54 protein-coding genes (2 of these 54 running past the window's edge) are annotated in these 55675 nt (G+C 67.7%); 35 read left to right on the top strand and 19 right to left on the bottom strand.

All coding sequences use genetic code 11. The annotated features are described in order from the left end of the window. A protein-coding gene (locus DVU99_RS04660) for an acyltransferase family protein (protein ID WP_114239016.1) crosses the window boundary here: on the bottom strand, positions 1-958 show its 5' portion. The gene continues 269 nt to the left of window position 1, outside the view; the window shows 958 of its 1227 coding nt (coding positions 1-958); it begins with the start codon at positions 956-958; its stop codon lies off the left edge, out of view. 152 nt (positions 959-1110) lie between these two features. Here DVU99_RS04660 and DVU99_RS04655 point away from each other — a divergent pair, with 152 nt between their 5' ends. The 3 genes from DVU99_RS04655 (at position 1111) to DVU99_RS04645 (ending at position 3418) form a co-directional block, all read left to right on the top strand. Beyond that, positions 1111-2001, top strand: coding sequence for a LytTR family DNA-binding domain-containing protein (locus DVU99_RS04655; protein ID WP_114239015.1), 891 nt, complete (start codon positions 1111-1113; stop codon positions 1999-2001). A 174-nt stretch (positions 2002-2175) separates the two neighbouring features. Further along, entirely contained in the window at positions 2176-2910 is a 735-nt protein-coding gene (locus DVU99_RS04650; protein ID WP_114239014.1) for a hypothetical protein, read from the top strand. Between the two features lie 61 nt (positions 2911-2971). Continuing rightward, positions 2972-3418 (top strand): DUF6491 family protein, encoded by a 447-nt coding sequence (locus DVU99_RS04645; RefSeq protein ID WP_114239013.1) that lies wholly within the window; start codon positions 2972-2974, stop codon positions 3416-3418. Positions 3419-3482: 64 nt separating this feature from the next. On the opposite strand, the gene DVU99_RS04640 is transcribed toward DVU99_RS04645, so the two are convergent. The 3 genes from DVU99_RS04640 to DVU99_RS20275 form a co-directional block, all read right to left on the bottom strand. Beyond that, entirely contained in the window at positions 3483-4304 is an 822-nt protein-coding gene (locus DVU99_RS04640; protein ID WP_114239012.1) for a ferritin-like domain-containing protein, read from the bottom strand. 136 nt (positions 4305-4440) lie between these two features. Beyond that, positions 4441-4857 carry a universal stress protein gene (locus DVU99_RS04635; RefSeq protein WP_114239011.1) on the bottom strand — a complete coding sequence of 139 codons (417 nt, stop codon included), beginning with the start codon at positions 4855-4857 and terminating at the stop codon, positions 4441-4443. Between the two features lie 32 nt (positions 4858-4889). Next, a complete protein-coding gene (locus tag DVU99_RS20275) occupies positions 4890-5231 on the bottom strand; it encodes a glycine zipper 2TM domain-containing protein (RefSeq protein ID WP_114239010.1) in 342 nt (113 codons plus the stop codon). Positions 5232-5427: 196 nt separating this feature from the next. Here DVU99_RS20275 and DVU99_RS04625 point away from each other — a divergent pair, with 196 nt between their 5' ends. The 9 genes from DVU99_RS04625 (at position 5428) to DVU99_RS04585 (ending at position 11096) form a co-directional block, all read left to right on the top strand. After that, entirely contained in the window at positions 5428-5889 is a 462-nt protein-coding gene (locus DVU99_RS04625) for a hypothetical protein (RefSeq protein WP_114239009.1), read from the top strand. 91 nt (positions 5890-5980) lie between these two features. Then, positions 5981-6526, top strand: coding sequence for a peroxiredoxin (locus tag DVU99_RS04620; protein ID WP_114239008.1), 546 nt, complete (start codon positions 5981-5983; stop codon positions 6524-6526). Continuing rightward, on the top strand, positions 6526-7077 hold the full coding sequence (locus tag DVU99_RS04615; RefSeq protein ID WP_114239007.1) for a hypothetical protein: 552 nt from the start codon (positions 6526-6528) through the stop codon (positions 7075-7077). Before DVU99_RS04620 ends, DVU99_RS04615 begins: the two co-directional genes overlap by 1 nt. A 79-nt stretch (positions 7078-7156) precedes the next feature. Further along, positions 7157-7909, top strand: a complete 753-nt coding sequence (locus DVU99_RS04610) for a DUF2884 family protein (RefSeq protein WP_114239006.1) — start codon at positions 7157-7159, stop codon at positions 7907-7909. Positions 7910-8016: 107 nt separating this feature from the next. After that, positions 8017-8457 (top strand): PA2169 family four-helix-bundle protein, encoded by a 441-nt coding sequence (locus DVU99_RS04605; RefSeq protein WP_232823447.1) that lies wholly within the window; start codon positions 8017-8019, stop codon positions 8455-8457. Positions 8458-8489: 32 nt separating this feature from the next. Next, positions 8490-9065 (top strand): DUF924 family protein, encoded by a 576-nt coding sequence (locus DVU99_RS04600; protein WP_114239004.1) that lies wholly within the window; start codon positions 8490-8492, stop codon positions 9063-9065. 30 nt (positions 9066-9095) lie between these two features. Further along, positions 9096-9368, top strand: a complete 273-nt coding sequence (locus tag DVU99_RS04595) for a DUF2845 domain-containing protein (protein WP_114239003.1) — start codon at positions 9096-9098, stop codon at positions 9366-9368. Between the two features lie 120 nt (positions 9369-9488). After that, positions 9489-9806: a DUF2845 domain-containing protein gene (locus DVU99_RS04590; RefSeq protein ID WP_232823446.1), complete on the top strand. Its 318-nt coding sequence runs from the start codon at positions 9489-9491 to the stop codon at positions 9804-9806. Between the two features lie 69 nt (positions 9807-9875). Beyond that, positions 9876-11096 (top strand): low temperature requirement protein A, encoded by a 1221-nt coding sequence (locus DVU99_RS04585; protein WP_114239002.1) that lies wholly within the window; start codon positions 9876-9878, stop codon positions 11094-11096. 18 nt (positions 11097-11114) lie between these two features. Here DVU99_RS04585 and DVU99_RS04580 read toward each other — a convergent pair whose 3' ends face one another. Together DVU99_RS04580 and DVU99_RS04575 are read right to left on the bottom strand one after the other, a co-directional pair. Continuing rightward, positions 11115-12164, bottom strand: coding sequence for a 2-dehydropantoate 2-reductase (locus tag DVU99_RS04580; RefSeq protein WP_114239001.1), 1050 nt, complete (start codon positions 12162-12164; stop codon positions 11115-11117). Next, positions 12161-13819, bottom strand: coding sequence for an FAD-binding dehydrogenase (locus DVU99_RS04575; RefSeq protein ID WP_114239000.1), 1659 nt, complete (start codon positions 13817-13819; stop codon positions 12161-12163). Before DVU99_RS04575 ends, DVU99_RS04580 begins: the two co-directional genes overlap by 4 nt. Positions 13820-14016: 197 nt before the next feature. Between DVU99_RS04575 and DVU99_RS04570 the strand changes: the two genes are divergently transcribed. The 4 genes from DVU99_RS04570 (at position 14017) to lpdA (ending at position 19658) form a co-directional block, all read left to right on the top strand. Next, the gene (locus tag DVU99_RS04570; RefSeq protein WP_114238999.1) at positions 14017-14835 is read left to right on the top strand and encodes a DUF2884 family protein; all 819 of its coding nucleotides are present in this window, start codon (positions 14017-14019) and stop codon (positions 14833-14835) included. 156 nt (positions 14836-14991) lie between these two features. After that, entirely contained in the window at positions 14992-15825 is an 834-nt protein-coding gene (locus DVU99_RS04565; protein ID WP_114238998.1) for a mechanosensitive ion channel family protein, read from the top strand. A 193-nt stretch (positions 15826-16018) separates the two neighbouring features. After that, on the top strand, positions 16019-17692 hold the full coding sequence (gene aceF, locus DVU99_RS04560) for a dihydrolipoyllysine-residue acetyltransferase (RefSeq protein ID WP_114238997.1): 1674 nt from the start codon (positions 16019-16021) through the stop codon (positions 17690-17692). Positions 17693-17789: 97 nt separating this feature from the next. Beyond that, complete coding sequence (gene lpdA / locus DVU99_RS04555; protein ID WP_114238996.1) at positions 17790-19658, top strand: dihydrolipoyl dehydrogenase; 1869 nt, start codon at positions 17790-17792, stop codon at positions 19656-19658. Between the two features lie 46 nt (positions 19659-19704). Here the strand turns inward: lpdA and DVU99_RS04550 are convergent, their stop codons facing one another. From DVU99_RS04550 to DVU99_RS04530, 5 genes are all read right to left on the bottom strand, one after another. Continuing rightward, positions 19705-20373, bottom strand: coding sequence for a hypothetical protein (locus DVU99_RS04550; protein ID WP_114238995.1), 669 nt, complete (start codon positions 20371-20373; stop codon positions 19705-19707). Positions 20374-20488: 115 nt separating this feature from the next. Continuing rightward, positions 20489-22357 carry a sulfotransferase family protein gene (locus tag DVU99_RS04545; RefSeq protein ID WP_114238994.1) on the bottom strand — a complete coding sequence of 623 codons (1869 nt, stop codon included), beginning with the start codon at positions 22355-22357 and terminating at the stop codon, positions 20489-20491. Between the two features lie 67 nt (positions 22358-22424). Beyond that, a complete protein-coding gene (locus tag DVU99_RS04540) occupies positions 22425-25328 on the bottom strand; it encodes a TonB-dependent receptor (protein WP_114238993.1) in 2904 nt (967 codons plus the stop codon). Between the two features lie 161 nt (positions 25329-25489). Continuing rightward, positions 25490-26593, bottom strand: a complete 1104-nt coding sequence (gene dinB, locus DVU99_RS04535) for a DNA polymerase IV (RefSeq protein ID WP_114238992.1) — start codon at positions 26591-26593, stop codon at positions 25490-25492. A gap of 87 nt (positions 26594-26680) precedes the next feature. Beyond that, on the bottom strand, positions 26681-28006 hold the full coding sequence (locus tag DVU99_RS04530; RefSeq protein WP_157971348.1) for a flavohemoglobin expression-modulating QEGLA motif protein: 1326 nt from the start codon (positions 28004-28006) through the stop codon (positions 26681-26683). A 224-nt stretch (positions 28007-28230) separates the two neighbouring features. On the opposite strand from DVU99_RS04530, the gene DVU99_RS04525 reads away from it, so the two are divergent. Beyond that, entirely contained in the window at positions 28231-29559 is a 1329-nt protein-coding gene (locus tag DVU99_RS04525; RefSeq protein ID WP_114238990.1) for an APC family permease, read from the top strand. An 88-nt stretch (positions 29560-29647) separates the two neighbouring features. Beyond that, positions 29648-31846, top strand: a complete 2199-nt coding sequence (locus DVU99_RS04520) for a beta-agarase (RefSeq protein WP_114238989.1) — start codon at positions 29648-29650, stop codon at positions 31844-31846. 156 nt (positions 31847-32002) lie between these two features. Here the strand turns inward: DVU99_RS04520 and DVU99_RS04515 are convergent, their stop codons facing one another. The 4 genes from DVU99_RS04515 to DVU99_RS04500 form a co-directional block, all read right to left on the bottom strand. Then, positions 32003-32410, bottom strand: a complete 408-nt coding sequence (locus DVU99_RS04515; RefSeq protein ID WP_114238988.1) for a hypothetical protein — start codon at positions 32408-32410, stop codon at positions 32003-32005. Positions 32411-32536: 126 nt separating this feature from the next. Beyond that, complete coding sequence (locus tag DVU99_RS04510; RefSeq protein WP_232823444.1) at positions 32537-33013, bottom strand: DUF962 domain-containing protein; 477 nt, start codon at positions 33011-33013, stop codon at positions 32537-32539. Then, positions 33013-33345 carry a multidrug efflux SMR transporter gene (locus DVU99_RS04505; protein WP_114238987.1) on the bottom strand — a complete coding sequence of 111 codons (333 nt, stop codon included), beginning with the start codon at positions 33343-33345 and terminating at the stop codon, positions 33013-33015. Before DVU99_RS04505 ends, DVU99_RS04510 begins: the two co-directional genes overlap by 1 nt. Positions 33346-33349: 4 nt before the next feature. Further along, positions 33350-34246: a phosphoribosylaminoimidazolesuccinocarboxamide synthase gene (locus DVU99_RS04500; RefSeq protein WP_114238986.1), complete on the bottom strand. Its 897-nt coding sequence runs from the start codon at positions 34244-34246 to the stop codon at positions 33350-33352. A gap of 261 nt (positions 34247-34507) precedes the next feature. Here DVU99_RS04500 and DVU99_RS20040 point away from each other — a divergent pair, with 261 nt between their 5' ends. The 7 genes from DVU99_RS20040 to DVU99_RS04465 all read left to right on the top strand — a co-directional run bounded on the left by DVU99_RS20040 (position 34508) and on the right by DVU99_RS04465 (position 41348). After that, positions 34508-34807 carry a c-type cytochrome gene (locus DVU99_RS20040; RefSeq protein WP_255412906.1) on the top strand — a complete coding sequence of 100 codons (300 nt, stop codon included), beginning with the start codon at positions 34508-34510 and terminating at the stop codon, positions 34805-34807. Then, a complete protein-coding gene (djlA, locus tag DVU99_RS04490) occupies positions 34804-35613 on the top strand; it encodes a co-chaperone DjlA (RefSeq protein WP_114238984.1) in 810 nt (269 codons plus the stop codon). Before DVU99_RS20040 ends, djlA begins: the two co-directional genes overlap by 4 nt. 97 nt (positions 35614-35710) lie before the next feature. Then, positions 35711-36391, top strand: coding sequence for a ribulose-phosphate 3-epimerase (rpe, locus tag DVU99_RS04485; RefSeq protein ID WP_114238983.1), 681 nt, complete (start codon positions 35711-35713; stop codon positions 36389-36391). 682 nt (positions 36392-37073) lie between these two features. After that, positions 37074-37856: an SEL1-like repeat protein gene (locus tag DVU99_RS04480; protein ID WP_114238982.1), complete on the top strand. Its 783-nt coding sequence runs from the start codon at positions 37074-37076 to the stop codon at positions 37854-37856. Positions 37857-37969: 113 nt separating this feature from the next. After that, complete coding sequence (gene pdsR, locus DVU99_RS04475; protein WP_114238981.1) at positions 37970-38659, top strand: proteobacterial dedicated sortase system response regulator; 690 nt, start codon at positions 37970-37972, stop codon at positions 38657-38659. Further along, on the top strand, positions 38659-39264 hold the full coding sequence (locus DVU99_RS04470; protein ID WP_114238980.1) for a hypothetical protein: 606 nt from the start codon (positions 38659-38661) through the stop codon (positions 39262-39264). The genes pdsR and DVU99_RS04470 overlap by 1 nt, the downstream gene beginning before the upstream one ends. 71 nt (positions 39265-39335) lie before the next feature. Next, on the top strand, positions 39336-41348 hold the full coding sequence (locus DVU99_RS04465; RefSeq protein ID WP_114238979.1) for an ATP-binding protein: 2013 nt from the start codon (positions 39336-39338) through the stop codon (positions 41346-41348). A gap of 199 nt (positions 41349-41547) precedes the next feature. Here the strand turns inward: DVU99_RS04465 and DVU99_RS04460 are convergent, their stop codons facing one another. Beyond that, positions 41548-42729 (bottom strand): hypothetical protein, encoded by a 1182-nt coding sequence (locus DVU99_RS04460; RefSeq protein WP_157971347.1) that lies wholly within the window; start codon positions 42727-42729, stop codon positions 41548-41550. A 152-nt stretch (positions 42730-42881) separates the two neighbouring features. Between DVU99_RS04460 and trpE the strand changes: the two genes are divergently transcribed. Beyond that, positions 42882-44357, top strand: coding sequence for an anthranilate synthase component I (gene trpE / locus DVU99_RS04455; protein ID WP_114238977.1), 1476 nt, complete (start codon positions 42882-42884; stop codon positions 44355-44357). Between the two features lie 2 nt (positions 44358-44359). Then, positions 44360-45064, top strand: a complete 705-nt coding sequence (locus DVU99_RS04450; RefSeq protein WP_232823443.1) for a hypothetical protein — start codon at positions 44360-44362, stop codon at positions 45062-45064. 81 nt (positions 45065-45145) lie between these two features. On the opposite strand, the gene DVU99_RS04445 is transcribed toward DVU99_RS04450, so the two are convergent. Beyond that, entirely contained in the window at positions 45146-45865 is a 720-nt protein-coding gene (locus tag DVU99_RS04445; RefSeq protein WP_114238976.1) for a M15 family metallopeptidase, read from the bottom strand. Positions 45866-45869: 4 nt separating this feature from the next. Beyond that, a complete protein-coding gene (locus tag DVU99_RS04440; protein WP_114238975.1) occupies positions 45870-47090 on the bottom strand; it encodes a dipeptidase in 1221 nt (406 codons plus the stop codon). Positions 47091-47243: 153 nt separating this feature from the next. Between DVU99_RS04440 and DVU99_RS04435 the strand changes: the two genes are divergently transcribed. From DVU99_RS04435 to DVU99_RS04420, 4 genes are read left to right on the top strand one after another with little or no spacing between them, the layout of a single operon-like run. After that, a complete protein-coding gene (locus DVU99_RS04435) occupies positions 47244-48647 on the top strand; it encodes an SH3 domain-containing protein (protein WP_114238974.1) in 1404 nt (467 codons plus the stop codon). Positions 48648-48652: 5 nt separating this feature from the next. Further along, entirely contained in the window at positions 48653-49750 is a 1098-nt protein-coding gene (locus DVU99_RS04430; protein ID WP_114238973.1) for a dipeptide epimerase, read from the top strand. Between the two features lie 55 nt (positions 49751-49805). Next, the gene (locus DVU99_RS04425) at positions 49806-50561 is read left to right on the top strand and encodes a L,D-transpeptidase (protein WP_232823442.1); all 756 of its coding nucleotides are present in this window, start codon (positions 49806-49808) and stop codon (positions 50559-50561) included. Continuing rightward, entirely contained in the window at positions 50558-51694 is a 1137-nt protein-coding gene (locus DVU99_RS04420; protein WP_114238971.1) for an FAD-binding oxidoreductase, read from the top strand. Before DVU99_RS04425 ends, DVU99_RS04420 begins: the two co-directional genes overlap by 4 nt. Before the next feature lie 18 nt (positions 51695-51712). On the opposite strand, the gene DVU99_RS04415 is transcribed toward DVU99_RS04420, so the two are convergent. Further along, a complete protein-coding gene (locus DVU99_RS04415) occupies positions 51713-52300 on the bottom strand; it encodes a hypothetical protein (protein WP_114238970.1) in 588 nt (195 codons plus the stop codon). Positions 52301-52523: 223 nt separating this feature from the next. On the opposite strand from DVU99_RS04415, the gene DVU99_RS04410 reads away from it, so the two are divergent. The 4 genes in view from DVU99_RS04410 to DVU99_RS04395 are tightly spaced (at most 42 nt apart) and all read left to right on the top strand, a layout consistent with a single transcriptional unit that may run on beyond the window. Continuing rightward, the gene (locus tag DVU99_RS04410) at positions 52524-53120 is read left to right on the top strand and encodes an aminodeoxychorismate/anthranilate synthase component II (protein ID WP_114238969.1); all 597 of its coding nucleotides are present in this window, start codon (positions 52524-52526) and stop codon (positions 53118-53120) included. Continuing rightward, a complete protein-coding gene (gene trpD, locus DVU99_RS04405; RefSeq protein WP_114238968.1) occupies positions 53117-54190 on the top strand; it encodes an anthranilate phosphoribosyltransferase in 1074 nt (357 codons plus the stop codon). Before DVU99_RS04410 ends, trpD begins: the two co-directional genes overlap by 4 nt. A 42-nt stretch (positions 54191-54232) precedes the next feature. Continuing rightward, positions 54233-55027, top strand: coding sequence for an indole-3-glycerol phosphate synthase TrpC (trpC, locus tag DVU99_RS04400; RefSeq protein WP_114238967.1), 795 nt, complete (start codon positions 54233-54235; stop codon positions 55025-55027). A gap of 3 nt (positions 55028-55030) precedes the next feature. Further along, a protein-coding gene (locus DVU99_RS04395; protein ID WP_114238966.1) for a haloacid dehalogenase-like hydrolase crosses the window boundary here: on the top strand, positions 55031-55675 show its 5' portion. 57 nt of this gene lie beyond the right edge of the window; the window shows 645 of its 702 coding nt (coding positions 1-645); its start codon is at positions 55031-55033; the stop codon falls past the right edge of the window.

Genomic DNA, 55675 nt, shown 5'->3' with positions numbered 1-55675 from the left:
GCCAGCGGAAGGGGCGGTTGAGGTACTGGTGGCCGTAACCAAGCACGGCGGCGATTGCGGTCCATGCGTAGATGAAGCGCAGGGCCTGCACCAGGAAGCGCGCCGTGTGGTACGCAGGCATCGGCAGCCAGCCCAGGTCGACCCAGTTGCCCACCTGGTCGATCGCGTAGCGCAGCGCGAAGCTCGCCACGGCCAGCACCAGCGCGTGCCGGCGCAGGCGTGCCAGTTCCTTCCACAGGCCGGCGTCGGTGCCCAGCACGTAACCGTAGAGGAACACGGTGAGGTAGCCGGCGTGGGTGTACCAGTCGTTGAGCAGTGCATGCGTGGTCGGGTAGCGCCCGGCCAGCCACAGGTTGTAGGCCAGCAACGGCAACGCGGGCAACACCAGCAGCGGATAGCCCCGCAGCTGGCGGCAGGCGGCCAGCACGCGGCGGCCCCGGGCGGATTCCAGCAGCGGCAACAGGGTGATCAGCAGCAGCGTATAGACCCAGACGTAGGGCAGGTACCACAGGTGGTTCCAGGTGAAGCCGTACTGCCAGCCATCGAACGCCCCCGCCGGCCACGGGCCACCGCTCCAGTAGCGCAGCAGGAAGTGGCCGAAGCCGGGAGCCACCAGGCCGTTGGCCACGCCCTGCACGTAGGGCTGGATGGGGACCACCACCGCGATGCCGAACAGCAGGGGCAGCATCAGGCGTACCGTGCGCTTCCAGGCCAGCGACGGCAGGCTGAGCCGGCCACGCAGGAAATGCACCGCCAGGCCGGAGATCAGGAACAGCAGGTCCATGCGCCAGAAGCCCGAAGCCAGCATGGGGTACTCCAGCCACGGCGCGAGGTAACTGCTCTTGAGGTGGAAGGCCCAGTCCTTGGCCGGCGCCACGTACAGCATGCCGAGGTGGTAGAGGATCAGCAGGCCAAAGGCCAGTACGCGCAAGGCGTCGATGTCGTGGCGGCGAGTCATGGTGGTGCTCCATGTAGGTAGCCGCATGCTGGCCCGGCGGCAGCGCAAGGACACGCGCCAAGTGATTGATTGCAGTGCGCCGGGGACGAGCGGCGGGCGTGCCGGGACGAGCGGCACAGGGTAAGCACAGGCTTGCCACGTAGAATCACCCCATGACGACCCCGGCCACCTTCGACATACGGAAGTTCCAGCGCTGGCGCCGCCCGTTCGAGGTAGGCATCTGGGTAGTGGTGATCGCCCTCAACACCGTGTTCAACGGGCTGGTGTCCTGGTTCGACCACACCCGCAGGGCGCACGGGTCGCTGCCGGTGGAACCATGGATCTGGGAGATCACCAGCAGCATGGTGCTGCTGGCGCTGGTGCCGTTCCTGGTGCTCGCCACCCGGCGTTGGCCGTTTCGCTTCGACGTGTGGCGGCACAGCCTGAAGATCCACCTGCTGCTGACCTTGCCGTTCTGCCTGATCCACGTCGGCGCGATGGTGGCCCTGCGCTCCCTGGCCTACCGCTGGCTGCTGGGCTGGCATTACGACTTCGGCTACTGGCCGGTGCAGCTGGGTTACGAGTACCTGAAGGATTTCCGCACCTATTTCCTCTTCGTCGGCTGCATCTGCCTGTATGGCTTCGTGCTGCGGCGGCTGCAGGGCGAGGCCACCTTGCTGGCCGAGCCGGACGAGGGCCCACCGGTGGAGCCGGTGGAGCGCCCGGAGCGTTTCCTGGTGCGCAAGCTGGGCAAGGAATTCCTGATCGCCGCACGCGAAATCGAGTGGTTGCAGGCCTCGGGCAACTACGTGAACCTGCATGTGCGCGGGCGTGATTACCCGTTGCGCGCCACCATGGCCGGCATCGAGGAGCGGCTGGACCCATCGCGTTTCGTGCGCGTGCATCGCAGTTTTCTGGTGAACCTCGACTACCTGGCCGAGATCGAACCGCTGGATACCGGCGATGCCCGCCTGACCATGCGTGATGGGGCCAGCGTGCCATGCAGCCGCCGTTACCGCGCGCAGCTGCGCGAACGTTTTGGCGACGCGCCGGCCCATGCCTGACACCGGTCGGGTCTTCCCGCGGGAGCGCACCGAAGCACCTCAGAACGGTTTCGACGAAGATGGATGGGACCGTGGTCGCGCACTGGGTGCGCTCCCGCAGGGGAGCTGCAGCAGTTGCGCTCCCGAGGCCCGCGTTCCACTCTAGGCGCCTTTCCGCCACCGGACGACCCGCTTATGAATCCGCCGCGTCTTCGCCTCGCCGCTGCCCTGGGCAGCCTGCTCGTGCTTGCCGGCTGCTCGCAATCCGGTGACCAGGCCCAGGCGCCGCAGCAGCAGGCGCAGGCACCTGCGGATGACTCCGCCCAGAAGCTGGACACCTATCGCCAGCTGGTGCGCATCGGCAACGACGAGATGGCGGTGACCATGGGCAAGGAGATCGTCAGCCGCTATCCCAACAGTGCCGCGGCGCAGGAAGTGCGGCAGAGCCTGCCGGAGATCGAGAAGCGCTATACCGAGAACAGCGAGAAGGCCCGCCTGGCCAATCTCTGGCTTTACCAGGTGTCGCCGATGGAAGGCGGCACGCAGTCCACCGCAACCATCTACAGCAGCCAGCCCTCGGGTGACGACCGCGTGCGCCTGGTGCTGCGCCGGCATACCGAGTGGGGCCAGAACGCCTTCCTGTTCAACGGTGGCCCGCACGGCTTCGTGTGCAAGGGCGTGTGCTCGATCAAGGCCACGTTCGACGGCAAGCCCGGCACCATCAGCGCGTTCGCGCCCAGCACCGGTGAGCCGGCGTTGCTGTTCAAGGACGACAAGGGCTTCATCGCCCAATTGGAGAAAGCCAGGAAGATCACCATGGACGTGACCCTGCAGGACGGCGAAAAGAAGGAGACGCTGGTCTACGAGGTCGGCGGCTTCGATCCCTCCAAGTGGCAGACCGTCGCCAAGCAGGCGGCCAAGAAGAAGTAACCCCGTCCACGCCCAGTGCGCCCGTGCGTTTGCATGGGCAATCCCCCGGAGATCCACGTTCATGGCAGTCAAACATCTCTTCGCCACGGTTGCGGTCGCCGCTGCGCTGGCCGGTTGCGCCCGTGTCGGCGAGCAGTACACCGCCCGCATGCAGGCCCGTCAGCAGGCCTATGCGGTGGCGGCCGGTGCGCCGGTCAACAGCTTCCACTACTTCAGCATGTGGTCGTGGGAGCCGCTCAGCGACAGTCAGTTGGCGGTGTATACCCGCCCCAACGAGGCGTGGCTGCTCGACCTGGACGGCAAGTGCCGCAACCTGGAGTTCACCAACCATATCGGCCTGACCTCCAGCGCCAGCGAAGTGTCGGCCAAGTTCGACCGCGTGCTGACCGGTCCGAACGATGCGCCGTGCTTCATCAAGCAGATCCGCCCGGTGGACATCGCCAAGCTCGATTCGCCGCAGCAGGGCAAGCCCAGGGAAGTGGAAGAAGCCCCGCGCCCCGCCAAGTAAGGCCGCGCTCGCCGCATCTGAAAACGCCCCGGCCTGGACCGGGGCGTTTCCGTTTGCGGTGGGCTCAATGCAGGAACAGCTTCTCGGCGATCTTGGCCAGCGGCTTTTCCAGCGCCTCCTGCAGGCGCGGCGGCAGGTCCAGCGGCTTGAGCAGCATCTTCACCGTCATCTCGGCAGGGATGTTCCGGCGCAGCAGGCCCTGGGCACGGCCGGTGATGCGGCGGAACTCCGCTTCGTTGTCCTTGTGCTGCGGATAGCACTGGTTGAACACGTGGCGCAGCGCGATGTCGCTGTCCTCGCTCTTGATCTCGTTCACGCGCCGCAGGATGGCGCGGAACACCTTGTAGCGGCCAAAACCCTCGCGTTCGCGATACAGCCGGAAGTGCTGGTAGAAGTGCTTGTAGTGGCGCACTTCGTCGCTCTTGATGTGGCCGGTGAGCTGCTTGAGCACCGGCTCGTCGGTGATGTCGTTGAGTGCGCGATAGAGGCTGGCGGTGCCGGTTTCCACCACGCAGCGCGCGGCCAGTTCCAGCCCGCGGCTGGATTCGAGCTGCTCGGCGGTGCACACCGCGCCGTATTCGGCCCAGAACGAGGCAAAGCCGCGATCCCAGTCGAACTCGGGCCATACCGTCTTCACGTAGGCCGCCAGCGCGCGGCCGTGCTGCAGCTCTTCGTGTTCCCAGTGCTGGCTGAGCCAGGTCTGCAATTCTTCGTCGCCGGCGAAATGATCGACCAGGTTGTGCGTGTACAGGTCCGAGCCACTTTCCACGAACGATGCGCTGCACAGCAGGAAGAACAGGTCCTCGTTCTGGCGCACGCGCTGGATCTCGATCCGGCTGAAGTCCAGGCTGTCCAGGGTCCAGGGCAACGATTGGGCGTAGCTCACGCGGGCATTCCTGTGCTGGTGGCCGGTAGCGGGCGAAGCGCCCCACCGGCCGGGCATGACGTTAGTGTGACAAGAGGATACGACGGGATCGCGCCAGGAAATGAACCTGCGCCGACCCGGCGGCCCGGGCCGAGTTTCAGCGCACCACCGTCACCGGTACGTGGGCGCGCTCGAGCACATCGCCCGACACCGAGCCCAGCAGCCAGCGCGCAAGCGCGCCACGCTCGGTATGCCCGATCACCACGTGGTCGATGCCGTGGCGCCGGACCTGGTCGAGCAGCGCATCGCCGGGGTTGCCACGCACCACCTCGATGTCGATCAGCTGGGCCGCGTCAGGCACCAGTGCCCGCACTTCCTCCAACAGCCGGGTGCAGCGCTTGGCCCCGGGGTCGGTGATCATCAGTGGACAGGTATCGGCGCTGCCCTCGGTCACCTGCAGCACGGACACCACCCGCACCCGTCCCCCGCAGGCGCGGGCCAGATCCACTGCCAGTTGCACCGCGCGCTGCGAAGTGGCCGAGCCGTCATAACCGACCAACGAATACTTGAGCATGGCGTTCCCCCTTTCGAACCGGCGACACCCGCTCAGTCGGTGACCTGGTGGCAGCGCCGCTCGACGTGCGTGTTCTTCGCCTGCTGGTTTTCCTGGACCTTCTTGCCAGCGTACGCGCCGCCGGCCGCGCCCGCCACCGTGGCCAGCGTGCGTCCCTTGCCGCTGCCGATCTGGTTGCCGAGCAGGCCGCCAGCGACGCCGCCGACCGCCAGGCCGGTGATCTGGTGGGAGTCCTTCGGGGTGTCCTGCACGGTGACGTCCTCGCAGACGGTGCGGGTCCTGGGCGCCGACGGCGCCGACGACTGGGCGAACGCGGCGCCGGTGCCGGCCATCGCCAGCGTGGCGACAGCCAGGAGCGGAATCAGGTTTTTCATGGCAGGTCCTCCGCTTGGCTTCGGGAACCAGTGTGCTCGGGCCCTCGTTACCGGCACATCAAGTGATCCTTGCACGCGGTGTTCACATCACTTGCCGACGATGAAACGGGCCGGACAGCAATACAGGACGGTTCAGGATGGCTGCCGACAATGACAGCCCACGTCCGACGATCTCATCCACCGTAAGGAGACCACGATGATCAAGCGTACGTTTGGTATGGCGGCCCTGGTGCTGGCCTGCGCGGGAGCCATGACTGCACTTCCGGTCGCCAAGGCCCAGGCAGCCGATGCCGAGGTCAAGTGCGACCTCACTTTCTCGCTGTCGGGTTGGTCGATCATCTACAAGCACGCGTCCGGCAGCGGCACCGTGGTGTGCAGCAACGGCCAGCGCGCCAACGTGAAGATCTCCGTCAACGGTGGCGGCCTCACCGCAGGCAAGTACCGCATCGACAACGGCAAGGGTGACATCACCCACGTGCGCAGCATCGACGATGTATTCGGTGACTACGCCCAGGCCGGCGCCGAAGCCGGCGTGGTGAAGAGTGGCGAGGCCCAGGTGCTGAGCAAGGGCACGACGTCGCTGGCGCTGCATGGCAGCGGCGAGGGCGTGAACCTGGGCATCTCGGTCGGCCAGTTCTCCATCGAGCGCGTGAAGTAAGCGCCATTGCAGCTTGGCGAAGGGCGCCGCGTGGCGCCCTTCGTTTTGGAACGCGTACACTTGCGGCGCTTTCATTGACCGGAGTGCCGCCATGCGCCGCTTGACCCAGTTGTTGTTGTTGCTGTCGCTGTCACTGGGGCTGCTTGCCCCGGTCTGCGCCGACCAGACCGCCCCGCTGCCGCAGGTCGGACAGGCTGCGCCGGATTTCCACCTGCAGGACCAGAACGGCAAGTGGCACACGCCGGCCGACCACCACGGTCACTGGGTGGTGCTGTACTTCTATCCCAAGGATTTCACCCCCGGCTGCACCACCGAGGTGTGCACCTTCCGCGATGACATCGCCAAGCTGCGCCAGGCCGGTGCCGACGTGCTCGGCGTGAGCCTGGATGACGTCAAGTCGCATGCCGACTTCGCCGCCAAGTACCACGTGCCGTTCCCGCTGCTGTCCGATGCCGACAGCAAGACCGCCGAGGCCTATGGCGTGCTGACCTCAAAGGCCGGCTTCAAGTACGCCCGTCGCACCACTTTCCTGATCGACCCGCAGGGCAAGATCGCCAAGGTCTACCAGGACGTCGATCCGGAGAAGAACTCGGCCCAGGTGCTGGATGACCTCAAGACGTTGAAGGCCTCGTCCTGATGTTCCTGAAGGTACGACGCGAAGGCACGCGTGCCGGCGGTTTCGCCCTGTGGAGGCTGGTGGTCTGGCTGATGCTGCTGCTGGCCGCCTATGGCTGCGTACAGTACGGCGCGCACGCCGAGCAGTTGTGGCAGGCACTGCAACAACAGGCGCCGGGCAATACCGAGGCCATCTCCCAATTGCACGGCATGTTGGCCTGGGACGCCGGCTATTTCGTGGTGGCCTTCGCGGTGCTGGTGATTTGCGCCGGTGCCATCCTGGGCCAGGCCTGGTCGCGTCGTACGCTGCAGGTCATCGCGGTACTGCTGGCCGTGGTGTGGGGCCTGCTCGGTGCCTTGCAGCAGTTCTCCCAATGGCGCGATTTCAGCCGCACGGTGGAGATGACCGTGCAGGGCCCGATGGATGCGGCCGCCCAGATCGCACTGAATCACGTGCGGCTCAGTTATCTGATCGCCGTGGCCATCCGTGCGGTGGGCGTGCCGGTGCTGTTGTGGCTGGCCTGGCAGCTGGGACGCCCGCAGGTGCGGTCGTTCTTCCATGGCCGCCGCTGAGGCAGATCGAACGGCCAGTTCAGCCGCGGTTTGCCGGGCAGGGGTTATCGCTGCACGGCCTTTCCGCACCGGATCGACCATGCCGCCGCGCCGACTCCTGCTTACCGTCGCCCTTTCCCTGGCCAGCCTCGGGCTGCATGCGCAGGACCTCGCCACCACCTGCCACGCGACCAGCAGCTACGACCTGACCATCGGTCAGGGCAGCGTCCTGTTTGACCGGGCCCAGCCCATGCCGCAGCGGGTCGAGCTGCGCGATGGCACCCTGCGCACCGACGGCGCGCCGGTGCCGCTGCGGGCGGAGGACGAGGACCGCCTGGCGGTGTTCGAGCGGGAACTGCGCGCCCTGGTGCCACGGGCCAAGTCAGTGGCGACGCAGGGGGTGGACCTGCTGGCCGGCGCGATGCGGGACGAGGGGGCCCGGCTTTCGCTCAGCCCCGACACCCGCGCCCAGCTCAACCAGCAGCTGGCGGCGCACGCCGCCGAGCTGAAGCAGCGCATTGCCGCCAGCAACAGCACGCACGACTGGCAGGGCAACCTGGCTGATCAGTACGCGGACCGGCTGGCGGCCGACCTGACCCCGCTGCTGGCCAACGACCTGGGCCAGCAGGCCCTGCAGGCGGCCATGACCGGCGACTTGCAGGCCGCCGCCAACCTGCGCGACACCGCTGCCGACCTCGCCACCCAGTTGCGCCCGCGCCTGGAGCAGCGCATGCAGGCCCTGGCACCCCAGGTCCGGGCGCTGTGCCCGGCGGTCCAGCGCCTGGCTGAACTGCAGCAAGGCATCCGGGCCGCCAACGGCCAGCCGCTGAACCTGCTGGAGCTGTCCCAGTAAAACCGTGGCTGAGCGGCGCCCCTACGACGACAGCAGATTAACCTTCCGCTAAGTGGCGAAGGACGAGGATGGACACCGCAACCCCCAAGGTGTCAGGAGGCGACCTCGTGTCGCACGCTCGAGTACCACGTTACAACGCCCTGATCCGCTCCGGCATCGATGACCGCGAGCTGTATCGGCGTGCCCTCGCGCAGGTGCGCGAGCCCGGCCTGCAGGCCCTGCTGATGGAAAACCTGCATACGCTGGACCAGCTGATCGGCGACCTGCAGGCGCAGGTCCACGCCACCGGCGGCACGCCGGCCCGTCATGGCACCCTGGCCGGCGCGGTGCGCAGCGCGCTGGCGGAGCTGAGCGCCGGCATGTCTTCCAACCGTGACGCGGCCTGGGTGCACAGCCTGGCGCGCAACGAGTGCGTGCTGTTGCGTCGCTTCGAGGAACAGATGGCGCGAGCTTCCGACGAATCGGCGCGCGTGCTGGGCGTGCAGCTTTCGCGGCTGCATGGCATCCATCGGGACATCCATTGCCTGGCAGGCACCACCCACGGCTGATCGCAGCGCGCCACAAGCCACAAGGAGCAGGCATGCGGAGCACCCCCACGGACGTATTGGAGTTCTGGTTCGACCCGGTAGCCGAAGCGTGCTGGTTCGAGCGCAACGAAGCCTTCGACGCCCGTATCCGCCAACGTTTCGGCGATACCTGGGTGGCGGCGGTGCGGGGCGAGCTGGACGACTGGGCGGCCACGCCGGAGGGTTGGCTGGCCCTGCTGATCGTGCTCGACCAGTTCAGCCGCAATCTCCACCGCGACGATGCGCGGGCCTGGGCGGCTGATGGCCAGGCGCAGGCGCTGGCCCGGGCCGGCATCGCCCGTGGCGACGACCAGCGCCTGTTGCCGCTGCAACGCCTGTTCGCCTACCTGCCGCTGGAGCACGCCGAGGATGCGGCGCTGCAGCGCCTTTGCGTGCAGCTGTTCCACCAGTTGGCGGAACAGCAAACCGGGGTCGACCGGCATCGTTTCGAGGGCTTCCTTGATTACGCGCGCCGGCACCACGATGTGATCGATACGTTCGGGCGTTTTCCGCACCGCAATGCGGTGCTCGGGCGCGCCAGCACCCCCGCCGAACAGGACTATCTGGCCAGCCCAGGAGCGGGCTTCTGAGCCTCCATCTGCCATGACAAGGAGTTCACCATGCGTCGTTATCTCGTCATCCTCTTGTTGACCCTGAGCCTGGCTGCGCATGCGGCCAGCACCTATCGCGTAGGCAGCGAAGTCCTGACCGTGGGCGACAGCGCAGCGCGAGCCATCCAGCTGCTGGGCAAGCCCGACTACAAGGAGCCGGTGGAGAGCGACTTCGGGGGTTACCAGGGCGAACGCTGGCAGTACGTGCAGGACAGCGGGCGCATCCTGATCATCACCATCCTTGGCGGCAAGGTGGCCGATATCCAGGATCGCTCGCGCTGAGCAGACGCGGGCCGGCCTCCTACAGGGATCGCTGGCGCGCAACGCATGGAGCGGTAGCGCAGGCTGGCCCTAAGGTAGTTGTTCCGCGCAATCGGCGCGGGCAACGGCAGGGAGGCCGTCATGCGCGCGTGGCCGGGGGTGGTGTTGATGGTGCTGGCCGTGTCCGCCCAGGCCGGCGGCGGCACGCTGAGGGTGGGCAGCCAGGTGCTGACGGTGGGCGACAGCGCGACTCGGGTGATCGAGCTGCTCGGCAAGCCGAGCTACAAGGGGCATGCCACCAGCGAGGCGCGCGGCGGCAGCCGATCCCGGCGCAGCGGCAGCGGCCGTCGTGGCGGTAGCGGTGGTGGCGAGCAATGGCAGTACCGGCAGAACGGTCGCGTGGTGACGGTGGTGATCGTGGATGGCCGGGTCGCTACGATCCGGGACGGCGGGCGCTGAGCGGGTCGTGATGGCGGCGGGCGCGTGGCCCGTGCGATAACGGCGGCGATTCCAGGGAGAGATCGCGCCATGTCCGAGACGCCACGCGAGGCGGGCCAAACCAACCCCAGCCTGTTGCGCCTGCGCCAGGCCGGCACGCACGGCAAGGTCACCAACATCGAGCTGTTCTTCGACCTCGTGTTCGTCTACGCGGTCACCCAGCTTTCGCACACCCTGTTGCACGACCTGAGCGCGTTGGGGGCGCTGCATGTGCTGCTGCTGTTCCTGGCCGTGTGGTGGGTGTGGATCTTCACCGGCTGGATCACCAACTGGCTGGATCCGGAACGGCTTGCCGTGCGCCTGTTGCTGCTGGCGCTGATGTTCGCCGGTCTGTTGCTCTCCACGGCCTTGCCCGAGGCATTCGACGGGCGTGGGCGGGTCTTCGCTGGCGCCTATGTCTCCATGCAGGTGGGGCGCTCGCTCTTCATGGTATGGGCGTTGCGTCATTCGTCGCTGGCAGCGCGGCGCAACTTCTATCGGATCACCACCTGGCTGGTCGTCACCGGCGTCCTGTGGGTACTGGGCGGCCTGCACGAAGGGCAGGCGCGGCTCGCCTGCTGGGCGGTGGCACTGGCCATCGAGTACCTGGGACCGGCGGCTTTTTTCTATGTGCCCGGGCTGGGGCGTTCGACCACTGGCGAGTGGGACGTGGAAGGCGGACACATGGCCGAACGCTGCAGCCTGTTCGTGATCATCGCGTTGGGCGAATCGGTGGTGGTCACAGGCAGCAGTTTTGCCGAAGGCGTGCGTTCGCCCGAAGCATGGTTCGCGTTCGTGGTGGCCTTTGTCGGGTGCGTGGCGATGTGGTGGATCTACTTCGACATCGGCGCGGAGCGCGGGAGTCGTTCGATCCGGGAGTCGACTGATCCCGGACGCACGGCGCGGCTGGGTTACACCTACCTGCACCTCCCGATCGTGGCCGGTATCGTGGTGAGTGCGGTGGGTGACGAGCTCAGCCTCAGCCATCCGCACGCATCGGGCGACATCGCGCAGGTGGCCGTGCTGCTGGGTGGCCCGGCGCTGTACCTGTTGGGCAACGCGTTGTTCAAGAAGACCGTCAACCACACGAATTTCCCGTTGTCGCACCTCGTTGGCCTGGGCCTGCTGATTTTGCTGGCGTGGCCGGCGACCACGCTGTCGGTGCTCGCGCTGGCCGTGCTCACGTCCGCGGTGCTGGTGTCGGTCTCCGCATGGGAAACCCTGTCGCTGCGCAGCGTACGGCGCGCGCTGTATGGCACTGCGCAGGAGTGACGGCCTCGGTGCGAGGCCCTAGAGGATGGCCATCGGCCGCTCGTAGGCCGGGCGTGATTGACGCAGCGTCTGCAGCAATTGTTCGCCCTGCCACACGGTGCGGCGACGCTCGGCTTCGCGGATCAGGGCGACCAGCCGCGCGTTGACCGGCGCGGTCATGCCCTGCCGCGCGGCCAGGCGCACGATCTCGCCATTGATCGCATCGACTTCGGTGGGCCGGCCGGATTCCAGGTCTTCCCAGGTGGAGGAGCGCGCGTAGGGATCGATGGCCAGCAGCTTGCCGGCGATCCGTTGGAACAGCGCGTCGGGCAGGTCGAGCACGCTGGGCAGCAGCCGCGGCGGCAGTGGGGTAAGGCGCGCGGGGCGGATGCCGGCGGCGGCGAACACGCCGAGTGCCTCGCGTTGCGCGAGTGCCAGGCAGCGGCGCCAGTGACGCCGTGAAAGCTCGTCGCGCAGTGGCAGGTCCGACAGCGCGTTGATCGCATTGTTGAGGTTGAGCAGCAGCTTGGCCGCCTGTACCGCCGGCATGTCGTGGCGCGTGCCGATGGGCAGTCCCGCCTGTGCGAATACGGGCAGGAACGGCGCGAGCGATGGATGCGATTCCACCATCAAGCCACCACTGGAGCCCTGGTGGAAACTGGCGCGATCGCGTTGCAGCACGTTGAACGGCACCATGCCGGCAAGCACCGGATGCCCGGGCAGCGCGGCGCGCAACTGCGCCGTGTTGTTGAGCCCATTCTGGAAACTGATGATCGGCACGCTGGGAGCCACCACTTCGGCCAGTTCCCGGGCGACGGCGGCGGTGGCTGACGACTTCACCGTCACCAGTACCAGGTGCGCCTTGGCGGCGGCGAACGGGTTGAGTTGCAGCTCCAGCGCCCGCGGACCGATATGGCCGTGGTTGCCGTTGAGGTCGCTCCAGCTGATGCCGCACAGGCGCAGCGTATCGATCACGCGATGCCGGCCGATGAAGGTCACGCGCGCATGGTCGTGCAGGCGTGCGCCGAGATAGGCGCCGATGTTGCCGGTGCCATAGATGGCGATGCGCGGCAGTGCGTGCACGCTCATGCGACGGCCCTGCCGGCTGCACGGCCGGCCACGCGCCCCGAGAACAGGCAGCCGCCGAGAAAGCTGCCTTCGAGCGCACGGTAGCCGTGCAGGCCGCCACCGCCGAAGCCGGCAGCTTCGCCCACGGCATACAAGCCAGGCAGCGGTTGTCCGTCATGGCCGAGCACGCGGCCATCGAGATCGGTCTCCAGGCCCCCCAGCGTCTTGCGGGTGAGGATGTTCAGGCGCACCGCGATCAACGGGCCGTTGGCCGGGTCGAGCAGGCGATGCGGCCTGGCCACGCGCACCAGCTTGTCGCCGCGATAACGCCGCGCGTTATGGATGGCCATGACCTGGCCATCCTTCGCATAAGGGTTGGCGAACTGCAGGTCGCGCGTCTCCACCTCGCGGCGGATCTGCGCCAGGTCGAGCAGGTGGTTGCCGGCCAGTGCGTTCATGCCGGCGACCAGTTCTTCCAGCGTGTCGCGCACGATGAAGTCGCGGCCGTGCTGCTTGAACGCCTCCACCGGCGCCGGCGCACCCTTGCCGATGGCGCGCCTGGCCACCTGCCGCCAGCTCTTGCCGGTGAGATCGGGATTCTGCTCCGAGCCCGACAATGCGAACTCGCGGCGGATGATCTGCTGGTCGAGGATGAACCAGCTGTAGTCGTAGCCGGTGCGGCGCAGGTGTTCCAGCGTACCCAGCGTGTCGAAGCCGGGCCACAGCGGGCCGGGCAGGCGCCGGCCGGTGGCATCGAACCACAGCGATGACGGTCCCGGCAGGATGCGGATCGCGTGCATCGGCCAGATCGGATTCCAGTTCTCGATGCCCTCGACGTAGTGCCACATGCGGTCGCGGTTGATCAGCCGCGCGCCGGCCGATTCACTGATACCCAGCATGCGGCCGTCCACGTGCGCGGGTACGCCGCACAGCATGTGCGAGGGCGCGGCACCCAGCCGCTCCGGCCAGTTGCGCCGCACCAGCGCGTGGTTGCCGCCGATGCCGCCCGAAGCCACGAGCACGGCCTGCGCGCGGTGTTCGAAGTCCTGCACGACCTCGCGTGAGCTGGGCTGGCCGCGTGGCATGTCGTCCGGCACCAGTACGCTGCCACGCACACCGGTGACCACGCCGTCCTGCACGAGCAGCTCATCGACGCGATGGCGGAACCCGAACTGCAGCTTCCCCTGGGTCTGTGCCGCGCGGGCGCGGCGCACGAACGGCTCGATGACGCCGGGGCCGGTGCCCCAGGTGACGTGGAAGCGTGGTACCGAATTGCCGTGGCCCCAGGCGCCATGGCCGCCGCGCTCGGCCCAGCCCACCACCGGAAACCAGCGCATGCCCATGGCGTGCAGCCAACTGCGCTTTTCGCCGGCAGCGAAATCCACATAGGCCTCGGCCCAGCGGCGTGGCCAATGGTCTTCGGTGCGGTCGAAACCCGCGCTACCCATCCAATCGGCGAGCGCAAGCGCACGGGAGTCGCGGACCCCCATGCGACGCTGCTCTGGCGAATCGACGAAAAACAGCCCTCCGAACGACCAGAACGCCTGACCCCCCAGGCTTTGTTCCGGCTCCTGATCCAGCACCAGCACGCGTTTGCCGATGTCGGTTAGTTCCGTAGCGGCGACCAGGCCTGCCAGGCCCGCACCCACCACGATCGCGTCCCACCCCTCCAGCATCCCACGACTCCCCGCATGGCGATCCTTGTCCGCGAACTTAGCCCGAGCGTCCGGCCATTCCTATGCGCGGTGCGTCATGACGCCGCAGGCGTTCTATGACCGATGGCAGGGGATGACGGCTGGCCCATGCCCGGCTTCGTGTTGCAGCGCATCGTTGATGGGCGCCGCGCGGGAGGCGGCATAGGGAGGAGATCGACATGCGCAGCTTGTGGATGGCCGCCGCGCTGGCGGCCGGATTGGCTTCGGCAACGATGGTTCGGGCCGGCGACCTGGACCTGCATGGCGGCGACTGCCACTACTCGACCGACTTCGATGTGCGCGTGGTTCCCGCCGGCGTCGGTTTCCATCGCGACCACGGTGTGCCGGCCGACGTGTTCATGCACAACGGCCAGCTGCGCGTGGACGGCCGCGAGGTGGTGGTGTCCGCCGCTGATGCGGAGCGCCTGCGCGCCTACGAGCAGCAAGTGCGCGACGTGCTGCCCGAAGTGGCTGGCATAGCGCGCGAAGGCGTCAACATCGGTTATGCCGCGATACGCACGGTGCTTCTCACGTTCGCCGACAACGACAGCGAACGGCACGACATGGTGGATCGCCTCGACCGGCACCATCGCGACGCGCTCGCGCGCATCGACGACGGCCTGGGCAGGGGCGAGTGGCACCCACACGACCTGGACGACGTGGTGGGGCAGGGCGTGGAAGACGCCGTCTCCGACGTGGTCGGCAAGGTCGCCGGCGCCGCCGTCACGGCCGCGCTGAGCGGCGACCAGGCCAAGGTGGCGGCCTTGCAGGCGCGCGCCGATTCGCTGGACCAGAACATCAACAAGGAAGTGAACACCCGCGCCAAGGCGCTCGACCGTCGAGCCGATGCGTTGTGCCCGCGGCTGGATTCACTGGCACAGCTGCAGCAGCAGTTCGGCTTTCGATTGTCCGACGGCTCGCGCCTGCAGCTGATGACCTATGGCAAGGACAACAACAAGAAGCTGACCACAGCCAGCACGGGTACGCGCGCCGATTGAGGCGAAGCCGCGTATCCAATGATTCCCCCAACGTACCCTGGCCGCGCCGGCTCGCCTGCGCGGCTTTTTTTGCGGATGGCACGGACGCGTGCAACGGAACCTTGATGGCCGTGCTGCTACCCTGCGCGCCCTTGCCGAGCACGAGCCGAATCATCCATGCACGACCTCCTCGCGCGCCTGCATTTCTCCGAAGGCGGCATCACCACCCTGATGAATGTCGGCATGGCCCTGTTGATGCTGCTGGTCGGACTCTGGCTGGCGGCGCGCGTATCGAACTTTGCGCGCAGGGCCATGCGTCGTGCCAACGTCGATGAAACCCTCAGCGGCTTCCTGCGCAACCTGATCAATGGCGTGCTGGTCGCGCTGCTCATCGTGATGGCGCTACAGCAGGCGGGCGTGCCCTCGGCGCCGCTGGTGGCCGCGCTCGGCGCGGGCGGCCTGGCCATCGGCCTGGCCTTGCAGGGCTCGTTGAGCAACCTGGCCTGGGGCGTGCTGCTGATCGTGTTCCGGCCGTTTCGCGTGGGCGACTTCATCCATGCCGGGGGCGTGGACGGCACGGTCGAGGGCGTGAGCCTGATGTACACCTTGCTGGTGATGCCGGACAACCGCGAAGCCGTGGTGCCCAACGCCAAGATCGGCTCCGACGCCATCATCAACTTCAATCGCCGCGGCACGCGCCGCTTCGAGCTGCGCGTGGGCATCGGCTACAAGGACAGCATCGGCAAGGCGATGGACGTGATCCGCCAGCTGTATGCCGCCGACGCGCGCATCCTGCGCGACCCCGAGCCGGGGGTGTGGACCGAGAGCCTGGGCGATAGCGCGGTGGTGCTGCTGCTGCGCGCCTATACGCGCAGCGGCGACTCCTGGGCGGCCCAGACCGATCTGTTGCGCGCGGTGAAGGAGCGGTTCGACGCCGAGGGCATCAGCATCCCCTATCCGCAGCGCGAGCTGACCGTGCTGCAGGGCCGGGCTCCGGAAGCCGGGCGTTGAGCCCGGCCGGGGCCGCGGGGTCCACCCATGGCCCTCAATCCAGCCTTTTTGCAGCGAAATGGCCTGCATACGTATGCGAATGGTGGATTCAACCGATCCAAAAGCGTCCGGAAGTAGGTCTCGTTCGCTATGATTGTTGCCTTAAGCGGCCGTCATCCCCGCCGGCACGCCATCGCCATCCGTAGGAGAAACCATGGCCGACCTCAAAGAAGCACGCGTTCCCGATATCGGCAGCGAGAACGTGCCGGTGATCGAAGTGCTGGTGAAACCCGGTGACAAGGTCGCCAAGGAACAGGGCCTGGTCACGCTGGAGTCGGACAAGGCGACCATGGAAGTGCCGGCCCCGTTCGCGGGCACGGTGAAGGAAGTGAAGCTGAAGGTTGGCGACGAGGCCTCCGAAGGGACCCTGATCGCCATCATCGAGGTCGAGGGTGAGGCCGCCGCTCCGGCGCCCGCTCCGGCCAAGGCCGAAGCACCGGCCAAGTCCGCGCCCACCCCGGCGCCGGCCGCTGCCCCGGCCGTGGCGCCCGCCGCTGGCGGTGGCGTACAGGAAGTGCGCGTGCCCGACATCGGCAGCAGCGACGTGCCGGTGATCGAGATCCTGGTGAAGGTGGGTGACACCATCACCAAGGACCAGAGCCTGATCACGCTGGAATCGGACAAGGCGACCATGGAAGTGCCGGCCCCGTTCGCTGGCGTGGTGAAGGAACTCAAGGTCAAGGTGGGCGACGAGCTCTCCGAGGGCAGCCTGATCGCCCTGGTCGAGGCCGCCGGTGGCGTGCCCGCCGCGGCACCCGCTCCCGCGCCGGCTGCCGCCAAGGTCGACGTACCCAAGATCGAAGAAAGGCCGGCTCCGCAGGGTGGCCGCAGCGTGCTGCCGGGCAACGCGCCCGAGGGCGACGTGGCGCCGGCCGTGCGCCCGCCGTTCGACTCCAAGATCGTCATGCCGGGCGATGCCCCGTACGCCAGCCCCGCCATCCGCGCCTTCGCGCGCGAGCTGGGCGTGGACATCCGCCAGGTGAAGGGCGGTGGTCGCGGCGGCCGCATCATGCGCGAGGACGTCACCGGCTACGTGAAGCACGCGCTGGCCTCCGGCGCGCGTCCGACCGGCGCCCCGGTGGCGGCTGGCGGCGGCCTCAACCTGCTGCCCTGGCCGAAGGTGGACTTCAGCAAGTTCGGCGAGATCGAAGAGAAGCCGCTGTCGCGCATCCAGAAGATCTCTGGCGCCAACCTGGCGCGCAACTGGGCGATGATCCCGCACGTCACCCAGCACGAAGACGCCGACATCACCGAGCTGGAAGCCTTCCGCAAGAAGCTCGGCGAGGAGAACAAGGACCTCAAGATCACCCCGCTGGTGTTCCAGATCAAGGCGGTGGTCGCGGCGCTGAAGAAATTCCCGCAGTTCAACGCCTCGCTGGACGAGACCGCCGAGAAGCTGATCCTCAAGAAGTACTTCCACATCGGCATCGCGGTGGATACGCCCGATGGCCTGGTGGTGCCGGTGATTCGCGATTGCGACAAGAAGGGCCTGCTGGACCTGGCCGTCGAGCTGGGCGAGATCTCCAAGAAGGCGCGAGACAAGAAGCTTGGCCCCAACGAGATGTCCGGCGGCTGCTTCTCGATCTCCTCGCTGGGCGGTATCGGCGGCACCTCGTTCACGCCGATCGTCAACGCGCCGGAAGTGGCCATCCTGGGCGTCTCCAAGGCCGCCACCAAGCCGGTGTGGAACGGCAAGGAATTCGCACCGCGCCTGATCCTGCCGCTGTCGCTCAGCTACGACCACCGCGTGATCGACGGCGCGCTCGCCGCACGCTTCGCTTCCTACCTCGCACAGCAGCTGGGCGACATCCGCCGCCTGCTCCTGTGACTTTGCTTTTCCCTCTCCCCTCCGGGGAGAGGGCAGGGTGAGGGGCCGCGCTCGCGGCGTCGCCTCGACAGGTAGCGAAAGAACCAAAGGATTCCCCATGGCAAGCACCATCGAAATCAAGGTCCCCGACATCGGCGGTCACGACAACGTGCCGGTGATCGAGGTGCTGGTGAAGGTCGGCGACACGGTCGCCAAGGAACAGAGCCTGATCACGCTCGAATCGGACAAGGCCACGATGGAAATTCCGTCGAGCGCCGCCGGCGTGATCAAGGAGCTGAAGGTGAAGGTGGGCGACGAAATATCCGAGGGTGCGGTGATTGCCGTGCTCGAGGCATCGGACGCCGGCGTCGCCAAGCCGACGGAAGCGCTGAAGGCTGCGGCTCCTACTCCCTCTCCCCTGCGGGGAGAGGGCCGGGGTGAGGGGGCAACCTCGCCTCAGTCCGGCACTAGCGACGCTTCCGCGAGCACCCGCCCCTCACCCCAACCCTCTCCCCAGGGGGGAGAGGGAGCAAAATCCGCACCGAAGGCGGCCGGTGCTTCCGGCCGCACGCCCGATATCGAATGCAAGCTGGTCGTGCTCGGCTCTGGCCCCGGTGGCTACACCGCCGCGTTCCGCGCCGCCGACCTCGACGTCGACACCGTGCTGGTGGAGCGTTACGCCTCGCTGGGCGGTGTCTGCCTCAACGTGGGCTGCATTCCGTCCAAGGCTCTGCTGCACGCCGCCGCCGTGATCGACGAGGCCGAGGCCATGTCCGCACACGGCGTCAGCTTCGGCGCGCCCAAGATCGACCTCGACAAGCTGCGCGACTTCAAGACCAAGGTGGTCGGCAAGCTCACCGGCGGCCTGGCCAGCATGGCCAAGCAGCGCAAGGTGCGTACCGTGCAGGGCGTGGGCACCTTCGTCTCGCCCAACGAGATGGAAGTGCAGACGGCCGACGGCACCAAGCTGATCCGCTTCGAGAACGCCATCATCGCCGCCGGTTCGCAGTCGGTGAAATTGCCGGCGTTCCCGTGGGACGACGAGCGCGTAATGGATTCCACCGGCGCGCTGGAACTGAAGGAAGTTCCCAAGAAGCTGCTGGTCGTCGGTGGCGGCATCATCGGCCTGGAAATGGCCACGGTGTACTCCTCGCTGGGCAGCGAGGTGACCGTGGTCGAGTTCATGGACCAGATCATCCCGGGCGCCGATGCCGACCTGATCAAGCCGCTGGCGCAGCGCCTGGCCAAGAAGCTCAAGGGCGTGCACCTCAAGACCAAGGTGGTGGAAGCCAAGGCCACCAAGAAGGGCATCGAGGTCAGCTACGAAGGCGAGAGCATCCCCGAAACCACCGTGTTCGACCGCGTGCTGGTCGCCGTGGGCCGCTCACCCAACGGCAACAAGATCGGCGCCGACAAGGCTGGCGTGGCGGTGACCGAGCGTGGCTTCATCAACGTCGACACGCAGATGCGCACCAACGTGCCGCACATCTACGCCATCGGCGACCTGGTGGGCCAGCCGATGCTGGCGCACAAGGCCACCCACGAGGCGCGCGTTGCCGCCGAAGTGGTGGCGGGTCTGAAGAGCCATTTCGATGCGCGCGTGATCCCGTCGGTCGCGTTCACCGATCCGGAAGTGGCATGGGTGGGCGTCACCGAGCGCGAGGCGAAGGAAAAGGGCCTCAAGGTCGGCGTGGGCAAGTTCCCGTGGGTGGCCAGTGGCCGTGCCATCGGCATTGATCGCACCGAGGGCTTCACCAAGCTGATCTTCGACGAGGAGACCCATCGCATCGTGGGCGGCGCCATCGTCGGCCCGCATGCGGGCGACCTCATCAGCGAGATCTGCCTGGCGATCGAGATGGGCGCGGAAGCGGCCGACATCGGCCTCACCATCCATCCGCATCCCACGCTGGGCGAGTCGGTGGGCATGGCGGCCGAGGCCTACGAAGGCACCATCACCGACCTGTACATGCCGAAGAAAAAGAAATAAGCAGCCTTTTCTCCGCAACAAAAAGCCCGGGTTTTCCCGGGCTTTTTCAATGCCTGCTCTGGCCCAGCGCGGCCTTGATCGGTTCGGCGGTCTCCTCGAGGTGATTCGCCATTTCCGTGGAAGTATTGACCATCTGCTGCAGCACGCTGAGGAACTCGAGTGGATCGACGTCCTTGCCGAGCTTGATGCGGGTGCGCAAGGCCACCATGCGGGGGCCGTCGAGCGCCAGCGTTGCGTCGTGGCCGACCCAGGAGGTGGTCTCGCGTTGGGCAGCGTAGGCGGCCGAGTACTTGCGCAGGCGGCCGGTGTCGATCCAGGTCGCAGACTGGTTGGCCACGGCGACGTCCCACGCCTGGCTGGCGAAGGCGGGCCAGCTGACGCTCAGGATGAAGTCGTTCTTCAGGCGTTGGATATGCTGGTTGACTTGGGCGTCCGGCACGCCATTGCGCACGTCATTGGTGATGGCTTCGTTAAGTGCCTTCAGCGGTTTGAGCTTCTCTGCGTTGACCGCCAGCGAAGACTGGATGTCGTTGAGCGTGCCACGCAACTCCATCTCGATCTGCATGCTGGCGTACTCGGCGGCATGCCGGTGATGCGTGCTCTCGATCCACTGCTCCAGTCCCAGTGCGGTAAGGATGCTGAGCACGATCATCAGGTAGTGCTGCGCGAACTCCCGAAACGAGTGCATGCGCACCCGGGGCACTTCGAAATGCATGGCGACTCCTGTTGGCCTGGGCGAGAGAATGCGCAGGGTATCCGATCCGCCGGGTGGCGGCTCGGCGCCTGCTCACGAGGTCCGTGGCGGCCGTATCGGGATCATGAGCGGGCGCTCAGGCGTCGTAACCCAGCCGCTCCAGCATCGGACGCAGGATCGGCAGCACCGGTTCGAAGTGCTCGCGGTAGGCATGCCAGCGGTTGACCGCCTTGGCATGGATGCCCTGGGTGACCTGGGCGTAGCTGGGCGTGCTGATGTAACCCTTGGCGCGTGCGTGCTCGGCGAAGCGCGCCATCGGCGCGGCGTCGTCCACTTCGAGGAACTGGCCCAGGCGCGCGACGTGGTCGTCGAAGCGGCTCACCACCGATTCGTAACGCCATTCCAGCACGCGTGGCGCGAACACCTCCAGGTGCCGGTACCAGTGCTCGAAGGCATCGACATAGCCCTGTGCCAGTCGCTGCAGCGAGGAACACAGCACCATGAAGGCCGGTGAGCGGAACGGCTGCATGTAGCAGCTCAGCAGTACGTCGCAGGGATGGCGCAGGCACAGGATGATGCGCGCCTCCGGGAACAGCCGCGCGATCATCGGCAGGCAGAGCATGTTGAGCGGATTCTTGTCGACCAGGCGCCTGTTGCCGAGGTCCGGCACCACACGGCGGACCATGTCGTCGTAGATGGTGCGCAACTGGTCGGCGTTGCCCTGGGCGAGCGTGGCCAGATCGGCCGGATAGTGCTGGCCGGCCAGCTCCATGCGCTTGATGAGTTCATAGATGAAGGCACGCTCGTCCATGGAACGGAAGTCCGGGTGGGCGTCGATCATCTGTTCGAGCAGGGTGGTGCCCGAGCGCGGAAAGCCCACCACGAACACCGGGTTCCGCCTGCTGGCGGGGGCTTGCAGCGGCGTCCAGCGATCGTGCGCCAGGCGACCGACCGTGTGCGCCACCATGTCCAGCGGCTGGCTGCCTTCGGCCATCAACTCGGGCACGAAGTCCTGGGCAAAGGCCAGCTGCAAGGCATGGGCGCGCTGCAACGCCTGCCAGGTGGCCTCGCGCTGGCCCTGCTTGTTGCGCGCGTTGGCAAGGCCGAACGCTGCGTTGGCGAGCAGGCTCAGGTCGCCGCCCTGATCGAGCAGGCGCTGGTACAGGGAGGCCGCATGATCAAGCTCGCCCGTGCGCACGGCTACGCTGGCGTGCGCCTGCAGCGCGGCACCCAGCAGTTCGGGTGATCCTGTGCCTTGGATGCGTTCCAGCGAAAGCTCGGTCAGTTGCGCCTGCGCCAGTTCGACCTGGTTGTTGCGCTCGTGCATCGCGGCGCGCTGCGCGCTGATGCGCAGGCGCATCACTTCGTGCTCCACACCCTCGGGCAGGATCGCCTGTTCCAATGCGCGTCGGGCCGCGTCCTGCTCACCCTGGCCGGCCAGCATCGTGGCGAGGATCAACGCCTGTTCGGCGGACTGCGGCGGCCAATCGCCGGCACCCTCGAGCATCACTTCCGCGCCGCGCGTATCGCCGCAGAAGTGACAGGCGTAGGCGGCCTGCAGGCGTGCATCGATGAAACCGGGCGCGAGGGCCACCGCCTGCAGCAGGGTCTCGCGGGCCTGCAGCCAGCGTTGCTGTTGCGCCTGCAGCAGGCCAAGGTTGTAGTGGACGTCGGCTTGCCCCGGAGCGAGTGCGAGGGCCCGTTGCAGCGCCTGTTCGGCGATAACCATGTCGCCGGCCTGGCGCGCCACGATGCCGAGGTTGTTCCAGTATTCGGAGACGTCGGGTCGGCGTGCGGTGAGCCGGCGAAACGTCTCGGTGGCGTGCGCAAAACGCCCGGCCGACTGCTGCGCGAAGCCCAGCAACAACAGCACCGTCTCGTCCGTATCCGGTCGCGCGGCCACGGGTTCGGCCAGCGAAAGCACTTTTGCCAGATCGCCGTGCTGGAAGGCGGCGACCACCTGGCCCGTCAGCGCCTGGGTGGAAAAGGGGGCGGAATCGCTCATCGATCGATGGTAACAGCGAGGGCCGCGACGTTGCCGCCGCGGCCCTCCTGTTCACTCCCTGCCGTGATCAGAACTTCACGGTGACGCGAGCCCAGAAGTAGCGGCCCATGGTGTCGTACGTGGCGGTATCCACGTTGTAGTTCAGGCCGTTCTGGTACACCAGCGGCGGCACGCGGCCCGTCAGGTTGTCGATGCCGACGTCGAGGCTGGTGTGGTACTTAGGCAGCTCGTAGCCGGCCTGGATCGAGTGGTAGGTGATGCCACCCATCGGGGTGGACACGGCCTGTCCGGTATCGGCATAGGCGGTCAGGTTGGACAGGTGGTTGATGTAGCGGCTCTGCCACTGGGCGTTCCAGTTGCCCAGCTTCCAGTTCAGGGTGAGCGTGCCGCGCCAGCGCGAGATGTTGCCGAACTGCTGGGTGTAGGTGCCCGCGTAGTTGATGGTCTCCGCACCCGGCTGGCCCGGCGTGGCGTCGTTCTTGAACGTGTCGGTGTACGTCGTGTTCAGGCCGACCTTGAAGTTACCTGGATCGACGCTGGCGACGTTGAAGTGCGGAATCGCGTAGCTGAAGGAGAAGTCGACGCCACTCGTGCTCAGGTTGCCCAGGTTCACCACCGGCGTGTCTACGTAGTAGATGCCGCCCGCCAGCGAGCTGGAGCTGTTGTAGCGGGTGATGTACGAGCAGTACGGACTGTTCTGGTTGGCGTAGCACTCGTTGAGCACGGTCTGCGCCTGGATCGTCGTGAGCATGTTGCTCAGCGTGATGCGCCACAGGTCGATGGTCGACGAGGCACCCTCCAGCCAGCCCGGCGAGTACACGAAGCCGAAGTCATACGACTTGCCCTTTTCCGGCTTCAACGAGCCGCCCGCGGCCGCTGCACCGGAGTAGTAGGCGGTGATCTGCTGCGACAGGTTGTTGTTGGTGTTGGGCAGTACGTACTGGCACGCGGCCGGATGCGCCGCAATCTCCGCTGCGCTGAGGTTCACGCAGGGGTCGTTGACGGTCGGGTTGGCAATGGTGCGGCCGTCGTACAGTTCGTCCAGGTTGGGCGCGCGGAACACCTGCGAAACCGTGCCGCGCACCAAGAGGTCGGCGATCGGGCGGTACTCGATGGCGATCTTGCCGTTGGTGGTGCTGCCCGAGGTGCTGTAGTCGGAGTAGCGCAGGCCCAGGTCGACATTCAGCGAGTAGGCCCACGGCTGCTCGCTCAGCAGCGGGATCAGCGTTTCGGCGTACAGCTCCTTCACGTCGATGCTGCCGGACGACGGAGAACCACAGGCTTCCTGCAGCACGGTGCAGGTGCCGGTCGCCGGATCCAGGATCGCATCGCTGGTCAGGTTGTAGTTCATGGTGTTCTTGCGGTACAGCGCGCCGGCGGAGAGCTGCACGGCACCGGCCGGCAGATCCCACAGTTCACCCGAAGCGTTGGCCTGCACTTGCTTCATGGTGTTGGTCAGCCGGTAGACCGGATCGTCCACGCCGTTGCGCAACAGGGCGCTGACCGTCGGGTCGGCCTGATCGAAGATGTTGGCGCCGGCGTTGATGGCTGCCTGGAAGTCCGGCACGTTCACTTCGTTGTAGTCGGTCTGCACGCGGCGGGTGTGGCCGTAGTCGATGCTCGCGTCCCAGATCCAGCTGCTCTGGCCGAAGTTGCCGCGCAGGCCGGTGTTGATCTCCTGGTTGTCGGTGCTGTACGTGTGCAGGCGGGTGCCCAGGCCGGTGAGGCGCGTGCTCATGAACTGCTGGCCCGGGCCGCTGCCGAAGGTGACGCCGAACGGGTTGATCGGGTTGTTGGCCGCCACGGTCCAGCCGTCGTCCACACTGGTCGGCGCAGGAGCATCCTGGCCGGCGGAGTTGGTGTGGTTGTAGAACGCGTCGGCGAAGAAGGTGACGTAGTCGTTGAACTTGTAGTTGCCCAGCACGAACACGTTGGTGCGCTCGCTCTGGGTCTGGATGTAGTTGTAGGCGTTGTAGTTGTAGACGTCGCTGGCACCGTTGAAGCAGCGGTAGTTGCCGAGGCTGCTGCCGTTGCCACTGGCCAGGGTCAGGTTGGCGATGCCGTTGCTGTCGGCGCAGCTGGCCAGCGGCGAACCGGCGGGCAGGTTGCCCACCGGCACCTGCATGCGACCGGTCGGGATGGTGTGCGAACCGGACACCTGCAGGCCCGAGCTGTACAGCGACAGCTGGTAGGCCGAGAAGCCGCGGCGGGTGGCGACCACCGGATCCTGCTTGTTGTAGTCGATGCCGGCGACGATGTTGCCCTGGTCGCCGCTGGCGCCCACGGTGAACTGCGCGCCGTGGCGCTGACCGTCGCCATGGCTGGAGATGCCATCGTTCACGCTGACTTCGGCGCCCTGGTAGTCCTTGCGCAGGATGAAGTTCACCACGCCGCCGACGGCGTCGGAGCCGTAGGCCGTGGAGGCGCCGTTCGCCAGCACGTCGACGCGCTCGATCATGTTCTGCGGAATCATGTTGAGGTCGGCGTTGGCCAGGCGCTGGCCGTCCACCAACACCAGCGTGCGCTCGGTACCCAGGCCGCGCAGCGACATGCGCGCCGCGCCGTCGCCGCCTTCCAGGGTCGGGCTGGCCACGCCGCCGCCGTTGCTGTTGTTCTGGGTGTTGGTGGCGTTGCCCGAGACCGAAGGCAGGGCCTGCAGCACGTTGCCGAGCGTGGGGCCACCGTTGTTGGTGATGGCGGTGCGGTCCAGCGTGACCACCGGGCTGGCGGTTTCCGCATCGACGCGACGGATCAGCGAACCGGTCACCGATACGGCGGTGAGGGTCTTGGCGCTGGCCTGCTTGGGCTGCTCGGTACCGTTCTGGGTCTGTGTACCCGTGCCCTGTGTCTGCGTGGTCGAGGCGTCCTTGCCGGTGGTGTCCTGCGCCTGTGCCACGGCTGCAGACGAGGCCATGCCCACGGACAGGGCAAGGCGTACCGCGATGGATAGGCGATTGTGGTTGGACTGCATGTGCTCTCCCCGATTGTTAAGGCAAAGGGACCCCGCTATGGGCGCCTAGACGTCCATAGGTTCGGTGTTGCCTTGTTTTCCCCAGCCCCACTGTTTCAGGAAATCGCGGGAGTGTAAAGAGCCATTTAACAAGTTGCGCCCTAGGCCTTCCGGGGCACTTTTTACCCGCAGGAATCTGCGCTAAAAAGGTCGCTTTGGGCGGCAAAGCTGTCGGCTTCCACGAAGCCGGCCAGGCCCACGCCGACCAGCCGATAGCGGCTTTCCGCGGGCCTTTCCACGCGGTCGCGCAAGGCGCAGGCGATATCGGCGAGCTCGTTTGCGGAGCTCGGTCGGGTCGATGGGGTTACGCTGCGCGTAAGCGTATGGAAATCCGATGTCTTCAACTTCAGCACCACCGTGCGGGCCACGCGGCCATGCAGGCTGGATGCTTCGCGCTGATGCGCGGCCCAGGTTTTTTCGGCCAGCCGACGAATGTGTGGCGCAAGTTCGTGCAGCGCGAGGTCGTGCTCGAAGGTGTCTTCGGCGGATACCTGCAAGGTGGGTCGGTCGGGTCGCACCGGATGATCATCGATACCCTGCGAGAGCTCGTGCAGACGGCGTCCCCAGCGGCCGAAGCGCTGCTCGAGTTCAGTGCCGGGCCACGCACGCAACTGGCCTACCGTGATGATGCCCAGCTCGGCTAGGCGGCTTTCCATCACCTTGCCCACGCCGGGCAGTCGCGCGACCGCCAATGGCTCCAGGAAGCCGAGCACCTCGCGCGGCCGGATCACGAACAGGCCATCGGGCTTGCGCCAGTCCGAGGCGATCTTGGCCAGGAACTTGTTCGGCGCCACGCCGGCCGAGGCGGTGAGCTGCGTTTCGTCGCGGATGGCCGTGCGGATGGCCTCGGCAGTGGCGGTAGCCGATGGCAGGCCGGTGTGCGTGGTGGTGACGTCGAGATAGGCCTCGTCGAGCGACAGCGGCTCGATCAGGTCGGTGTGGCGCGCGAAGATCTCGCGCACCTGGCGCGACACCGCCTTGTAGCGGTTGAAGTCGGGTGGCACGAAGATGGCCTGCGGGCACAGCCGTTCGGCACGCACCGCCGGCATGGCCGAACGCACGCCGAAGCGGCGCGCCTCGTAGCTGGCCGCGCATACCACGGAGCGCGCACCGCGCCAGGCCACCACCACCGGCTTGTCGCGCAGCGCGGGATCGTCGCGTTGCTCCACCGATGCGTAGAACGCATCCATGTCGACGTGGATGATCTTTCGGGGGGCAGGCGGCACGGCGGTGCAGGGCAGACGGGGAGCTACAGTCAACCATGAAACATCGGTGCCCGCGCGCCGTGCCGAGGCGCGCAGGCACGGGTGCACTCACTGCCAGGGCGTCTGCAGGCTTTCGTCGATGCGCTGCTCTTCCGCGGCGATGAAGCTGTCCAGGCTCAGGGTGTCGAGGCGGAAGCGCTGTGCGGCGGTGAAGAACGCCATCAGCGACAACACGCGCTGCGGGTTGCGCGCCCACGGCGGCACGTAGACGGCGCGGCTGATCCAGCCATTTTCCAGGTAGGGCGACAGGGTGATCACGTCGGGCGTGGTGACACGGCCGGCAAACAGCATCGGCAGCATTTCCGCCTTGCCCGCCTGCAGCACCTTGCGGATGAACACGTAGATGATCATCACGCCTTCGAGGTAGGCGCCGTCCTTGGTGAAGCAGATGCGCCCATGCGGATCGCCACCGCGGAAGATGCGCGCGGCACTCTGGTAGCTCTCCACTGGCGACTGGCCGGCATCGAGGAAGCCCCGGAATATCTCGATGAAGTCGGCGCCGTTCAGTGCGCGCTCCACCATCACCACGCGCAGCGCGATGCGGCGCAGGCGGTTGAGGTCGATCGCGCCGGTGATGATCTCGGAGAACGTGGCCAGCCCTTCCTGCGCCCGCGTGGTGCGGGGGGCGCCAAGGCCCAGCGACTTGAAGTACGGCTGGTGCTTGCCGTTGAGCAGGGTGGCGGTGTGCACGAAGGCCTCGTGCTCGGTGAGCTGTTCCAGGTCCAGCGAGGAGAACAGCGCGGTGGAGCGCAGGTTGATGCTCTTGCTGCCGGCTGTGGCCTTGGATGGCAGGTCCGGGTCGAGCACCACCTTGACCTCGTCCTTGTCGAAGAATGGCCCCAGTCGCTCGCGCAGGCGCTGAGCGAACTCTTCGGCGGGGATGTCGGCGGGCACCGGCGGAACCCCTTCGCGTCCGACCAGGTCGTCGCTGATGTGCAGCAGGTCCTGCGCGGCGTCCACGGCGTTGGACTGCTGGCCGGGATAGATGGTGTCGGGCCGGCCATAGAGCGCGGTGGAGCAGCGGGTGAACTGCTCGGTGCCCACGCTCATCAGCATCTGCGCGGCGGTGAGATAGCTCCAGGTGTTCTTGAACAGCCAGTTGCCAATGGGGTGGCCGCGATCGATCCGGGCCATCAGCCCCTTGAGCCCCTCCATTTCATGGCTGAGGTCAGGGGTGCGCCGCGGTGGCTCCGGCAGTACCGGGTTGCCGCGTTCATACGAGGCCAGGAAGGTGGCCTCCATCTCCTGTGGCCAGTCGATGGCCTTGAGCACGCGGATCTTCTTGCCCAGGCCAATCAGTGCCTGGTCCTGTTCGATCAGGGTGCTGAGGACCTTGTCGTTCTCCGGGCGGACTTCGTCTGCAGCGGTACTCATGACGCCTCCAGGGTAGGGCGCCGGCCCGATGCGCGGCCGGCTTGCAGCGACGGGGAAGAACCGCACTGTGCGCCCATGCACGGCCATGCGCTAGCGAAGAACTACTGAGGCGCGGGCAAAAACTGCCATGACGGCGGCATGTTGCAGTGGCATGTCGATGTGGCCGGGCCACTCGCGCTATCGTCCGGCCTTCGTACCCGTTGCGCAGGAACCCGCTCCGTCCCATGACTGCCGAGACCTCTCCCGCCTATCTGCGCCGCCTGGGCATCTGGGACGCCGCCGCCATCGTGATCGGCGGGGTGATCGGCGCCGGCATCTTCCGCAGCGCCTCCACCGTGGCCGAGCGCACCTCCTCCGGCGCGCAACTGCTGGTGCTGTGGGCCATCGGCGGCCTGCTCACCCTGGCGGGCGTGCTGTGCTACGCCGAGCTGGGCGCGAGGCGGCCGCATGCGGGCGGCGTCTACATCTACCTGCGCGAGGCCTTTGGCCAGCTGCCGGCCTTCCTGTTCGGCTGGACCATGGCGCTGATCAACTACCCGGGCAGCGTGGCAGCCGTGGCCACCACCTTTGCCGATTACTTCTGCGCGGCGGTCGGCCTCCCGCTGGGATGGGTGAAGCCGGTGGCGGCGGGCGCGATCGCGCTCATCGTCGCGGTGAATTTCTTCGGCATCCGCGCCGGTTCGGTGATGCTCAACGTGTTTACCGTGCTCAAGTTGTCGGCGATCGCGCTGGTGGTGGTCGTGGGCGTGGTGCTGGCCCATGGCCAGCTGGGCGACGTGCTCGCGGTGGACACCACCCATCCGCTGCCGCCGGGCGCCTTCCTTGGCGCCTTGCTGCCGGTGTTGTTCACCTATGGCGGCTTCCACTACCTCAACGACCTGGCAGGCGAGGTGCGCGAACCGCAGAAGACCCTGCCGCGCGCGCTGGGCCTGGGCCTGGGTGGCGTGCTGGTGTGCTATGTGCTGGTGAACTTTGCCTACCTGGCCGGACTCGGGCATGCCGGGCTGGCGGCCAGCCATGCACCGGCGGCCGACCTGATGCGTCGCCTGTTCGGCGAAAGCGGCGCCCGCCTGATCGCCGTCGGCATTGCCTGCTCCACCTTCGGCTACTGCAGCATCGCCATCGCTGGCGGCGCCCGCGTGCTGCAGACCATGGGGGCCGATGGCATGTTCTTCCGCGCCGTGGGGCGCATCGATGGCCGCTCGCGTGCGCCGCAGGTGGCGCTGGCGGTGCTGGGCGGCTGGGCCATCGTGCTGGTGATCTCCGGTAGCTTCGGCCAACTGGTGGACTACACCACGGTGGGCGAGTGGCTGTCCCATGCGTTCGGCATCGCCACGCTGTTCTGGTATCGCCATCACTTCCGCAACGAGCCGTCGCCGTACCGCGTGCCGCTGTATCCGGTGCTGCCGCTGCTGTTCGTGTGCACGGTGCTCGGCGTGATCGTCGCCACCACCATCCACCAGCCACAGGACGCAGGCATGAGCCTGGCGCTGATCATCGCCGGCGTGCCGGTGTACTACGCATGGCGTGCGTGGCAGCGCCGGTCGGCATGAACTTGCGTTGGCCGGGGCGGAGGACGCAGCAAGGCAACCTTCAGTCGAGGCAGGCATACTTTCGCCATTTCCATGCGCCGGGCCGCCGATGAAACGGATCGTTCCCCTTGCCCTGTCCTGCCTGATGGCCCTCGCGGGTTGCCACAAGGCCAGTGACACCGACCAGGCCGATCTCAGCCGTGCCAGCGGCGCCAGCGGCGCCAGCGTGCCCGCCGCCGCCGGCGCGAGCAGCGCGGCCCCCACCACGCAGACCTCGCTGGACCACGTGCAGCGCGATGGCGCGCCGGTCACCGTCGACGGCATGTCGTTGCAGCGCTATGTGTTCGAGCCTGCACCCACGCCGCAGCTGGTGGTGTCGCTGAGTGGCGGCGAGTGGGACTGGTCCAAGGAGGGGGCGCTGCATGTGGACATGCAGAACGCGATGTCGTGGGCGGTGACGCTCACGGTGGACATCGACGGCGCCACCCCGGACCAGCACCTGCACGCCACCGTGGGCGTGCCGGCCGGTCCGCCGCAGACGCTGATCATTCCATTGCATGCCACCTCGCCACGCATGATGGGCATGCAGGACGGCCCGCCCATGCCCTACATGGCCGGCGGCAAGCGCGTGTTCGTCGCCACCACGGTGGAAGGTTCGCTGGACCTGGCCCACGTGAAGTCGGTGCGGCTGGGCACGCCGTCGCCCACGGCGGCGCAGACCCTGCTGTTCGGCAAGCTGGACACCTCGCGGGGCGATCACGACCTGCTCGACGCCTATACCGGCATCGTCGACGCCTGGGGCCAGTACACGCGCGGCCAATGGCCGGGCAAGATCGATTCGGACGATGCCCTGCGCGGCAAGCGGCCCAAGTTCAACGCCAACGCGCCGGAGCCGGTGCCGCACATACGCAAGGGCTTCGACCACTACGGCGGGCGCACCGATGTCGCCGCGTTCAAGCCCACCGGTTGGTTCCGCACCGAGCGCCGCGATGGCCGCTGGCAGCTGGTGACGCCCGAGGGTCACGCGTTCTTCTCGCTGGGCGTGAACGTGGTGGACGACGACGGTGGCCGCACCTACATCCAGGGCCGCGAGTTCATGTTCAAGGACCTGCCGCCCGACAGCGGCCGCTGGAAGCCGTTCTACGGCGCCGACGGCAAGCCGGCCGGCGAGCAGCAGGCCTCCGCCGGGCTGGGTTACCACCAGGGGCGCTGGTTCGATTATTACTCGGCCAACCTGTTTCTCGCCGATGGCCATCGCTGGCGCCTGGCCTGGCGCCAGCGTACGCCCGATCGCCTGCTGGACTGGGGCTTCAACACGCTGGGCAACTGGAGCGACGACGCGCTGACCCAGACCCATCGCCTGGCCTATACGCGCTCGGTGAACATCGCCGGCACCTTCGGCAACGTCTCCAGCGGCTACGACTACTGGGGCCGCATGCCCGATCCGTTCGACCCGCGCTTTGCGCAGGCGGCCGACGCCGCTGCGGCGCAAGCCACGCGCGAGGTGCGCGACGACCCGTGGCTGCTGGGCTATTTCGCCGACAACGAACTGGCCTGGGCCGGCCAGGGGCCGCAGGGTCGCTGGGGGCTGGCGCAGGGCACCTTGCGTGGCGAGGCACGCAGCCCGGCCAAGCAGGCCTTCATTGCCGCGCTGAAAAAGAAATACGCCACGCCGGCCAAGCTGGCGGCGGCCTGGGGCATCACGCTTGATTCATGGGATGCGCTCCAGGCCACCAACTTCGCCGCGCCCAATCCCGACGAGGCGCATCCGGCCATCGCCGACGACTACAGCGCCTGGCTGCGTGCATACGCCGACCAGTATTTCCGCACCGTGGCGCAGGCGATCCACAAGCATGATCCGCATCACCTGTTCCTGGGCGGCCGCTTTGCGGTGCACACGCCCGAGGCCGTGGCTTCATGCGCGCAGTACTGCGACGTGGTGAGCTTCAACGCCTACGCCGACGTGCCCGAGCATGCTTTCGACGCGGCCGCCTTTGCCAAGCTGGACAAGCCTGCGCTGATCACCGAGTTCCATTTTGGCTCCAGCGATCGTGGCCCGTTCGGCAAGGGCGTGGTGCCGGTATGGACCGAACAGCAGCGTGGCGAGGCGTATGCGCGCTATCTCACTGCGGCGGTGGCCGACCCGTCGATCGTGGGCGTGCACTGGTTCCAGTACGTGGACCAGCCGGTGACCGGTCGCCTGCTCGACGGCGAGAACGCGCATATCGGACTGGTGGCGATCACCGATCATCCGTTCTCGCATTTCGTGCAGGCCGTGCGCGAGGCCAACCACAAGACCGGCTACTGACACAGCCCGCTGCGGGAGCGCCCCTTGTGCGCGAAGCCTGGCGGAGCGATGCCGCCATGGCTTGTCGCGGCTTGATTCCCGAGCCGGGCAAGACTGTGGTCGCGCACAGGGTGCGCTCCTACACGAAGAACCGGTTGTAGAAGCAAACCTTGCGCGTCAGACCAGGCTGGTGGCCGCGCCAAAGGCGATGGCCATCACCACGGCTACCGCGAGGCAGGCGCTGGCAGGGCGGATGCGACGGGCATCGACGCGCGGAATCAGGCGCCACAGCAGCAGCACGCCGATCAGCATGTCCACCACCAGCGCGCCGCGTAGCGTCGCCGAAGCGAGCAGGGGCGCGTAGGGCGGGCGTGTATGGCCTTCGTGCATGGCGACGCCGGCCACCAGCAGCAGGCCGGCCAGGCTCCACAACAGGCAGGCGAGGTAGGTGCGGTTGAACACCACCGGGCAACGCTCGCTCCAGCGCAGCACGGTCCACGCGATGATGGCGAAGAACAAGGCGCCGATGCTGCTGTAGAGCACCCACCAGAGCAGGGTGCTGACCAGGGTGAGCAGGAAGGTCATGCCGATTCCAGGAAAGCCCTTTGTTTGTCGTCATTCCGGCGAGAGCCGGAATCCAGTGTCCTTTCGAGGGCTACACCGGCCCTGGACTCCAGCCTTCGCTGGAATGACGGTGGAATTAGGAGTGATTTAGATGCCGACGCGTCGAAGCAGCTTGTCCATCAGCCAGGCCGGGCCAACCAGCAGGTAGGCGAGGTCGGTGAGGAAGCTGGGCCGGCGTCCCTCGTAGGCGTGGCCGATGAACTGGCCGATCCACGCCACCACGAACACGCCGACGGCGGTAACCGCCAGCTTCTGCGGGCCCAGCTCGCGGTAGGCGAACTCGGTCAGCACGCACAGCAGGGCCAGCGCGACCAGCAGGGCCGCTGCCAGCCGGTGCGACTGCCTCCAGTACCAGGCGAACGCCAGCACCAGCGCGGCCACGGCCCAGAAGCCGGGGCGGCCGATCATCGGTGGCACCGGGATCGCCCACAGCAGCGCGATCACGCACCACACGATCAGCGGTACGCAGATCCAGTGCAGCAGGCGGTTGGTGGGGTTCTGGTGGTCGGCGCTGTAGCTGTCCAGCCAGTGGCGCATGCCTTGCGGTGAATCGGAAGACTGCATCAGTGCGCACCGCTCCTGGAGAAGAGATTGAGTACCAGCACGCCGGCGACGATCAACCCGATGCCCAGCATGCCGGGCAGGTCGAGTTTCTGCTGGTAGGCCACCACGCCGATCAGGGCGATCAGCGCGGTGCCTGCGCCCGACCATACCGCATAGGCGATGCCGATGGGGATGTGGCGCAAGGTCAGGCTGAGGCAGTAGAACGCTATGCCATAGCCCGCCAGCACCACGAGGCTGGGGACCCAGCGGCTGAAGCCGTCGGAGGCCTTCAGCGCGCTGGTGGCCGCCACTTCCGCCGCAATCGCGGTGGCCAGCAACAGCCAGGCTTTCATGCGGTCAGTCCAGCGTGATGTCGGCGAGGCGGTGCAGCGCTTCGGCGTACTTGGCCGAAGTGGCGGCAATCACTTCGGCCGGTACGTGCGGGCCCGGCGCTTTCTTGTTCCAGTCCAGCGTTTCCAGATAGTCGCGCACGAACTGCTTGTCATAGCTCGGCGGGCTGATGCCCACCTGGTAGGAGTCGGCCGGCCAGAAGCGCGAGGAATCGGGCGTGAGCATCTCGTCCATCACGTAGAGCTTGCCGTTCTCGTCGGTGCCGAATTCGAACTTGGTATCGGCGATGATGATGCCGCGCTCGGCCGCATACGCCGCCGCCCACTTGTAGATGGCCAGCGTGGCCTCGCGCACCTGCTCGGCGAGGTCGGCGCCGACCGCGGCCACCACCGCGTCGAAGCTCACGTTCTCGTCGTGGTCGCCCACGGCGGCCTTGGTCGACGGGGTAAAGATCGGCTCCGGCAGCTGCTGCGCCTGCTTGAGTCCGGCGGGCAGCTTGATGCCGCACAGCGAGCCGGTGGCCTGGTAGTCCTTCCAGCCCGAACCGATGATGTAGCCGCGTGCGATCGCCTCGACCGGCACCGGCTTCAGGCGACGGGTGACCACGGCGCGCTTCTCATACAGCTTCAGGTCGGTGCCGGCGGGCAGCACCTCGGCCAGCGGCGTGTGCAACAGGTGGTTGGGCACCAGGTGCGCGGTCTTGCCGAACCAGAAGTTGGAGATCTGGGTCAGCATCTCGCCCTTGCCGGGAATCGGGTCCGGCAGCACCACGTCAAACGCCGACAGGCGGTCACTGGCCACGATCAGCAGGCGGTTCTCGGGCAGCGCGTAGACGTCGCGCACCTTGCCGCGGTGGATCAGCTCGAGGCCCGGCAGGTTCGATTGCAGCAGGGTGGTGGGCACGGTCGTTCGCTCCTGGATGGCCGGCCTGGTGGTCCAGGACGGAAAGACGGGGGATGACGGCCCGGGGCCGGGCCGGTAATCAAGCCCGATAGTGTAGCCGGTGGCGGCTGTGCCATAGGTGTAGACGTGGCCGCGTGCCGCCCGGCGGCGGTCCCTGTGGCTGCTAGAATCGGCGCTTTTTGAGCCCGGACCCGCCTGATGGCCCCCACGTCCCGCATTGCCCGCCTGTCGCGCCGCGTGGCTACGCCTTGTGCATGGTGGGTGGCGGCGTGCGTGCTGGTCTTCGCCGCACCTGCCTTCGCGGCCGCGCCGGCCAAGCCGGCCCGCCTGGGCCTGTGCGCGGCCTGCCATGGCGAAACTGGCATGGCGCAAATCCCCGGTGCACCCAACCTGGCCGGGCAGAAGCTGGATTACCTGCGCGAGGCGCTGAAGCAATACCGCGACGGTCGCCGCAACGTGCCGCTGATGCGCGCGGCGATCGGCCCGGTGAGTGACGCCGACCTCGACGAACTGGCACGCTGGTACAGCGCGCAGACGCCGCAACCCCAAGGCAACCCATGACGTTTACCTGGACACTCTGGCTGGCCCTGTTCGGATTGATCTTCGGCCACGGCCTGCCCGGCGCCGTGGTGGGCGGCATCACCGGCTTCATCATCGACAGCCTGCGCCAGGGGCAACGCCGCCGTGCCACGCCCGAATCGGGCGGCTACATCAGCCCGCTGTTCGCCTTGCTGGGTGCAGTGGCCAAGTCCGATGGCCGCGTGTCCGAGGCCGAGATCGCCGTGGCCGAGCGCCTGATGCAGCGCATGGGCCTGGAGCAGGAACCGCGCAAGCAGGCCATCATCGCGTTCAACGCCGGCAAGCAGCCCGAGTTCAACGTCACTCCGGCCATCGAAGAGCTGCGCCGTTGGGTGGGCCTGCGCCGTGACCATGCCTTCCCGGTGCTGGACGTGGTGATCGAGACGGTGCTGGCCGAGGGCAACCCGCCGCCGGAGAAGATGGCCATCCTGCGCCAGCTCGCCTTTGCGCTGCGCGTCAGCGACATGGAGCTGATGGCGCTGATGGCGATGAAGGGCTACGCCTGGAACGCCAGCGGTTACACCCGCGGCCAGGGCAACCATGGCGGCAACGGCGGTTACGTGCCGCCCCAGCGCAATACGCAGGGCCCCGATCCGTACACCGTGCTGGGCATTTCGCGCAGCGTGGACGATCGCGCCGTGAAGCGCGCCTACCGCAAGCTGATCTCCGAGCACCACCCGGACCGCCTGGGCGACTTGCCCGAGGCCATGCGCAAGCAGGCCGAGGCGCGCGCCAGCGAGATCAATGCCGCCTACGAACGCATCAAGGCCGAGCGCGGCTTCAAATAAACTTGGCGTCCACCTGCCGTAGCGCACCCTGTGCGCGACCGCAGGGTCCCGGCACGCCGGGTCGCGCACAGGGTGCGCTCCTACAGGAATCATGAGCATGAGCAAGCAGACCAACGTCATCGCCCCGTCCATCCTTTCCGCCGACTTCGCCCGCCTGGGCGAGGACACCGCCAAGGCGCTGGCCGCCGGGGCGGACTGGGTGCACTTCGACGTGATGGACAACCACTACGTGCCCAACCTGACCATGGGGCCGATGGTGCTCAAGGCGTTGCGCGACTACGGCATCACCGCGCCGATCGACGTACACCTGATGGTCAAGCCGGTGGACCGCATCGTGCCCGACTTCGCCAAGGCCGGCGCCAGCGTGATCAGCTTCCATCCGGAAGCCAGCGAGCACGTGGACCGCACCATCGGCCTGATCAAGGACGCCGGCTGCAAGGCAGGCCTGGTGTTCAACCCCGCCACCCCGCTCAGCTGGCTCGACTACGTGATGGACAAGCTCGACCTGATCCTGCTGATGTCGGTGAACCCGGGCTTTGGCGGGCAGAAGTTCATCCCCTCCGCACTGGACAAGCTGCGCGAGGTGCGTCGCCGCATCGACGAGAGCGGTCGTCCGATCCGCCTTGAGATCGACGGTGGCGTCACCGCCGCCAACATCGGCGAGATCTCCGCGGCGGGCGCGGACACGTTCGTGGCAGGTTCGGCGATCTTCAACGCGCCCGACTACAAGGCCGTGATCGAGGCCATGCACCAGCAGCTGGCCGCCGTGCGCGCCTGAAGCACCGGGCGTCTCCCCCAAAGAAAATCCCGGCGCGGGGAGCGCCGGGATAATTTTCGTCGGAACGACGTGTGAGGAGACCACATGATGGGCACGAATCCACGGCAAGAATCCGCGCCACCGAAACCTAGGACCGGATCGCAGGCATTTGGTTCCCCGGTGGCGTGAACGATCGCCGCAAGGCCTCCCGGACAGCGAAAAAAAACCCCGCCAGGGGCGGGGAGAGGAACGTGCCAGGGGGTTGGACGAAAGCAGTTGCGACCGTGACGGTTGGGCCGGGTCCCTTGGCCCCAGGGCGGCCGGAGGCGCTTCCCTGCACCCCGGCCGCCTCCATGCCTTCCACGGCAGGTGGCAGGAAAAGGAAGGTTCCGCGCGGACGCCGTGCCGGTCCGGGCCTGCTCAGTGCAGGCTCATGACCAGGCCCAGCAGCAGCGCGCCCAGCGCCAGCACCACGCGCAGCGGCTCGAAGCCGCGCAGCTCGGCATTGGGATCGACGGGGGGCTGGCCGGTGGGACGCATGGGAAACTCCTGTGGATACGCCTCCATTCGGCCAGCGGGGTGGGCATGGCCCGGGCCCCGAAAATGGCAGGATGCGGGCAAGATCGGCCATCGGCCTGACAATGGCGTGCGTCGTAAAAAATTGCGGTAAAGTGGGGCCGGTTTCGCGAAAGGGAGGTTCGTGATGACTCGTAAGGCTTCCACCTGCCTGCTGTTGGCCATGACCATGGGCGCCAGCGCTGGCACTGCCCATGCCGCCTACCCGCCACAGGCCAGCAGCACGCCACCGGCCACGGGCGCCCCGGTATTCACGGTGGACCGCACGCTGGACGAAGTTGGCCAGAGCTATTGTTCGTGGGGCATCGAGCGTTTCCTGCCGGGCAGTTATTACTACTGCGTAGGCCGGCGCGAGCTGGCCAAGGGCAACCTTGCCAAGAGCCGGGTCGCCCTGCAGGACGCCGCGGCGTGGGGCAGCAAGCAGGCCCAGTTTCTGCTGGGCATCGGTTACTTCAAGGGGGACATCGCGCCACGCGACCGGCCGCTTGGCCTGGCCTGGCTGGCGCTGTCGGCCGAGCGCAAGGACGTGGTCTACGTGGGCCTGCTCAAGTCGGCGATGGACCAGGCCAGCGCCGAGGAAAAGGCCCGCGCCGACGCGCTCTATCAGCAGATGCTGCCCAAATACGGTGACGATTTCGCCGCCGTACGCGCCGAGCGCCGCTACCGCCGAGAGCGCGAGAAGATCATGTGGGGCGAGGCTTACGACGTGCAGCTATGCATCGACGGCCTGAACTCGGTGCGCCCACCCACCATGGTCAAGGAGGACCCGGACGGCACCATCTGCCAGTCCCGCGAGCCGGTCTGGTTCGTGGCCCGCCGCGTGGACGAGCGGGCGGCCGACCTGTTCCAGGGCTGGACTGGCCACGTGACCGTGGGCGAGCTGGGCAAGGTCCCGGTGGGCAAGCCCTGAGCTGTGGCGTGGCGCCGGCCGTAAATGGCGAAACGCGGGCATCGTGCGCCAACGGCTTGCGCGCCAGGGACGCACGCTGCACGCTGCGCGCCATTGCCAATCCGGAGTGAACCATGGGCCGCAGCATTGCCATCGTCGAGGACGAGCCGCTGATCCGCGCCAATTACGTCGAGGCGCTGACCCGTTTCGGCTACGAGACGCGCGGCTACGGCTCGCGGCAGGAGGCGTCCAGCGCCTTTGCGATGCGCCTGCCGGAGCTGGTCATCATCGACATCGGCCTGGGCGACGAGCCCGAGGGCGGCTTCGACCTGTGCCGTGAGCTGCGTGCCAAGTCGGCCACGCTGCCGATCATTTTCCTGACCGCGCGCGATTCCGATTTCGACGTGATCTCCGGTCTGCGCCTGGGCGCGGACGATTACCTCAGCAAGGACACCAGCCTGCACCAGCTGGCGGCGCGCATCGCGGCGCTGTTCCGCCGCATCGAGTCGCTGAAGGTGCCCACCTCGAGCGAGACGGTGATCGAGCACGGCCCGCTCAAGCTCGAATCCGAACGCATGCGCATCACCTGGGACGGCGAGGAGATCCCGCTTACCGTCACCGAGTTCTGGATGGTGCATACGCTGGTGCGTTTCCCCGGCCACGTGAAGAACCGCGACCAGCTGATGCGCGAGGCCGAGCTGGTGGTGGACGACGCCACCATCACTTCGCACATCAAGCGCATCCGCAAGAAGTTCATCGCCGTGGCGCCCGAGTTCGATGCGATCGAGACGGTGCACGGCGTGGGTTATCGATGGAAGCCGTGATGAAGCGTTTGCTGTGTTTGGCCGTCCTCTTGTTTGTCGCTCTTGGCGCGCACGCTGCGCAGGATGACAAGGGGCGTGGAGTGGTTGCCTACGGCAAGGCAGATCGCGATGTACCCGGCTGGGCCATACTTTCCGATCTCCCTGATGGGTGGACGGCCGACTGCTGCATGTATGCCAAGGCCATCGGCGTGAATCTCGTGATGTACAAGGGTGAGTGGACCGGTGAGCCCGACCGCGTGGTTGTGCTCAACGTCTGGCCGTCCAAGCTGTCTTCGCTCGAGGCCGAGATTCAGGACGATCGTCACCAGTATCTCGCTCGTGATCCTGCAGCCAAGGCAAGCGTGTTTGCAGTCGACAACAAGCTGATGCCATGTCGTGGCTTGCTCTATGAAGGGACGGACCACAAGGATGATGTCGTGGCCTTTTGTGATCCGGGCCTTGCCACCGGTATCCGGTTGAGTTGGTCGATGACGTTGCCTCACGACGACGCACAGAAGGCAGATCTGTTGGCGATGTTCCGGCGCGTAGTCGAGCAGTCGAAGTACATGAAGTACCACGATGAAACCAAGGCCTCGGCTGGCAAGGAAAAGGCGCGCGGTGGCTGACCGCCCTGGCCCTGGGTGTCATCGCTCCCGGGGTGACGACTTTCTCACGTTCGCCCGATATCGTTCGTTCCATGACCTTGCGCCGAAAACTACTGCTTGTCGCCCTGTGCACGCTGGCCTTGCCGGTGGCGGGCTGGCTGTACGTGCGGCAGATGGAAACGCTGCTGCGCGAAGGGCAGGCGCAGGCGCTCACCGCTTCGGCGCGTGCGATGGCGCGCAGCCTGGTGGTGACGGATGCGCCGCTGCCTCCGGCGGGGCCGGTGTGGTACGTGCAGCAGGCGAGCAACCCCATCACGGTCGACGGCTATGGCGACGACTGGGCGCCGATGACGCCGTGGAGCCAGCCGCTGGATCGCCGCGGCAAGCTGCTGCTGGCCGAGGATGCCGACTGGCTGTACCTCTACGTCGACGTGCGCAGCGCCCAGCGCACGCGTGCCGATGCGGGTGATCCCAACGCCTTGTCGGCGGATCATCTGGTGCTCAGCCTGGGCAAGGGTGAGCAGTCACGCCGCTACCTGCTGGCCAGCGCGGCGCCGGGGCTGCTCACCGCGCGTCCGCTCGATCCGCCGGCCGATGGCCTGCCCACGCTGATCACCGCGCAGTGGCAGGAAGACGGCAGCAGCTACCACGTCGAGCTGCGCGTGCCGCGCAACCTGAAGCTCGATTCGCTGGGCGTGGCCATCTATGACCCGGCGACCGGGGGCGATCCCCAGGCGGTGGAGCGGCGGCCGCTGGTGGCGTATTCGCCCGAACTGTCGCGGGAGCTCGCCCAGCTGGCGCTGGACGGCGTGCAGGCCCGCGTACTGGCGCCGCAGGGTTGGCTGCTGGCGCAGACCGGCCATCTCGCCGCGCCGGCGGCCACGCCGGGTGACCAGCCGGGCTGGTTCGCCGCGCTGGTGTATCACTCGCTGCTGGCCGACCAGGTGGGTGACGCCGAACCGTGGATGCAGGACGTGCCGCGCCTGGATGCCGGCGAGGTGCGCGAGGCCAGCGGAGGCCATCCGGCCACCCTGTGGCGCCAGGGCGAGGCACGCGGCAGCGTGGTGCTGGCGGCGGCCGTGCCGGTGGAGCGCGACGGGCAGGTACGCGGCGTACTGTTGCTCGAGCAGGCCAGCCGTGCCGTGCCCTTGCTGGCCAACCGCGCGTTGCTCGGCCTGCTGCTGACCAGCTTCGGCGTGCTGCTGGTGGCGGGTGCCATCCTGCTGATCTTCGCCACGCGGCTGAGCATCCGCCTGGGCCGGCTGCGCGATGCGGCCGAGCGCGCGCAGTTGAACGATGGACGTCTGGACGGCCCATTCCCCATGACCGGCGCCGAGGACGAGATCGGCGACCTGGCGCGCAGCTTCGAGCGCCTGTTCGAGGTGGTGGGTGGCTATACCGATTACCTGCGCACGCTGGCGTCCAAGCTGTCGCACGAGCTCAACACGCCGCTGGCGATCGTGAAGTCGTCGCTGGACAACCTCGAGCATGCGCTGCAGGCCGAGCACGCCATGCCACCGGACGCGCAACCCTACCTGCTGCGCGCGCGCGACGGCGTGGCGCGCCTTGGCCAACTGGTGCGCGCGATGAGCGAAGCCAGCCGGATGGAGCGCGCGATCGCCGCCGCCGAGCCGGAAGACGTGGACCTGGTGGCCGTGGTGCGCGGTTGCAGCGATGCCTATCGCCCGCTGGCCGGCACGCGGCGACTGGAGACGGTGTTGCCCGATGCGCCGATGATCATGCACTGCGCGCCCGAGCTGATCGCGCAGGCGCTCGACAAGTTGTTCGACAACGCGCTGTCGTTCACCCCCGAAGGCGGCTGGTTGCGCCTGACCCTGCGCAGCCTGCCGCAAGGCGCGGAAATCGAGCTGGCCAACCAGGGGCCGCCGCTACCCGCGGCGATGCAGGGGCGCCTGTTCGATTCGCTGGTGAGCCTGCGCGACAAGGCCACGCCGGGTGATGCGCCGCATCTTGGGCTGGGCCTCTACGTCGTGCGCCTGGTGGCCGAGCGCCACGACGGCATCGCCACGGCACGCAATCTGGAAGACGGCAGCGGCGTGGCCTTTACCCTGCAACTGCACGGCATGCCGCGCCAGCGCCTGTAGGGTCACCCCCCTTGTAGGAGCGCACCCTGTGCGCGAAAGCCTACGCAGCGCAATGCCAGAGGACGAGGGCCGAATAACGAGGGCGCAAGCCCCAGCTCCGTCGCAGCCTGCAGGCTGGCCCCAGGTCGTCGCACTTGGCGCCCCCGCCCCGATCCGGTCGCGCACAGGGTGCGCTCCTGCATATGGATGGGGCGCCGGGTTACTTGATCTCGCCCAGGGTCCAGCCGCCACCGCCGGGCATTACCGCGATCTGCCGCACCGTGGTAGCGGCGCAATCGCCGGGCTTGTCGGTGCACTGGGCCAGGGTGATGCGCAGGTGCTGGTCGTCGGTGAGGTCGAAGTCGGCAAGGTGGGTGTGCGCCAGCGTGGCGGCCGTATCCAGCGCGGTGCCGATGAACACGCCATGGCGGAACACGTAGAGTTGCAGCGCGCTGGGCTGGCACTGCGGGTCCACCGACACGGCCGCCTCGGCCACATAGGTGTCGCCCTTGCGCTGCGCGCGGCCGGTGAGCAGGCGCTGGCCGGTGAGCAGGAAGCGGTCCTCGTCGTTCTTCGGCGGGGCCGACTTGTCCACGCACTGGCCCGAAGTCTCGCCGCCGGCATCGGTGGCGCTGGCCGGCAGGGGTTGCAGCGGTCGCGGTACGTAGGGTTGGGCCACCTGCGTCGGCGCCGGGCGTTCCAGCCACAGGAACAGCGCGACGGCGCCAAGCAGCAGCGCGGCCACGGCGTAGGGGCGCCCGCGCAGCAAGGGGCGGCGATACAGGTAGGCGACCACGCACACGGCCAGGAGCAGGGCCACCGGCGCCAGCGGACGGACCAGCAGGGCCAGCACGCTGAACAGCGCGGCCGCGATCGCCGCCGTGGACCAGGCCGCCTTGGCCGGCGGTGTAGCGGGCAGCGGCGGTGGCTGGTGGGCGGCTTCGCCGGTGGCGTGCAGCGGCGGCGGTTCCGGAGTGAAGGCGGCTTGTTCGGTCTGGGCGGATGCCGGCGGTCCTGGCGGCACGTCGCTCGTCGCGCCCGGGGTCCAGGCGAACCAGCTCTGGCCGCCGTCGTGGCACCAGGAGTCACCCGGCAGGGCGTAATGGGCGAGTGCTTCTTCCGGCAGCGGCCCGCGGACCTGGCCATCACGACGCAACCACGCCATCCGTTCGCCTTCCGACCAGACGTCGGCCTCCACGCCAAGGCTACGCAGTTGGGCGGCCTGGGCCTCGGCGGTGGCGGCATCCAGGCCGCGACGGATGATCAGCGGGGCCCGTTCGAACACGCGTTCGCGGAACCCGTTCATTTCCATGCCAAAGGCGGCCGCCATGCGTGCGTGGACGGTGGCTTCGTCCTGGCCGTCGAGAAGGCGGCCGGAAAGTACGAGACAACGGTTATCCATACCCATCGAGTCCCCTGCGGATGCCTGTCGCGCACCGATGTCGCAAGGTTAGGCGCGCAGCGTCAAGGGGACAAGCCGTACGCGGATTTCGGTTCGCCCCCGAGCTGCGCCTACAATGGCCGTTCGAGCCTGGCCATCCGGACTGTTTCCACGTGATTTCCCGAGACGAATTCGACGCACTGGCAGCGCAGGGGCATACCCGCATCCCGCTGGTGCGCGAGGTGTTTTCCGACCTTGATACCCCGCTGTCGGTGTACCTGAAGCTGGCCGATGGCCCGTACACCTTCCTGTTCGAATCGGTCGAGGGCGGCGCCACCTGGGGACGTTATTCGATCATCGGCCTGCCGGCCCGCCGGGTGTACCGCCTGCGCGGCCACGAGCTGGAAGTGGAAGACGCCGGTGAGGTCACCGAACGCCGGCACCTGGACGATCCGCTGGGCGAGATCGAGCGCCTGCGCCAGCAGTACCACGTGCCGCGCCTGCCGCAGCTGCCGGCCTTCAGTGGTGGCCTGGTCGGTTACTTCGGCTTCGAGACCATCGGCTACATCGAGCCGCGCCTGGCGCAGTGGGATCGCGCCGACGAGTTGGGCACGCCCGACGTGCTGCTCATGCTGGCCGAGGAAGTGGCGGTATTCGACAACCTCAAGGGCCGCCTGTACCTGATCGTGCACGCCGACCCGTCGCAGCCGCATGCCTATGCCGAGGCGCAGCGCCGCCTCGATGCGCTGGTGTATCGCCTGCGCCAGAGCGGCGTGTCGTATCCGCAGCTCAACCAGGGTACCGCGCTGGACGAGGGCGACTTCAAGTCCTCCTTCACCAGGGAAGAGTTCGAGGCGATGGTGGAGCGCGCCAAGGAATACATCCGCGCGGGCGACATCTTCCAGGTGGTGCCGTCGCAGCGGCTCAGCGTGGGTTTCAACGCACGCCCGGTCGACGTGTACCGCGCGCTGCGCGCGCTCAATCCGTCGCCGTACATGTACTTCGTGGACTTGGGCAGCACGCAGATCGTGGGTTCCTCGCCGGAGATCCTGGCGCGCCTGAAGGACGGCAAGGTGGTGGTGCGCCCGCTGGCCGGAACGCGCAAGCGCGGCGCCACCGACGAGGAAGACCTGGCGCTCGAAGCCGAGCTGCTGGCCGATCCGAAGGAGCGCGCCGAGCACGTGATGCTGATCGACCTGGGCCGCAATGACATCGGCCGCATCAGCGAGACCGGCAGCGTGGAAGTGAGCGAGTCCTTCGTGGTGGAACGCTATTCGCACGTGATGCACATCGTCTCGCAGGTGCAGGGCTCGGTGCGCCCGGAGGTGGGTTACATGGACGTGCTCAAGGCCACCTTCCCGGCGGGCACGCTCAGCGGCGCACCCAAGATCCGCGCGCTGGAGATCATCCAGGAGCTGGAGCCGTACAAGCGCAACATCTATGCCGGTGCCATCGGCTGGATCGGCTGGTGGGGCGATGCCGATACCGCCATCGCCATCCGCACGGCGGTGATCCAGGATGGCCGCCTGCACGTGCAGGCCGGTGCAGGCATCGTGTACGACTCCGATCCCGCTTCCGAGTGGGAAGAAACCATGAACAAGGGACGCGCGCTGTTCCGCGCCGTCGCGCAGGCCGCGAAGGGATTGTGAGCATGGGTCCGGTGCGACGTGGCGTAGTGCTTTCCTGCGCGCTGGGCCTGACCGGCACGCTGATGGCGACGGTGCAGGCCGGTTCGCCGGAGGCACCGCCGGTATGGCGCGACGATGCCACCTCGCGGGTGGAGGCGCTGGCCCTGCTGCAGTCGCTCAACGCCGACCTGCTCAGCCACCCCAGCGCCACGCTCACGCTGGAACGCTGGTGCGGCGTGCACCACATGGCGCCCGAAGCGAAGGTGGTGGCCGAGCGCGTGCACGGCGTGGACAAGCCGCTGCCCGCCGACGGACGCGAACAGCTGGGCATTGGCGCCGACGAGCCGGTGCGCTATCGCCGCGTGCAACTTTCCTGTGGCGGCCATGTGCTGTCCGAGGCCGACAACTGGTACGTGCCGGCACGCCTCACCGAATCCATGAACCACGAGCTGGACAGCTCCGACACGCCGTTCGGCAAGGTGGTGCAGCCGCTGCATTTCCGTCGCCAGACGCTCTCGGCCGAGCTGCTGTGGTCACCGCTGCCACAAGGCTGGGAAAACGGCGCGCCGCTGCCGGCCTCCACCGGCGGCGACCTGCTCATTCCGCACCACGTGCTGCAACATCGCGCGGTACTGTTCGACCAAGGCAACCGGCCTTTCAGCCTGGTGGTGGAAAGCTATACCGCCGACGTGCTGGCGTTTCCGCAGCCGGCACTGGGTGGGCGCTGAGGCGGGTTGGGTCGCGCACAGGGTGCGCTCCTACAGAGCGAGCCCGTTGTAGGAGCGCACCTTGTGCGCGACCAGCATCGCTCATTCCACAGGCACGTCGTAGATCACCTGCGGTGAAGGCTCGGGCGTGAGCGTGTAGTGCCACCACTCCATCGCATAGTTGCGAAAGCCCCCGCGTGCCATCGCCGCGCGCAGCCGTTCGCGGTTGGCGTGCTGCATGGAGCTGGCCTGCGCTGACTCGGTGTTGGCCAGCGTGCCGAAGTAGTCGAAGCCCGTGCCCATGTCCAGCGGCGTGCAGTGCGTGTTGCCGGCGTCGCACTGCATCAGGGTGAGGTCCACCGTGGCGCCGCGGCTGTGGCCCGAGACCGGTGCGATGTAGTCGCCGAGCAGGGCGCGCTTGTCCAGGTCCGGATAGTGTTCCGCCTTGGTGCGCTGGTCGCCCAGGTCGCCTGCCCAGCGCACGAAATGCGCCACGGCACGGGCGGGCCGATAGCAGTCGAACAGCTTCAGCCGCTGGTGCTGCGCGCGCAGCTCGCGCTCCACGCGGGCCAGTGCCTCGGCGGCGGGGCGCAGCAGCAGGCACTTGGGCGCCAGGTAGCCATCCACCGGAGTGCCGACGAAGTTGTCGCTGCCGGCGTACTTGATGTCCTCGGCGATGTCGGGCACCAGGCTGCGGATGTCGACCAGGCCGGCTTCGGCCGCCGTGCGTGCGGGCGACAGTGCAGGCTGGCCATCGGCGCGCACGGCGCCGGCCAGCAGCAGCGCGGCCGGCACGGCGAGAAAGCGGCGCCATGCGCGCATGCGCTCAGCTCCCCGCCTGGTGCACGGTGGCGCGCTGGGTCACCTCGCCCCACACGCGCAGCAGGTTGCCGCCCCACAGCTTGGTGATGTCGGCATCGCTGAAGCCCTGGCGTCGCAGCGCGGCGGTGAGGTTGCGCGTCTCGGTGGCGTCTTCCCAGCCGCCGATGCCGCCACCGCCGTCGAAGTCCGAGGCGATGCCGACATGGTCGACGCCGGCCACGTCCACCATGTGGCGGATGTGCCTGGCGAAATCGTCCACCGTGGGTGGCGGGAAGGCGGCATCGATGCGCTTCATGCCTTCGATGTAGGCGGGCAGGTAGCCATCCTTTTCATCGTCGAAAGTCTTGTCGCCGGCGGCGTGCGCTACCTGCGCCTGCAGCGCCTTTTCGGCCAGCTCTCGGCCTGCGTTGTACTTGAGGTAGCTGTCCACGGCCACGGCCTGGATGACGCCACCCTTGGCCGCGATCGCGCGCAGCAGGTCATCGGACAGGTTGCGCGGGTGGTTGAGCAACGCGCGCGAGGACGAATGCGAGGCGATCACCGGCGAGGTCGAGAGCGCCAGCACGTCTCGCACGCAGGCATCGGAGGAGTGCGATACATCCACCATGATGCCGAGCTGGTTGGCGCGCCTGACCACGCTGCGGCCGAAGTCGCTGATGCCGGCATCGCTGAGCGGCGGATCGCCGAGGTCCGCCTCGGGCGTGGAACTGGTGCACAGGTCGTTGTGGCCCATGTGGGCCAGGCCCACGTAGCGCGCGCCGCGGGCGTAGGCCTTGTCCAGGTTGTTCAGGTCGTGGCCCAGCGAATAGCCGTTCTCCACGCCGATCATGGCCGACAGTCGGCCGGCCGCCTTGTTGGCGCGCACCTGCTCGGGCGTGGTGGCCAGGCGGATGCGGTCGGGATAGGTCTTGAGCATCAGCGCAATGGCGTCGTACTTGCGTTGCGCCTCGGCCACCGCATGGGCGTAGCCAGCGGGCGTCAGCGGGCCCTGTTCGACATAGACGATGAAGAAGGCGGCGTCGAGGCCACCCTGCCGCATCTTGTCCAGGTCGACCTTGAGCACGTTGGAATGCGCCGCGTCGAAGCGAGGGTCATGCATGAAGGCAAACGGGATGTCGACGTGCGTGTCCAGCGTCAGCGGCGGTTCCTGCTGGGCCCATGCATGGCCACTACCCACTACGACCGCCAGCGCGATGGCCTGGCCCAGCGTGCGAAACACGTTCATGCCGTCCTCCCCGGTAGGTGCTGGCATCCTACAGGCTGGGCGCAGCGGCCTGGCAAGGGGCCTCCCAAATGCGTCGGCTGGCGATATGCTCGGCGCAGGGGTTTCAGCCCAGGCGCGGCCATGCCGCGTGCGGGCTCCACGCAAGGGTGATGCATGCGATGGTTATCGGTGGCGGTGCTGGGTCTGATGGTGGCGCTGGCAACGCCGGGGGCGGCGGCGCAGTCGGCGGGCTCGTCCCTGGCGGTGCCGCCCTCGGGCGTCATCGGCATCGGTGACGACGCCATGCTGGGCGCGGATTTCTGGATACGCCCGTTGGTCCAGCCTGACCGCGTGCTGCTCGATGCCGCCGCGATCGCCGCACAGAACGCCCGGCTGCTCCAGCTCGATCCCTCCATGCGTGACCTGCACGCGCTGCCCGCCACGCTGACGCGCGAGCAGGTGCTGCAATGGATCAATGACATCTCGCAACTGCCCGGGAAGCCGCTCTACGACGAGCAGGGCAGGCGCGTGCCGGCGGACGCGCTGCAGGCCATCGGCGCGCAGCTGGCACTGGATCGCGTGCCCGCCACGCAGGCCGCGCGCTACGGGCTGATCGTGCGTCGCGCCGCGTTGCGCAGCTTTCCCACCGACCTGCGCGTGTTCACGTCCGACGACGACATCGACATCGACCGGTTCCAGGAGACCGCGGAGTTTCCTGGCACGCCGGTGGCCATCGTGCACGAAAGCCTGGATGGCCAGTGGCTGTTCGTGCTTAGCCCGCGCTACGCGGCATGGACGCGCCGCGACAACGTGGCCGAGGGCAGCGCCGGACAGGTATTTGGCTATGCCGGCAAGCAACCGCAGCGCGTGGTGACCGGCGCCGTCGTGCGCACGGTCTACACCCAGGAGAACCCGGCGGTGTCGCAGCTGCAACTGGACATGGGCGTGGCGCTGCCGTGGCTGGTGGATCACGCCGCCGACCAGCCGGTGAATGGCGAGTCGCCCTATAGCGCCTACGTGATCGAGTTGCCGGTACGCACCCCGCAGGGAGGCCTGGGCTTCTCGCCCGCGTTACTGCAGCGGCAGGCCGAAACCGCCGACCACTACCTGCCGCTTACCGAGGCCAACATCCTGCGCCAGGCGTTCAAGTTCCTCGGAGAGCGCTACGGCTGGGGCCATGCCTATGACGGGCGTGACTGCAGCGGGTTTGTATCCGATGTCTATCGCAGCATGGGCGTGCAGATGCCGCGCGACACCAGCCGGCAGGAGGGCAGCCCGGTGCTGGTGCACCAGTCCTTCAGTGCCAGCGACGGCCACGACGTGCGCATGCAGGCGGTGGCGGCGTTGAAGGTGGGCGACCTGGTCTATATCCCGGGCCACGTGATGATGGTGATCGGCCAGCTCGACGGGCAGCCCTACGTGATCCACGACACCACCGGCATCAGCTATCGCGATGGCCGCGGCCTGCGCAAGGTCAAGCTCAATGCCGTGTCGGTGACACCCTTGTTGCCGCTGATGTTCGACGAGAAGCACTCCTACGTCGACCGCATGACGGCCATCGTGCACATCAGGCCCTGACCCGCGTGCGCATCACCGGGATCCGGCTGGGCCTGCTGCGCGTGCCGCTGAAGACGCCGTTCCGCACGGCCCTGCGCACGGTGGAGCAGCTCGAGGACATCGTGGTCACGGTGCACACCGACGAGGGAGCCATCGGGCATGGCGAGGCACCGCCAACCGCGGCGATCACCGGCGACACGCTGGAGTCGATCGTGGCGGCGATCCGGGGGCACATCGCGCCGCGCCTGATCGGTGAGGCGATCGACGATGTGGACCGGCTTGCCGGGTTGATCCAGCAGAGCCTGCCCGGCAACACCAGCGCGAAGGCGGCGATGGAGATCGCCATCTACGACCTGTGGGCACAACGACAGCAGGCGCCGCTCTATCGCCTGCTGGGTGGCGGGCATCCGGTGTTGCGTACCGACCTCACCATCAGCCTGGATACGGTGCAGGCCATGGTGGCGCAGTCGACACAGGCGGTCGCGCGCGGTTATCGCGCGTTGAAGATCAAGCTGGGCAAGGACGCCGCGCAGGACATCGAGCGGGTCAAGGCCATCCACGAAGCGGTGGGGGGCGAGGCCAGCCTGCGGCTGGATGCCAACCAGGGCTGGACCGCCGAGCAGGCGGTGAAGGTGCTGCATGCGCTGGAGGCGGCCGGCGTGCAGCCGGAGCTGCTGGAGCAGCCGGTGCCGGCCCACGACATCGACGGGCTTTGCTACGTCACCGCGCGCGTGCACACGCCGGTGGTGGCGGACGAAAGCGTGTTCGGCGTGGCCGATGCCTACGAGGTGATCCGCCGCCGCGCGGCCGACATCATCAACATCAAGCTGATGAAGACCGGTGGCCTCTCCGGTGCGCTGCGCCTGGCGGATATCGCCGCCGAACATGGCGTCAGCTGCATGATCGGCTGCATGCTGGAGGGCAGCATCAGCGTCGCTGCCGCGGTGCACCTGGCGATCGCGCGCTCCTCGGTGATCACCAAGGTGGATCTGGACGGCCCTTCGCTGTGCCAGTACAACCCGGTGGAGGGCGGGGTGGTATATCGCGGACCCGAGATTGCCGTGTCCGATGCGCCGGGTATGGGCATTCGCGCCGTGCGCGGCGTGGAAGAATGGGGCGACTGACATGTCGGGGTGGTCGAACGTGCGGTGTTTTCAGGCACACGGGTGGGGCCGCGTCATGCGGCATGGGCTGACGATGCTGCTGCTGATGGCGGGGGCAAACGCGATGGCGGCGGACGATGACGCAGGCTGGCGCGATGCGCGGCAGATGGTGCTGGTGGTGACGCCGGACTGGAACGCCAACCATGGCGTGCTGCGCACCTACCAGCGCACGGGCAGCGGCTGGCAGGCAGTGGATGCCGCGCAGGCGGTGACCATCGGCGAATCGGGCGCGGCCTGGGGCCTGGGCCTGAATCCCACGCAGGCGAACGGCCCGCAGAAGCACGAGGGCGATGGCCGCAGCGCGGCCGGCGTGTTCCGCATCGGTGAGGCCTTCGGCTATGCCGGCAGTGCCGACACCCACATGCCTTATCGCGCCCTGCAGGTGTCGGACTACTGCATGGATGTAAGCGGTTCGCCGTACTACAACCGCATCGTCGATACGCGCGAGGTGGGCGAGCAGGCGGTGGCCGGCTCCAGCGAGCCCATGCGCCGCGACCTGCACTTGAATGGCGATCGCCTGTACACCGTGGGCTTCGTGATCGAGCACAACGCGCAGGGCGTGGCGGGTGCGGGCAGTTGCATCTTTGCCCATGTCTGGCGTTCGCCCACCGATGCCACCGCCGGTTGCACCGCCATGCCCGAGGCGGTGATGCGTGGTCTGCTCGCCTGGCTCAAGCCCGAAGACCATCCGGTGTTCGTGCTGCTGCCACAGGATGCCTATGCGCGGCTGCGCACGCGCTGGCACCTGCCTGCAGGGGAGCCCACGCCATGAGCCAGACCATCGCCGCCGATGTCGTCGTGATCGGAGCTGGCATGGCGGGTGCCTCGGTCGCCTACTTCCTCGCGCCGCATGTGCGCGTGCTGGTGCTGGAACGCGAGCAGCATGCCGGGGTGCATTCCACGGGACGTTCGGCAGCCTTGTTTTCCGAGACCTACGGTTCGCCGCAGGTGCGTGCGCTGACCCGCGCCGCGCGGCGCTTCTTCGATGCACCTCCCGCGGGCTTCGCCGCCCAGCCGATATTGTCGCCACGCGGCTCGGTGAGCATTGGCGCGGGCTGGCAGGCTGCCACCGTGCAGTCGCTGTACGAGGAGATGGCGCCGCGCACGCAGGGCCTGCGCGTGGTGGATGCGCGCTGGCTGCGCGACGCCGTGCCGGTGTTGCGCCCGGAGGCGGCGCAGGTGGGGCTGTACGAGCCCGGTGCCGCCGATATCGACGTGAATGAATTGCACCAGGGTTTCCTGCGCGGCGTTCGCGCCCAGGGCGGGCAGTTGCGCTTCAACGTGGGCATCCGCTCGATCGAGCGCGGCCCCGGCCACTGGTTCATCGATGCGGGCGAGCACAGTTACCGCGCACCGCTGCTGGTAAACGCGGCGGGAGCCTGGGTGGACCAGGTGGCGGCGATGGCCGGCGCAGCGCCCATCGGCATCCAGCCGAGGCGGCGCTCGGCCTTCCTGTTCGAGCCGCCGGCCGGCATGGACACCCATCGCTGGCCGTTCATCACCGACGTCGACGAAACCTTCTACTTCAAGCCCGATGCCGGCCTGCTGCTGGGCTGCCCGGCCAACGCCGATCCGGTGCTGCCGCACGACGTGCAGCCGGAAGAGCTCGATATCGCGCTGGGCATCCATCGCATCGAGGAGGCCACCACCATGACCATCCGTCGCCCCACGCGCAGTTGGGCGGGCCTGCGTTCGTTCGTGGCCGACGGCGATCTGGTGGGCGGGTTTGCGCCCGCTACCGAGGGCTTCTTCTGGGTGGCCGCGCAGGGCGGTTACGGTATCCAGACCTCGGCGGCCATGGGCGAGGCCTGCGCCAGCCTGGTGCGGGGCCGGCCGTTGCCATCGCACCTGCAGGACGCCGGGCTTACTCCCGCCATGCTCGATCCGAGCCGGCTGGCGCGCTGAGGCAGGCCGACGCGCCGCTCAGTGCAGGCGCGCGCCGAACAACACCAGCGCGGCCATCGCGGCATGCTTCTGGTCGGCGCCCCAGGGTGGTCCGGCCCATTTGCCCAGCGCGCCGATCTCGTCCGCCCAGGGACAGGCGGAGGGCGCCAGTTGCTCCAGGTCGCGTTCGCGGATCAGGCCCAGCGGCAGTCCGCAGCCGGCCACGGCCTTGGCCAGCGCATCGGGAAACAGCAGGCCTTCGGCCTGGTGCATGCGGATATGCACGGCGAGGATCTGCTCGGTGCTCCAGGCGGGCATGGGCGAGCCGGTGAGCACCACGCCACCGGCAATCGCATGTCCGGCCTCCTGCAGTTGCAGCAGCGCTTCGACCACGCGCTCGCTGGCCACCCGGTGGGCTGCATCGATGCCTCGCTGCACCAGCGCCTGCGCGCGTGCCAGCGGCAGGCCCTCGGCGGCATGATACGGCTGGCGCGCCCAGGCGGCCTCGCGTGCGTCGACCAGGGGCAGCCTGCGGCGGTCCACCAGCAGGGGATGCTCGTCGTCCAGCCCGACCGCGACCATCGCGGCCCAGCCCGAATGCGCCTTGAAACCGATGGCCACCTTCATGCGTGCAGGCCCTCTCCCTGCCGGAGAAGCACCACGCCGGTATAGCACGGCCGGCCCGTGGCGGGCGGTGCCGGTCATGAGGTTGCTGCAGTGCGGCGCGGGTTTGAGCACAATGCACGTTCTGGCCATGCGCGGCGTCCGCTGGCGGGCTTCCAGCCCGGCGCGGATCGCGAACCCGCGTGGCGCTCGATTTGTTACGTGTAATCAATAAGTTGGCATCCCCATGCTCTTGATGATCGACAACTACGACAGCTTCACCTTCAACCTCGTGCAGTACCTGGGCGAGCTGGGGCAGGCGGTCAAGGTGGTGCGCAATGACGCGCTGGACGTGGCGGGCATCCGCGCGCTCAAGCCGTCGCACATCATGATTTCGCCCGGTCCGGGCACGCCGGACGACGCGGGCGTGTCGCTGGATGTGCTGTGCGAGCTGGCGGGCGAGATCCCGGTGTTCGGCGTGTGCCTGGGCCACCAGGCGATCGGCCAGGTGTTCGGCGGCAAGGTGATCCGCGCCAAGCAGATCATGCATGGCAAGACTTCCCCGGTGCGCCATCGCGGCCAGGGCGTGTTTGCCGGCCTGCCCGATCCGTTCGAGGCCACGCGCTACCACTCGCTGGTAGTCGAGCAGGCCTCGCTGCCTGATTGCCTGGAAGTGACGGCGTGGACGGAGAACCCGGATGGCTCGATCGACGAGATCATGGGCCTGCGCCACAAGACGCTGCCGGTGGAAGGCGTGCAGTTCCATCCCGAGTCGATCCTCACCCAGCATGGCCATGACCTGCTGCGCAATTTCCTCGGCCTGCCGCTGAAGCTGGCCGCATGAGCGCGGCCGTGAACCCGCCGGTGGGCCGTCGCGTCACCATCACGCCGCAGGAGGCCCTGCAGCGCACGATCGAGCATCGCGAGATCTTCCACGACGAGATGATCGAGCTGATGCGGCAGATCATGCGCGGCGAGGTGAGCCCGCTGATGACCGCGGCCATCATCACCGGCCTGCGCGTGAAGAAGGAAACCGTGGGCGAGATCACCGGCGCGGCGCGCGTGATGCGCGAGCTGTCGGCCAAGGTGGACCTGCCGGCGCACGAGCACTTCATCGACATCGTCGGCACCGGCGGCGATGGTGCCAGCAGCTTCAACATCTCCACCGCCTCCATGTTCGTCGCCGCCGCGGCCGGCGCGCGCATCGCCAAGCATGGCGGCCGCAGCGTGTCGTCCAAGTCGGGCAGCGCGGACGTGCTGGAGGCGCTGGGCGCGGTGATCGACCTCAAGCCTGCGCAGGTAGCGCAGTGCATGGCGGAAACCGGCATCGGCTTCATGTTCGCGCCCAACCATCATCCGGCGATGAAGGTGGTGGCGCCGGTGCGCAAGGAAATGGGTGTGCGCACGCTGTTCAACATCCTGGGCCCGCTGACCAACCCGGCCGGTGCGCCCAACATCCTCATGGGCGTGTTCCATCCCGACCTGGTCGGCATCCAGGTGCGCGTGCTGCAGCAGCTGGGCGCGCAGCGTGCGCTGGTGGTGTGGGGCCGCGACGGCATGGACGAGATCTCGCTGGGCGCCGCGACGCTGGTCGGCGAGCTGCGTGACGGCGAGGTGCGCGAGTACGAGGTGGAGCCGGAGGATTTCGGCCTCGCCATGGCCTCCAGTCGCAACCTGCGCGTGGAAAACGCCGAGGAAAGCCGAGCCATGCTGCTGGAGGCGCTGGAGGGTCGTCGCGGCGTGCCGCACGACATCGTGTGCCTCAATGCCGGTGCCGCGCTGTATGCGGCCAACCTGGTGGACTCCATCGCCGCGGGCATCGAACGCGCCCGCGCGACCATCGCCAGCGGCGCTGCCCGTGCGAAAATGGACGCCTTCGTGGCGACCACCCGGCGCCTGGCCGAACAAGCCTGACGCTCACATCATTTTCATGCCCGTACCCCGCAAGCTTTCCCCATGACCGACATCCTCCAACGCATCCTGACCCGCAAGTCCGAAGAAGTCGCCGAGCGCAGCGCCAAGCTGCCGCTGGTGGAGCTCTCGGCGCGGGTGGGCGACCTGCCGGACACGCGCGGCTTTGCCGCGGCCATCGAAGCGAAGATCGACGCCGGCCTGCCGGCGGTGATCGCCGAAGTGAAGCGCGCCAGCCCGAGCAAGGGCGTGATCCGCCACGACTTCGATCCCGCGGCGATCGCGCGCAGCTACGAGAAGGGCGGCGCGGCCTGCCTGTCGGTGCTGACCGACCGCGACTTCTTCCACGGCAGCGAGGATTTCCTGCAGCAGGCGCGTGACGCCTGTTCGCTGCCGGTGCTGCGCAAGGACTTCGTGATCGATCCGTACCAGGTGTACGAGGCGCGCGTGATCGGCGCCGACTGCATCCTGCTGATCGTCGCCGCGCTCAGCGACGCCGCCTTGCTCGATCTTTCGCTGCTGGCCGCCGAACTGGACCTGGACGTGCTGTGCGAAGTGCACGACGCGGAGGAACTGGAGCGCGCGCTGGCCCTGCCGGTGCCGCTGATCGGCGTGAACAACCGCAACCTGCGCACCTTCCACACCTCGCTCGACACCTCGCTGGAACTGCAGCAGCTGATGGAATACGACCGCATCCTGGTCAGCGAGTCGGGTATCCACACGCCTGACGACGTGGCCTTGTTGCGTGACGCCGGCATCAACGCGTTCCTGGTGGGCGAGGCATTCATGCGCGCCGACGATCCGGGAGCGGAACTGAAGCGACTCTTCGCGACCACGTAAGCCATGTCCACAGGGGAATCCACTTCGGTGCTGCCGGCGGCGGCAGCGGATGCGTCCGCTCCGCGCACCGTGCTGTTCGATTTCGACGGCGTGCTGATCCACGGCGACGCGTTCTCGCTGTTCCTTCGCGAGCAGTATCGGCGTTCGCTGCTGCGCAAGCTGGCGGCGGTGCTGGCCTTGCCGTGGATGACGCTGGTGGCGCCGTTCTCGCGCCGGCTGGCGCTGCGCTCGGTGGTGCACGTGGGCCTGCTCGGCTTGGGCGAGCGCCGCTACCGACAGGCGGCCGAAGCCTTCGGCGCTGGGCTGGTGCGCCGGCCGCGCCAGTTCTGCCGGGACGGGCTGAACGTGCTGCGCCGCCACCAGGCCGCCGGCGATCGCGTGATCGTGGTGACCGGCTGCGAGCACGTGCTGGTCAGCCACATCCTGGCCCAGCTTGGCCTGCAGGACATCGAGGTACTGGCTTCGCGGCTGCGTCCGGGGTTGTTGGGCATGCGCGTGAAGCTGCACAACGTGGGGCGGCGCAAGACGGCCCTGCTCGCTGCCGCGGGCGTTGGGGAGTGGCATGTGGCCTATAGCGATTCCCTGCTCGATGCCCCCATGCTGAAGCCTGCAGCCGAGGCGGTGCTGGTCAACGGCACGCCCAAGCTG

The organism is Dyella sp. C9 (assembly GCF_003332825.1).
Taxonomy (GTDB): Bacteria; Pseudomonadota; Gammaproteobacteria; order Xanthomonadales; family Rhodanobacteraceae; genus Dyella.
This window is presented reverse-complemented; position numbering and strand designations above follow the sequence as displayed.

Bases quoted from the DNA above. Each gene is read 5' to 3' on its own strand.
- DVU99_RS04655 (WP_114239015.1), top strand. From the start codon at position 1,111: ATGACGACCCCGGCCACCTTCGACATACGGAAGTTCCAGCGCTGGCGC.
- DVU99_RS04540 (WP_114238993.1), bottom strand. From the start codon at position 25,328: ATGCAGTCCAACCACAATCGCCTATCCATCGCGGTACGCCTTGCCCTG.
- DVU99_RS04545 (WP_114238994.1), bottom strand. From the start codon at position 22,357: ATGAGCGATTCCGCCCCCTTTTCCACCCAGGCGCTGACGGGCCAGGTG.
- DVU99_RS04635 (WP_114239011.1), bottom strand. From the start codon at position 4,857: ATGCTCAAGTATTCGTTGGTCGGTTATGACGGCTCGGCCACTTCGCAG.
- DVU99_RS04565 (WP_114238998.1), top strand. From the start codon at position 14,992: ATGCACGACCTCCTCGCGCGCCTGCATTTCTCCGAAGGCGGCATCACC.
- DVU99_RS04620 (WP_114239008.1), top strand. From the start codon at position 5,981: ATGCGCCGCTTGACCCAGTTGTTGTTGTTGCTGTCGCTGTCACTGGGG.
- DVU99_RS04585 (WP_114239002.1), top strand. From the start codon at position 9,876: ATGTCCGAGACGCCACGCGAGGCGGGCCAAACCAACCCCAGCCTGTTG.
- DVU99_RS04590 (WP_232823446.1), top strand. From the start codon at position 9,489: ATGCGCGCGTGGCCGGGGGTGGTGTTGATGGTGCTGGCCGTGTCCGCC.
- lpdA (WP_114238996.1), top strand. From the start codon at position 17,790: ATGGCAAGCACCATCGAAATCAAGGTCCCCGACATCGGCGGTCACGAC.
- DVU99_RS04505 (WP_114238987.1), bottom strand. From the start codon at position 33,345: ATGAAAGCCTGGCTGTTGCTGGCCACCGCGATTGCGGCGGAAGTGGCG.
- trpC (WP_114238967.1), top strand. From the start codon at position 54,233: ATGACCGACATCCTCCAACGCATCCTGACCCGCAAGTCCGAAGAAGTC.
- DVU99_RS04465 (WP_114238979.1), top strand. From the start codon at position 39,336: ATGACCTTGCGCCGAAAACTACTGCTTGTCGCCCTGTGCACGCTGGCC.
- DVU99_RS04525 (WP_114238990.1), top strand. From the start codon at position 28,231: ATGACTGCCGAGACCTCTCCCGCCTATCTGCGCCGCCTGGGCATCTGG.
- rpe (WP_114238983.1), top strand. From the start codon at position 35,711: ATGAGCAAGCAGACCAACGTCATCGCCCCGTCCATCCTTTCCGCCGAC.
- DVU99_RS04415 (WP_114238970.1), bottom strand. From the start codon at position 52,300: ATGAAGGTGGCCATCGGTTTCAAGGCGCATTCGGGCTGGGCCGCGATG.
- DVU99_RS04425 (WP_232823442.1), top strand. From the start codon at position 49,806: ATGCGGCATGGGCTGACGATGCTGCTGCTGATGGCGGGGGCAAACGCG.
- DVU99_RS04550 (WP_114238995.1), bottom strand. From the start codon at position 20,373: ATGCATTTCGAAGTGCCCCGGGTGCGCATGCACTCGTTTCGGGAGTTC.
- DVU99_RS04480 (WP_114238982.1), top strand. From the start codon at position 37,074: ATGACTCGTAAGGCTTCCACCTGCCTGCTGTTGGCCATGACCATGGGC.
- DVU99_RS04445 (WP_114238976.1), bottom strand. From the start codon at position 45,865: ATGCGCGCATGGCGCCGCTTTCTCGCCGTGCCGGCCGCGCTGCTGCTG.
- DVU99_RS04615 (WP_114239007.1), top strand. From the start codon at position 6,526: ATGTTCCTGAAGGTACGACGCGAAGGCACGCGTGCCGGCGGTTTCGCC.
- trpD (WP_114238968.1), top strand. From the start codon at position 53,117: ATGAGCGCGGCCGTGAACCCGCCGGTGGGCCGTCGCGTCACCATCACG.
- DVU99_RS04470 (WP_114238980.1), top strand. From the start codon at position 38,659: ATGAAGCGTTTGCTGTGTTTGGCCGTCCTCTTGTTTGTCGCTCTTGGC.
- DVU99_RS04460 (WP_157971347.1), bottom strand. From the start codon at position 42,729: ATGGATAACCGTTGTCTCGTACTTTCCGGCCGCCTTCTCGACGGCCAG.
- DVU99_RS04440 (WP_114238975.1), bottom strand. From the start codon at position 47,090: ATGAACGTGTTTCGCACGCTGGGCCAGGCCATCGCGCTGGCGGTCGTA.
- DVU99_RS04530 (WP_157971348.1), bottom strand. From the start codon at position 28,006: ATGAGTACCGCTGCAGACGAAGTCCGCCCGGAGAACGACAAGGTCCTC.
- DVU99_RS04450 (WP_232823443.1), top strand. From the start codon at position 44,360: ATGGGTCCGGTGCGACGTGGCGTAGTGCTTTCCTGCGCGCTGGGCCTG.
- DVU99_RS04435 (WP_114238974.1), top strand. From the start codon at position 47,244: ATGCGATGGTTATCGGTGGCGGTGCTGGGTCTGATGGTGGCGCTGGCA.
- DVU99_RS04510 (WP_232823444.1), bottom strand. From the start codon at position 33,013: ATGCAGTCTTCCGATTCACCGCAAGGCATGCGCCACTGGCTGGACAGC.
- DVU99_RS04580 (WP_114239001.1), bottom strand. From the start codon at position 12,164: ATGAGCGTGCACGCACTGCCGCGCATCGCCATCTATGGCACCGGCAAC.
- DVU99_RS04570 (WP_114238999.1), top strand. From the start codon at position 14,017: ATGCGCAGCTTGTGGATGGCCGCCGCGCTGGCGGCCGGATTGGCTTCG.
- DVU99_RS04610 (WP_114239006.1), top strand. From the start codon at position 7,157: ATGCCGCCGCGCCGACTCCTGCTTACCGTCGCCCTTTCCCTGGCCAGC.
- DVU99_RS04595 (WP_114239003.1), top strand. From the start codon at position 9,096: ATGCGTCGTTATCTCGTCATCCTCTTGTTGACCCTGAGCCTGGCTGCG.
- djlA (WP_114238984.1), top strand. From the start codon at position 34,804: ATGACGTTTACCTGGACACTCTGGCTGGCCCTGTTCGGATTGATCTTC.
- DVU99_RS04600 (WP_114239004.1), top strand. From the start codon at position 8,490: ATGCGGAGCACCCCCACGGACGTATTGGAGTTCTGGTTCGACCCGGTA.
- DVU99_RS04520 (WP_114238989.1), top strand. From the start codon at position 29,648: ATGAAACGGATCGTTCCCCTTGCCCTGTCCTGCCTGATGGCCCTCGCG.
- DVU99_RS04420 (WP_114238971.1), top strand. From the start codon at position 50,558: ATGAGCCAGACCATCGCCGCCGATGTCGTCGTGATCGGAGCTGGCATG.
- aceF (WP_114238997.1), top strand. From the start codon at position 16,019: ATGGCCGACCTCAAAGAAGCACGCGTTCCCGATATCGGCAGCGAGAAC.
- pdsR (WP_114238981.1), top strand. From the start codon at position 37,970: ATGGGCCGCAGCATTGCCATCGTCGAGGACGAGCCGCTGATCCGCGCC.
- DVU99_RS04650 (WP_114239014.1), top strand. From the start codon at position 2,176: ATGAATCCGCCGCGTCTTCGCCTCGCCGCTGCCCTGGGCAGCCTGCTC.
- DVU99_RS04515 (WP_114238988.1), bottom strand. From the start codon at position 32,410: ATGACCTTCCTGCTCACCCTGGTCAGCACCCTGCTCTGGTGGGTGCTC.
- DVU99_RS04625 (WP_114239009.1), top strand. From the start codon at position 5,428: ATGATCAAGCGTACGTTTGGTATGGCGGCCCTGGTGCTGGCCTGCGCG.
- DVU99_RS04575 (WP_114239000.1), bottom strand. From the start codon at position 13,819: ATGCTGGAGGGGTGGGACGCGATCGTGGTGGGTGCGGGCCTGGCAGGC.
- DVU99_RS20275 (WP_114239010.1), bottom strand. From the start codon at position 5,231: ATGAAAAACCTGATTCCGCTCCTGGCTGTCGCCACGCTGGCGATGGCC.
- DVU99_RS04410 (WP_114238969.1), top strand. From the start codon at position 52,524: ATGCTCTTGATGATCGACAACTACGACAGCTTCACCTTCAACCTCGTG.
- DVU99_RS04645 (WP_114239013.1), top strand. From the start codon at position 2,972: ATGGCAGTCAAACATCTCTTCGCCACGGTTGCGGTCGCCGCTGCGCTG.